General features: G+C 69.7%; 38 protein-coding genes (1 of these 38 only partly in view). 29 read left to right on the top strand and 9 right to left on the bottom strand.

The genetic code is table 11. From position 1 onward, the window contains the following. Positions 1–186 precede the first annotated feature (186 nt). The 12 genes from WA675_RS16700 to WA675_RS16645 all read left to right on the top strand — a co-directional run bounded on the left by WA675_RS16700 (position 187) and on the right by WA675_RS16645 (position 25988). On the top strand, positions 187–921 hold the full coding sequence (locus tag WA675_RS16700; RefSeq protein ID WP_336085452.1) for a hypothetical protein: 735 nt from the start codon (positions 187–189) through the stop codon (positions 919–921). Between the two features lie 65 nt (positions 922–986). After that, a complete protein-coding gene (locus WA675_RS16695) occupies positions 987–1979 on the top strand; it encodes an ABC transporter substrate-binding protein (RefSeq protein ID WP_336085450.1) in 993 nt (330 codons plus the stop codon). Further along, on the top strand, positions 1976–3604 hold the full coding sequence (locus tag WA675_RS16690) for a condensation domain-containing protein (RefSeq protein ID WP_336085448.1): 1629 nt from the start codon (positions 1976–1978) through the stop codon (positions 3602–3604). Before WA675_RS16695 ends, WA675_RS16690 begins: the two co-directional genes overlap by 4 nt. Next, positions 3601–8139: an AMP-binding protein gene (locus WA675_RS16685; protein WP_336085446.1), complete on the top strand. Its 4539-nt coding sequence runs from the start codon at positions 3601–3603 to the stop codon at positions 8137–8139. Before WA675_RS16690 ends, WA675_RS16685 begins: the two co-directional genes overlap by 4 nt. Before the next feature lie 209 nt (positions 8140–8348). Continuing rightward, positions 8349–11906 carry an amino acid adenylation domain-containing protein gene (locus WA675_RS16680; protein WP_336085444.1) on the top strand — a complete coding sequence of 1186 codons (3558 nt, stop codon included), beginning with the start codon at positions 8349–8351 and terminating at the stop codon, positions 11904–11906. A 64-nt stretch (positions 11907–11970) separates the two neighbouring features. Next, the gene (locus WA675_RS16675; RefSeq protein WP_336085442.1) at positions 11971–18165 is read left to right on the top strand and encodes an amino acid adenylation domain-containing protein; all 6195 of its coding nucleotides are present in this window, start codon (positions 11971–11973) and stop codon (positions 18163–18165) included. A 28-nt stretch (positions 18166–18193) separates the two neighbouring features. Then, a complete protein-coding gene (locus WA675_RS16670; protein WP_336085440.1) occupies positions 18194–18946 on the top strand; it encodes a thioesterase II family protein in 753 nt (250 codons plus the stop codon). Continuing rightward, positions 18943–20241 carry a beta-ketoacyl [acyl carrier protein] synthase domain-containing protein gene (locus WA675_RS16665; RefSeq protein ID WP_336085438.1) on the top strand — a complete coding sequence of 433 codons (1299 nt, stop codon included), beginning with the start codon at positions 18943–18945 and terminating at the stop codon, positions 20239–20241. The genes WA675_RS16670 and WA675_RS16665 overlap by 4 nt, the downstream gene beginning before the upstream one ends. After that, positions 20234–23287 (top strand): nocobactin polyketide synthase NbtC, encoded by a 3054-nt coding sequence (gene nbtC / locus WA675_RS16660; RefSeq protein ID WP_336085436.1) that lies wholly within the window; start codon positions 20234–20236, stop codon positions 23285–23287. Before WA675_RS16665 ends, nbtC begins: the two co-directional genes overlap by 8 nt. A 112-nt stretch (positions 23288–23399) precedes the next feature. After that, positions 23400–24356 carry an ATP-binding cassette domain-containing protein gene (locus tag WA675_RS16655; RefSeq protein ID WP_336085434.1) on the top strand — a complete coding sequence of 319 codons (957 nt, stop codon included), beginning with the start codon at positions 23400–23402 and terminating at the stop codon, positions 24354–24356. 91 nt (positions 24357–24447) lie between these two features. Beyond that, positions 24448–25227: an ABC transporter permease gene (locus WA675_RS16650; protein WP_336085432.1), complete on the top strand. Its 780-nt coding sequence runs from the start codon at positions 24448–24450 to the stop codon at positions 25225–25227. Next, complete coding sequence (locus WA675_RS16645; RefSeq protein WP_336085430.1) at positions 25224–25988, top strand: ABC transporter permease; 765 nt, start codon at positions 25224–25226, stop codon at positions 25986–25988. The genes WA675_RS16650 and WA675_RS16645 overlap by 4 nt, the downstream gene beginning before the upstream one ends. 57 nt (positions 25989–26045) lie before the next feature. On the opposite strand, the gene WA675_RS16640 is transcribed toward WA675_RS16645, so the two are convergent. From WA675_RS16640 to WA675_RS16625, 4 genes are all read right to left on the bottom strand, one after another. Further along, on the bottom strand, positions 26046–26837 hold the full coding sequence (locus WA675_RS16640; protein WP_336085428.1) for a CPBP family intramembrane glutamic endopeptidase: 792 nt from the start codon (positions 26835–26837) through the stop codon (positions 26046–26048). Positions 26838–26896: 59 nt separating this feature from the next. After that, positions 26897–27877: an ABC transporter substrate-binding protein gene (locus WA675_RS16635; protein ID WP_336085425.1), complete on the bottom strand. Its 981-nt coding sequence runs from the start codon at positions 27875–27877 to the stop codon at positions 26897–26899. Positions 27878–27924: 47 nt separating this feature from the next. Further along, positions 27925–29934 carry a M13 family metallopeptidase gene (locus tag WA675_RS16630; protein WP_336085423.1) on the bottom strand — a complete coding sequence of 670 codons (2010 nt, stop codon included), beginning with the start codon at positions 29932–29934 and terminating at the stop codon, positions 27925–27927. A gap of 103 nt (positions 29935–30037) precedes the next feature. After that, entirely contained in the window at positions 30038–30472 is a 435-nt protein-coding gene (locus tag WA675_RS16625; protein WP_336085421.1) for a hypothetical protein, read from the bottom strand. Positions 30473–30774: 302 nt separating this feature from the next. On the opposite strand from WA675_RS16625, the gene rplN reads away from it, so the two are divergent. From rplN to WA675_RS16605, 4 genes are read left to right on the top strand one after another with little or no spacing between them, the layout of a single operon-like run. Further along, positions 30775–31143, top strand: coding sequence for a 50S ribosomal protein L14 (rplN, locus tag WA675_RS16620; RefSeq protein WP_043647623.1), 369 nt, complete (start codon positions 30775–30777; stop codon positions 31141–31143). Positions 31144–31145: 2 nt separating this feature from the next. After that, entirely contained in the window at positions 31146–31463 is a 318-nt protein-coding gene (gene rplX / locus WA675_RS16615; protein WP_019045061.1) for a 50S ribosomal protein L24, read from the top strand. Position 31464: 1 nt separating this feature from the next. Next, positions 31465–32028: a 50S ribosomal protein L5 gene (gene rplE / locus WA675_RS16610; protein ID WP_019045062.1), complete on the top strand. Its 564-nt coding sequence runs from the start codon at positions 31465–31467 to the stop codon at positions 32026–32028. Between the two features lie 4 nt (positions 32029–32032). Continuing rightward, positions 32033–32218 (top strand): type Z 30S ribosomal protein S14, encoded by a 186-nt coding sequence (locus tag WA675_RS16605; RefSeq protein ID WP_014981705.1) that lies wholly within the window; start codon positions 32033–32035, stop codon positions 32216–32218. Positions 32219–32320: 102 nt separating this feature from the next. Here WA675_RS16605 and WA675_RS16600 read toward each other — a convergent pair whose 3' ends face one another. Continuing rightward, entirely contained in the window at positions 32321–32776 is a 456-nt protein-coding gene (locus WA675_RS16600) for a hypothetical protein (protein WP_336085414.1), read from the bottom strand. 280 nt (positions 32777–33056) lie between these two features. On the opposite strand from WA675_RS16600, the gene WA675_RS16595 reads away from it, so the two are divergent. Further along, positions 33057–33305, top strand: a complete 249-nt coding sequence (locus WA675_RS16595; RefSeq protein WP_336085412.1) for a hypothetical protein — start codon at positions 33057–33059, stop codon at positions 33303–33305. Between the two features lie 67 nt (positions 33306–33372). Next, positions 33373–33585, top strand: coding sequence for a hypothetical protein (locus tag WA675_RS16590; RefSeq protein WP_336085411.1), 213 nt, complete (start codon positions 33373–33375; stop codon positions 33583–33585). 15 nt (positions 33586–33600) lie between these two features. Here the strand turns inward: WA675_RS16590 and WA675_RS16585 are convergent, their stop codons facing one another. Together WA675_RS16585 and WA675_RS16580 are read right to left on the bottom strand one after the other, a co-directional pair. Beyond that, positions 33601–35226, bottom strand: coding sequence for an alpha/beta hydrolase (locus WA675_RS16585; RefSeq protein WP_336085410.1), 1626 nt, complete (start codon positions 35224–35226; stop codon positions 33601–33603). A gap of 229 nt (positions 35227–35455) precedes the next feature. Continuing rightward, entirely contained in the window at positions 35456–35704 is a 249-nt protein-coding gene (locus WA675_RS16580) for a hypothetical protein (protein ID WP_336085408.1), read from the bottom strand. Between the two features lie 257 nt (positions 35705–35961). Here WA675_RS16580 and WA675_RS16575 point away from each other — a divergent pair, with 257 nt between their 5' ends. From WA675_RS16575 to map, 10 genes are all read left to right on the top strand, one after another. Beyond that, positions 35962–36192, top strand: coding sequence for a hypothetical protein (locus WA675_RS16575; RefSeq protein ID WP_336085406.1), 231 nt, complete (start codon positions 35962–35964; stop codon positions 36190–36192). Between the two features lie 258 nt (positions 36193–36450). Further along, a complete protein-coding gene (gene rpsH / locus WA675_RS16570; RefSeq protein WP_067491077.1) occupies positions 36451–36849 on the top strand; it encodes a 30S ribosomal protein S8 in 399 nt (132 codons plus the stop codon). A 15-nt stretch (positions 36850–36864) separates the two neighbouring features. Continuing rightward, positions 36865–37404, top strand: coding sequence for a 50S ribosomal protein L6 (gene rplF, locus WA675_RS16565; RefSeq protein ID WP_019045067.1), 540 nt, complete (start codon positions 36865–36867; stop codon positions 37402–37404). Between the two features lie 2 nt (positions 37405–37406). Next, the gene (gene rplR / locus WA675_RS16560) at positions 37407–37814 is read left to right on the top strand and encodes a 50S ribosomal protein L18 (protein ID WP_336085402.1); all 408 of its coding nucleotides are present in this window, start codon (positions 37407–37409) and stop codon (positions 37812–37814) included. Positions 37815–37845: 31 nt separating this feature from the next. Beyond that, positions 37846–38493 (top strand): 30S ribosomal protein S5, encoded by a 648-nt coding sequence (rpsE, locus tag WA675_RS16555; RefSeq protein WP_336085400.1) that lies wholly within the window; start codon positions 37846–37848, stop codon positions 38491–38493. A gap of 2 nt (positions 38494–38495) precedes the next feature. Beyond that, positions 38496–38675 carry a 50S ribosomal protein L30 gene (gene rpmD / locus WA675_RS16550; protein ID WP_019045070.1) on the top strand — a complete coding sequence of 60 codons (180 nt, stop codon included), beginning with the start codon at positions 38496–38498 and terminating at the stop codon, positions 38673–38675. 1 nt (position 38676) lies between these two features. Next, positions 38677–39120, top strand: a complete 444-nt coding sequence (gene rplO / locus WA675_RS16545; protein WP_232996647.1) for a 50S ribosomal protein L15 — start codon at positions 38677–38679, stop codon at positions 39118–39120. Between the two features lie 134 nt (positions 39121–39254). Further along, positions 39255–40577, top strand: coding sequence for a preprotein translocase subunit SecY (gene secY / locus WA675_RS16540; RefSeq protein WP_336085396.1), 1323 nt, complete (start codon positions 39255–39257; stop codon positions 40575–40577). After that, positions 40574–41119, top strand: a complete 546-nt coding sequence (locus tag WA675_RS16535; protein WP_336085395.1) for an adenylate kinase — start codon at positions 40574–40576, stop codon at positions 41117–41119. Before secY ends, WA675_RS16535 begins: the two co-directional genes overlap by 4 nt. A 21-nt stretch (positions 41120–41140) precedes the next feature. Beyond that, a complete protein-coding gene (gene map, locus WA675_RS16530) occupies positions 41141–41938 on the top strand; it encodes a type I methionyl aminopeptidase (RefSeq protein WP_336085394.1) in 798 nt (265 codons plus the stop codon). A gap of 23 nt (positions 41939–41961) precedes the next feature. Here the strand turns inward: map and dtd are convergent, their stop codons facing one another. Together dtd and WA675_RS16520 are read right to left on the bottom strand one after the other, a co-directional pair. After that, a complete protein-coding gene (gene dtd / locus WA675_RS16525; RefSeq protein ID WP_336085393.1) occupies positions 41962–42405 on the bottom strand; it encodes a D-aminoacyl-tRNA deacylase in 444 nt (147 codons plus the stop codon). A 44-nt stretch (positions 42406–42449) separates the two neighbouring features. After that, positions 42450–43949: a hypothetical protein gene (locus tag WA675_RS16520; protein ID WP_336085391.1), complete on the bottom strand. Its 1500-nt coding sequence runs from the start codon at positions 43947–43949 to the stop codon at positions 42450–42452. A gap of 255 nt (positions 43950–44204) precedes the next feature. Between WA675_RS16520 and WA675_RS16515 the strand changes: the two genes are divergently transcribed. Then, positions 44205–44802, top strand: partial view of a hypothetical protein gene (locus WA675_RS16515; protein ID WP_336085389.1) — the start only. 1334 nt of this gene lie beyond the right edge of the window; the window shows 598 of its 1932 coding nt (coding positions 1–598); it begins with the start codon at positions 44205–44207; its stop codon lies off the right edge, out of view.

Below are 44802 nucleotides of genomic sequence, written 5' to 3'. Positions count from 1 at the left end.
GCCCCGGCTACTCGTGGCCAGCGGCCAGACTCCACGGTCGACACCCCACTCGCCCCGGCTACTCGTGGCCAGCGGCCGGATTCCACGGTTGACACTCCACTCGCCCCGGCTACTCGTGGCCAGCGGCCGGATTCCACGGTTGACACTCCACTCGCCCCGGCTGCCCGTGGTCAGCGGCCGGATTCCGTGCTCGACACCCCACGCGCTGCAGCCGATTGGTGCACGGGCGCCGATACTCCGCTCGACGCGCTGCTCAGTGCGCTCGAGCAGCTGGTCGCGGCAGACGCCACCGGCACCCTGCTCGAACTGCCTGGCGCTCCGTCCTTCCGCCCCGCGGCCGTGGCCGCCGCGGTGGCTGACCGGCGCGGGGTGGCGGCCAGTCGGGACACCGCGCGGCCGGACCCGGCGCGGTCCACGGCTCAGTGCCGGGTGATCGGTGTCGAGCCCGGGGCGGTTCGGGTGCTCGTCGAGACGCTGGCCGGACTGGCCGATGGCGCGCTGGTGGAGCTCGCGGTCGATGGTGTGACGGCGGTGGTGTCCGAGCGGACGACCCATGTGGTGGCCCCGGCCGACGCATTACCCACCGATCCGGCGGAGGCCGGGAACAGGCGGTGGGATGTGCTGGGTGACAAGGGTTTACGTGTCACCGCGCCGCGGGGCGTCCTCGGCATGGTCGGCTATGTGGTTCCCGGGTACGCGGGTTCGGCGGCGCGGGGGCCGCTCGACGGGTCCGGCCGGGTGCGGCCGGTGCCGGGGGCGCGCGTGCTGGTGCTCGATGCGGCCGGTGCCCCGGTGCCGCCGGGGGTGACCGGGCAGGTGTGGGTCGGCGGGGTCGCGCAGGCGGGGCCGGAAGGCGGCGAACTCCTGCCGACAGGTGATCGTGCGCACTGGACCACCGATGGCTGGCTGAAATTCGCTTAGCCTAACCTACTATCGACGAAGGCCCGCTGAACGATCCGCGGCCGCGAACACGAGGAGCTCTGTCGATGACGATGCGGCGAGACAACAAGGCGCCGCGCAGGCGCGCGGCAGGCCGGGCCGGACTGGTGCTGCTGGTGCTCGGGCTGGTCTCCGGCCTGGTCGCCTGCGGTTCCGGCGACGACACCGAGACCGGCGCCGGCGTGACCATCACGCACAACTTCGGCGAGACCACCGTGTCCGGGACGCCCGAGCGCGTGGTCACCCTGGGCAGCCAGTGGCTCGACGCCACCCAGGCCATGGGGGTCACCCCGGTGGCCTACGCCGACAGCGTCGCCATGGGCGGCAAGTCCCAGCTGCCCTGGACCCCGCCGGAGCTGGAGAAGGCGACCGTCCTGAAGATGGGCGGCGACATGGCCGAGCAGATCGCCACCGTCGAGCCCGACCTGATCCTGGTGCCCAGCTTCCTGGTGGATCAGCCGATGTACGAGAAGCTCTCGCAGATCGCGCCCACCATCGGCGCGGTGACCCCGAACGCCCAGGTCGACAAGTGGTCCGACCAGCTCACCGTGCTCGGCAAGGTGCTGCACGAGGAAGACAAGGCCACCGAGGTGATCGCCGGGGTCAACGGCAAGATCGACGCGGTCTCGCAGAAGTACCCGAACCTGACGGGCAAGACCTTCCTCACCTGCATGCTGACCGGCCCCGCCCAGCTGATGGTGCTGGCCGATCAGAACGACGGCTCCTCGGAGATGTTCACCCGTCTCGGCATGAGCATCCCCGCCAACATCGCCGCCCAGGCGAACACCGGCGGTCGCCTCGCGCTGTCCCCGGAGCGGCTCAACGAGCTGACCTCCGACGCGCTCATCTGCGGCGCGATGCCGCAGTTCGAGGCCAAGTTCAAGGAACTGCCCGGCTACAACGACCTGCCCGCGGTGCGTTCCGGCGGCATCGCCTTCGTCGACACCAAGACGATCAGCGCGATCAACACCCCCACCCCGCTGTCGATCCCGTACCTGCTCGAGACCCTCGACCCGACCTTCGCGGCGGTCGGCCGATGAGCTCGCCCGCGCGCCCGGTCCCGCTCGCGCCCGCGCAGCAGGCCGCCCTGCTGCCCGAGCGGCTGCGGGATACCCCGGCCGCCAATGTGTTCCTCGCCCTGGAACTCACCGGCGAGATCGACGCCGACGCGCTCGAGCGCGCGGCCGCCGGTGTGCTGGACGGGCACACCGCGCTGCGCACCGTGTTCCCCGCGGACCGGCGCGTGCCGTATCAGCGTGTGGTCGCCGTGCCGGAGACGGTCGTCGCGACGGTGCCGCTCGCCGACGCCGAACTCGCCGACGCCCTGCGCGCCGAGGCCGCGCACCGCTTCGACCTGATCGAGCAGATCCCCGTGCGGATCCGCCGATTCGTGCTGGGGGAGCGCTCGATCCTGGCGCTGACGGTGCACCCGGTCGCCGCCGACGACCTCGCCCTCGACCTGCTGGCCGAGGCCCTGTGCACCGCCTACAACACCGGCACCGCCGCCCCGGCGGCCGCGCAGTTCGCCGGTTTCGTGCCGCGTCAGCTCAAGAGCCTGACCACCACCCCCGCCGTCGACCCGGCGCTGAGCTACTGGCTCGACCGCCTGGCCGGGCTGCCCGAGCGCGCCGAGCCCGCCGCGGGCACCGCGCCCGCCGAGCCGGTGCGCCGGTTCCGCGTCGACCCGGAGACCCTGGCCGACTTCGCCGGTGGGCACGACCGCGCGGCGGCCTTCGCCACCCTGGTCGCCCGCTCACTGAGCGAGGCGGGCCTCGGCACCGATCTGGCCGTCGGCCTGCTGGACCAGGGCCGCGACGCGGACGGCGCCGAGGAGACCATCGGCCATTTCGCCAATCACCTGGTGCTGCGGTTCGATACGACCACCACCGGCACCCCGCGCGACCAGGTCGCCGCGGCCGCCGAGCTCGTCGCTACCGCGCGCACCCACGCGAGCACCCGCGTCGAACGGCTCACCCATCAGCTCAAGGGCGCGGGCGCGGTCGCTACCGGCGGCCTGTTCCAGGTGCTCGTCGGCGTGCGCGCGGCGGCACAGACCGCGCGGCTGCGGGGTTGCGCCGTGCGGGAATTGGACCGTCGGCTGGTCCAGCCGCACGGCGTGGACCTCGTGGTGGATATCGCCGGGGACGCCGACGGTGTCGTGGTGACCCTCCAGGGCCCGGCCCTGCCGGAGCTCGAGGGTTTCGCCGCCCATCTCGAACGCCGCTGCCGTGCCTGGGCCGCGGGCACCGACGAGACCTGCGCGCTGAGCCTGTTCGCCGCGCCCGCACCGCAATTCGACATGTTCGGCCTGCCCGGCCAGGGCGGTCCGGGTCAGACCGACACCGAACGCGCGGTGATCGAGGCGATCCGACGTGTGCTGGAGTTCGACGAGGACGACGAGATCGGCCGCGAGGACACCTTCTTCTCGCTCGGCGGTGACTCCATCGCCGCGCTGCGCCTGGTCACCGACCTGGCCGAGAACGGCTACACCTTCGATGTGCAGCAGGTCTTCGGTTCGCCCGCCATCCACGAGCTGGCCGCGCTGATCGACGAGACCGCCGCCCAGCCCGCACCCGCCCCGGCCCCGGCCGAGGTGGCGCCGCTGAGCGCCTCGGGCCTCGATCCGGCCATGCTCGCGGCACTGGGGAAGAAGCTCGGTCAGTGAGCACGCAGATCCTCGATGTCGTCGCGCTGTCGCCGTTGCAGCGCGGGCTGTACTCGGTCAGCACCACCTCCGGCGAGGTGGACCCCTACCTGGTGACCTTCGCCGTGCGGGTGGCGGGGCTGGCCGACCTGTCGACGCTGCGCAAGGCCTTCGACCAAGTGCTGCAACGGTATCCGCACCTGGGCGGCTCGGTCGTCACCGACGGCCTGCCGCACCCGGTGCTGCTCACCACCACCGCCGGGCACATCGGCTGGACCGAGCTGGACTTGCGCGACGCCGCCGATCCGGAAGCCGCCGCCCGGCAGCGCTACTGGGACGAGGGCCGCATCCGGATCGACCTGGACAACGGCCCGCTGTTCCGCGTCACCGCCGCGCGGGTCGGCGCGCAGGACTACGAGCTGATCTGCACCGCCCACCACATCGTGGTCGACGGCTGGTCGATCCCGCTGCTGTTCGCCGACCTGATGGCGCTGCACCGCGGCGAGGGCGCGACCCTGCCGCCCGCCCCGCCGCTGCGCGAACACGCCGCCTGGCTGGCCTCCCGCGACACCGCCGCCTCCATCGACGCCTGGACCACCGCCCTGTCGGGCCTGGCACCCATGCCGATGATCGCGGGGCCCGCCCCCGCCGACATCCCCGTGCTCGGTGAGGCCCGCTTCGACCGCGCCGAGACCGAGACGGTCACCCGCTGGGCCAGGGCCAACGGCCTGACCCTCAACACTGTGCTCCAGATGGCCTGGGGCCGGGTGCTTTCCAGCCTCACCGGCCGCGACGACGTGGTGTTCGGCCAGACCACCTCCGGCCGCGACGCCTCGCTGCCCAACGCCGATCGCCTGGTCGGCGCGCTGGTCACCACCATCCCGGTGCGCGTGCGCATGGACGAGCGCACGCCAGCCGCGATCGGCGCCGAACTCCAGCGCGAGGTGGCCGCCCTGCGCGCCCACGAGTACCTGGGCATCGCCGAGATCACCAAGCAGGCCGGTATCGGCCAGCTCTTCGACACCCTGCTGGTCTTCGAGAACACCCCGATGGGCTCGATCACCGCGCGCATGCCGCTGGCCGACGGCGCCACCCTGGCCCCGCGCCGCATCGACTCCCCGAGCCACTACCCGATCGCGGTGGTCCCCGTGGTCGAGGACAACCAGCTCATCACCCGCGTGGAGATCCGCCCCGACCTGGTAGCCCGCTTCGAGCCCGACCGGCTCGCCCGCCGCCTGCTCGCGGTGGTCCGCGCCATCGTCGACGCCGAGCGCGGCTGTGCCGTCCCCGTCCTGCTCGCCGACGAACCCGCCGCGCTGGCCGTGGGTCCCGCGCACCCGGTGCCGTTCGAGAATGTGCCGCAGGCCTTGCTGGCCGCCGCCGATGCCGCCGGATCACGGGTGGCCGTCGTCGACGAGATCGGTGAGCACACCTTCGTCGAATTCGGTTCCGCTGTGCGGGTGCTGGCCGGTGGACTGCGCGCGCACGGCGTCGGAAACGGAACCGCCGTCGCGGTAGTACTGCCGCGCGATCGCCGAGTCCTGCACGCCCCCTTCGCCATTGCCGAAGCCGGTGGCCTGTGCGTGCACGTCGACCCGGCCACCCCGGCCGACCGGCTCGCGTACATGTTCGAGACCGCCGATGTGCGCGTCGTGCTGGCCGACGAGTCGCTGGCCGGACTGCTGGCGGACGTGCGTTCCGAGGGACGCGAATTCGCGCACCTGGTGCCGGACAACTCCGGCGTCGTCCGCCGGGGCACCGCCACCGTTCCGTCGCCGAGCGCCGATGGAGCGGGAGACGCCGACATCAGCGCTGCCTTGCCTGCGTCGGGTGTGGAGGGTGCGGGGAACGCCGACATCAGCGTTGCTGGGCTGGTGACGGGCGTCGAGGGTGCTGGAGACGCCGACATCAGCGCTGCCTCGCTTGCGTCGGGGGTCGAGGGTGTGGGAAACGCCGACATCGTTGCCGCTTCGCGGCCGGGTGGAGCCGACGCACGGCGGGGCGCCGAGCCTGCGCGCGGTGCCGACTCGGTTGATGTTGCGGCGCATCGTGTTCCGGACGAGCACACGCCGTTCTATGTCATCTTCACCTCGGGCACCACGGGGCGGCCGAAGGGCGTCGTCGTTCCACACGGTGCCCTGCTGAACCACTGGTCCAATCACGAGCACCGCATCTTCGCCCCCGCCGCCGCGCGCGCCGGACGGCAGCTGCGGATCGGGCACGGCTGGTCGACCGGGTTCGACGCCGCCTGGCAGCCGACGGTCGCGCTGCTCAGCGGGCACGCGGTCGTGCTGCTGGGCGACAAGGTGCGCACCGACGCCGACGGGATCGTCGCGGCCATCCGCACCGAGGGCATCGACATCTTCGACACCTCACCGTCCATGCTGAGCCGGTTGATCGACGCGGGCCTGTTCGAGACCGTCGACCGGCGCGAACACTGCCCCCTCGCCGTGCTCGCGCTCGGCGGCGAGGCGATCAGCCAGGACACCTGGCGGCGGCTGCAGGGCCTGGCTGACACCCGGGTGATCAACTTCTACGGCCCCACCGAGACCACGGTCGAGGCGCTGATGGCCGACGTGCACGACCACGTCGCGCCGACCATCGGCCGCACCTTCGGCGGCATGACCGCCGAGGTGCTCGACCACCGGCTGCGGCCGGTGCCGCCCGGCGGGCAGGGCGAGCTGTACCTGTCCGGCCGTCAGCTGGCACTGGGTTACCTGGGGCGTCCCGCCACCACGGCGGCGGCCTTCGTCGCGGGGGCGGCCGGGCGCCGGTACCGCACCGGCGATCTGGTGCGCCGCGATACCGATGGCACCGTCGTCTACGAGGGCCGGATCGACAGCCAGGTCAAGATCAACGGCTACCGCGTCGAGCCCGACGAGGCCACCGTGGTGCTGCGCGAGATCGACGGCGTCACCCACGCCGCCGCCCTGGCCTTCACCGACAACGGCCGCACCCGCCTCGGCGCGCTGGTGGTCGCCGACCGCACGGCCGCGCAGATTCGCGCGGCCGCCGCCCGGCGCCTGCCGCAGTTCCTGGTGCCCAGCCGGATCGTGCACGTCGCGCAGATCCCGTTGAACCGCAACGACAAACTCGACGTGCACGCCGCCACCGCCCTGCTCACCGCGCCGGTCGCGCAGGGCCCGGAGGCCGAACCGGCCACCGATACCGAACGCGCGCTGCTGGAACTGATCACGGCCATGCGCGACGGCGCTGGCGCGCGCATCGGCATCCTGGACAGCCTCATCGACCTGGGGATCGACAGCATCGGCGTGATCGACCTGGTCTCGCGGCTGCGCGGCGCCGGATACAGCGTGGCCGCGAAAGACGTTCTCGCGGCGGCGGATCTGCGTGAACTGGCCGCCCGCATCGACAACGGCGAGACCGGTCTCGCGGCGACCGAGGTCACCGCGGCGGGCACCGAACTGCCGCTGACCGCGCTGGCCAACGAGATCATCGCCACCGGTGACTACCGGTATCTGGCCCAGAGCCAGGTACTCACGCTGCCCGAGGGCGCGACCGTCGCCGAGATCGTCGCCCGCCTCGACGCGCTGGCCGTCGCCCATCCCACCCTGCGCTCGCGACTGCGGCGCGACGGGGCGGGTGCGGTACTGGTGGTCGAGGAGACCTCCAGCGCGGCCGAACTCACCGTGGTGGCCGACGGTTCGCTCACCCCGGCGCGGGCGCTGGAACAGACCGTGCACCGGCTCGACCCCGACGCGGGCCGGATGATCGCGGCCACCGTGCTCGACGGCAGGCTGCTGCTCTCGATCCACCACCTGGCGGTGGACGTGGTCTCCTGGCTGATCCTCGCCGACGACCTGCGCAATCTGGAACAGGACCGCGAGATCGCCCCGGAAGGTGCTGGTACCGAGGTCGATTCGGCGCCGGTGACCCCGGTGATCCGTGGCGGCGTACTCGGCACCCGCTATACCGACCCCGCCCGCGACCGGGCCGTGCACGCCACCCAGCAACTGGTGGAACTCGGCCCGGAGCACACCGAGCGGCTGCTGGCGGCCTGCGCCGAGCACGAGGTGAGCCTGGACGAGGCGATGCTGGTGGCCTGCGCCGCGAGCTTCCCCGGCACCGCCGACGAGTCCGGCGCCATCGCGCTCACCCGCGAATCCCACGGCCGCCCGGCCGACGACGATTCGCGCCGGGTCGGCTGGTTCACGGTGGAGGAGACCCTGGCCGTGCCGGGGCGCCTGGCCGCGGACTGGTCCCCGGCGGCGGGCAAGCCCGCGCTGGGGGAGCGCGACCGGGCGGTGCGTGCCCAGCTGCGCCTGAACCACCTCGGCCGGTTCGACGTGCTGCAGTTCGGCAGCGGTCCGTGGTCGCCGGTGCCGATCGCCGATTTCACCGCGGAGTTCGGTGTCGCGGTCGATCCGGCGTTGCCGCTGCGCTTCACCGTCGACATCACCACCGCGGTCGTGGCCCGCGACGGGCGCCCCTGCCTGGTGGCCCAGTTCGACGGCAACACAGCGGTTCTCCCGCCGGATGAGCTCGTCGAGCTCACCCGGCGCTGGTACGACGTGGTCGTGGCCTACACGGTCTGACCCTCCGGACGGCCGGTCCCGCGGTGATCCCGCGGCACCGGCCGTTCGTTGATTCCGGAGGTGTGGCGATGCCGATATCTGGGTAGTCACGTAGGTTAGGCAAACCACATTGTTCATTTCGACAGCCCTCATGAGTTACGATGCCAGAAGGTTAGGCAAGGCTTGCCTTGTGTCCCCTGGGGGACAGTTCTGGTTGATTGAGGAGTCTGATGTTCGGCAAGGCGGAAGTTCGCGAGCTCGTGGCGGCCGATCTCGGCATCGCGCCCGAAACCATCGGCTTCGACGACGATCTCGTCAGCCTGGGCATGCACTCCATGAAGCTCATGCACCTGTCCGCCAAGTGGCGCAAGCAGGGCTATGACCTGCGCAGTTCCAGCCTCGCCCTGCAGCCGACCATCAATGCCTGGGTCGAGCTGCTGGCCGCGGCGGGTGGGGCGCCCGAGCCCGCGCCCGCCGTCCCGGTCGTTCCGGAGGAGGCGGGTGAGGAGTTCGAGCTCGCCACCATGCAGCACGCCTACTGGGTCGGCCGCAGGCAGGGCCAGGCGCTCGGTGGCGTGGCCGCGCACCTCTACGTCGAATTCGACGGTGCCGGGCTCGAGCCCGAGCGGCTGCGGCGGGCGGTCGACGCGCTGCTGCGCCGCCACGACATGCTGCGCGCCCAGTTCCTCGACAGCGGTACCCAGCGTGTCCTGCCCCAGCCGCTGGTCCCGGTCTTCGCCAGCGCCGATCTGAGCGCCCGCGCCGACGCCGCCGACGAACTCGAGCGCATCCGCCAGGACAAGAGCCACCAGCGCATGGACGTCGGCGCCGGACAGGTCGTCGATATCGCGGTGAGCACCCTGGCCGAGGGCAGGCACCGCCTGCACCTCGACGTCGACATGGTCGCCGCCGACGCCCAGAGCTACCGCCGCATCCTCGACGACCTGGCCACCCTCTACGAGGCCGACAGCGCCACCCTGCCCGCGCTCGGTGTCACCTTCCGTCAGTACCTGGCCGCCAAGGCGGGCAGCGCGCCCGACAACAGCGCCGATGCCGCCTGGTGGGCCGAGAAGATCACCACCCTGCCCGATATCCCGTCGCTGCCGGTGGTCCCGGAGAACGAGCGCGCCGACGCCGCGCGCAGCATCCGCCTGCACCACTGGTTCGATGCCGACACCAAGGCCGCGCTGCACCGCAACGCGCACCGCAACGGCGTCACCCCGGCGGTCGCGCTCGCCACCGTCTTCGGTGAGGCCCTCGCCCGCTGGTCGGCCAAGCAGCGCTTCCTGCTCAACCTCCCGCTGTTCGCCCGCGAGCAGTTGCACGACGACATCGACCAGGTGGTCGGCGACTTCACCAACTCGGTGCTGGTCGAGGTCGACGCCAGCGAGCGCGAGTCCACCGTGGCCCGTGCCAAGAAGCTGCAGCGCGAACTGCACACCTGCGCCGAGCATTCCGCCTACGAGGGCCTGGATGTGCTGCGCGACCTGGGCAAACTGCGTGGCGGTCCGGTGACGCCGTCGGTGGTGTTCACCTCCGGCCTCGACCTGGGTGAGCTGTTCTCCGAGCGGGTCACCCGGGTGTTCGGTGAGCCGGTGTGGATCATCTCGCAGGGCCCGCAGGTCGATATCGACGCCCAGGTCGCCGAGCTCAACGGCGGCCTGCTGGTGAACTGGGACATCCGCCGCGACGCGCTGCCCGCCGGGGTGGCCGAGGCCATGTTCACCGAGTTCCGCCGCATCGTGGACCGGCTGGTCGCGGACGGCGCCGACTGGAACGCCGACCTCACCATCGACCTGCCCGAAGCCCAGCGCGCCGTCCGCGCCGAAGCCAACAACACCGCCGCCGACCTGGGCTCGCGCACCCTGCACGCCGCCTTCTTCGAACGCGCCGCCCGGAATCCTGAACGCACCGCGCTGCGTTGGCGCGACGGCGGCTCCGCGTCCTACGGCGAGCTGGCCGCCCAGTCCCTCGCCGTCGCCAACGCCCTCACCGAAGCCGGTGTGCGCCAGGGCGATACGGTCGCGGTGATCGTCCCCAAGGGCCACCGCCAGATCCCCGCCGTCCTCGGTGTGCTGGCCGCCGGTGCCACCTACCTGCCCATCGCCACCGACCAGCCCGCCGCCCGCCGCGACCGTATCCTCGCGCGCGGTGAGGTGCGCGTGGCGCTGCTCGACGGCGCGCGCGCGGAGACAACCGACCTGCCCACGGATGTCCGGGTCGTGACCCTCACCGATGCCCTGGCCCGCCCCGCGCTGGACGCCCCCGTCGCTGTCGCCCCCGACGACCTCGCCTATGTGCTTTTCACCTCCGGCTCCACCGGTGAGCCCAAGGGTGTCGAGGTGAGTCATCGTGCCGCCGCCAACACCATCGACGCCATCGACACCCGCTTCGGGGTCGGCGAGCGGGACCGCGCGATCGGCCTGTCCGCCCTGGGCTTCGACCTGTCGGTCTACGACATCTTCTCCGCGCTGGCTCGCGGCGGTGCCCTGGTCTGCGTCGACACCGAGACCGAGCGTGACGCGCAGGCCTGGGCCGAGCTGATCGCCGAGGCCGGGGTCACCGTGGTCAATGCCGCCCCCGGCCTGATCACCATGCTGCTCGAGCTGGGCACCGCCGAGCAGTTGCGCACCGTGCGCCTGGTGCTCACCGGTGGTGACCGGGTCCGCACCGACCTCGCCCAGCGGATGCGCGCGCTGGTGCCCGGCCTGCGCTTCGTCGGCCTTGGCGGCACCACCGAGACCGCCATCCACTCCACCGTCTGTGAGGTCACCGACGACTTCCCGGCTGAATGGGACAACGTCCCCTACGGCACCCCGCTGGCCAATGTGGCGCTGCGGGTGGTGAACCAGCGCGGCGAGGACTGCCCCGACTGGGTGCTGGGTGAGCTGTGGATCGGCGGCGCGAGCGTGGCCGACGGCTACCGAGGCGACCCGGAGCGCACCGCCGACCGCTTCGTCGAGCACGAGGGCACGCGCTGGTACCGCACCGGCGACCTGGCCCGCTACCTGCCCGACGGCACCGTCGACTTCCTCGGCCGCGCCGACCACCAGGTGAAGATCCGCGGCTACCGCGTGGAACTCGGCGAGATCGAGTCGGCGCTCACCGCCCTGCCGGAGATCACCGAAGCCGTCGCCCTGATCACCGACTCCGGCCGCCTCGCCGCCGCCGTCACCACCGCTGCTCCGGCCACCGCCGTCACCGCCCCGGCCAGCGCAGGCGATGCGGGCGTCGCTGCTGGCTCGGTGCCCACTACCGGGCCGGGGATCGCCGCCGGTTCGGCGCCGGTCGCCGGTTCGCTCACCGCGGCGACGGCACTGGAGCGGCTGAGCGAAGCCTTGCCGTCGTACATGATTCCCGACGCGCTGGAAGTCCTCGAGCGCATCCCGTTGACCACCAACGGCAAACTCGACCGTGCCGCCATCCGCAAGCGCCTGGCCGCCGATGGTGACGTCGTGAGCGCCTATGTCGCCCCAGCCAACGAACTCGAGGCCGCCCTGGCCTACATCGCCGCCCAGGTGCTCGACACCGACCGGATCGGCGTGGAGACCGACTTCTTCGAGGTCGGCGGCAACTCCATCCTGGCCACCACCCTCACCGCCAAGGTGCGCGGCCTGCTCGCCGTCGACGGCTTCGGGGTGGCCGCGGTGCTCGACGGCCGCACCGTGCGCCGCATCAGCGACGAGCTGCTCGCCGCCGAACCCGTCCCGGCCCGCCTGCTCCAGGTGGCGCGCATCCTGTGCGAACTGGCCGAGATCGACCTGCCGGAACCGGTACTCGCCCGCTGAGCACCCGCCCGGCCCGCCGGGCACCGCAGTACCGAACTACCGCAGTAGAGATTGGTTAGACCGAATGCGATCCCTGGAAGACCTGCAAGCCGCAATGCGCGCCCGCCTTGCGCAGGAGGGCCTGGACACCACCCCCCAGGTGGCCCGGCGCCGGGATCCCGCTCGCGCCGCGCTCTCGTTCGGTCAGCGGTATGTGTGGGCGCACCAGCAGATCTCGCCCGAGAGCAGTGCCTACAACCTGTGCCTGGCGTTGACCTTCACCGGCCATGTCGACGACGATGCCCTGCGCCGCGCCTTCACCGCGCTGCCCCGCCGCCACGAGGTGCTGCGCACCACCTACCACAACGACGACCAGGGCAACCCTTACCAGCGCATCCACGACGAGCTGCCGCCCCGGGTCAGCGTGCTGGACTTCACCGACCGCTCGCGCCCCGAGGCCGACGCCGCGCTGGCCGAACTGGTCACCGCCGCCGCGCACGACACCTTCGACCTGTCGGCCGAGTCCTCGCTGCGGCTGAGCTTCGTGCGGCTCGACGCCACCACCGTCGTGGTGGTGCTGGTCATCCAGCACATCGCCTGGGACGGCATGACCCTGCCCGCGCTCTCCCGCGATGTGGAGCGCTTCTACAGCCAGGCCCTCACCGGCGAGATCACCGCCGAACCGCTGGCCCTGCAGGTCGCCGACTTCGCCGAATGGGAACAGGACCGCTTCGCCGAGGCCGATCACCGTGCCACCGAACAGTTCTGGGCCGGGCAGTTCGACGGCGAGGTCCCCGAGCTCGCGCTGCCGTACAACCGCAGGCCCGCCGTGGTCTCCGAGGCTGGCGTGCGGCTGGACCGGCTGCTGAGTGCCGAGGCCGACACGAATCTGCGCGCCCTGTCGACCCAGCTACGGGTGACCCCGTTCCAGGTGTTCCTGGCCGCCTACTACGTGGCACTGCGCCAGCTCACCGGCCAGTCCGACATCGTGGTGGGCACCACCGTCGCCCATCGCGAAGAGTCCGGCATGGACCAGCTGATCGGCAATCTCAGCAATATGCTGCCGCTGCGCTTCACCGGCCGGGTGGCCACCTTCGCCGAGATGGTCGAGCAGGTCCGCACCGTCACCACGGACGCCTTCCGGCACAAGCACTTCCCGGCCGAGGCCGTGGTCCGCACGGTCAACAAGGCCACCGGCAATATCGGCTCCCGCCTGTTCGACACCATGGTGCTGTTCCTGCACCAGAAGATCGACGGCCCGCAGCTGCCCGGCGCCCGCACCGGCTGGCAGCTCGCCGACCACGGCGCCTCGCTGCTGCCCATCGCCGTCGAGGCGTTCATGCACGCCGACCGCGTGGACGTCCAGATCACCTATCGCACCGACCTTTTCGACGAGCCGACCATCGTGCGCCTGCACGAGTACATCGACCAGGTGCTCACCGCCGCGACCGCGCGCGGCTCGCTCGCCGAACTGCTCACCCTGTCGGACCGCGACCGCACGGCCCTGGATACCTGGTCGCGCGGCGGCCGGGTGACGGTCCAGCGCGACACCGTCGACGCCATGATCCGCCACTCCGCGGCCACCTATCCCGCGCGCACCGCCGTGGTCTTCGGCGATCTCGAACTCGACTACGCCGAATTCGATTCGCGGGTCAACCGATTCGCGCGCCTGCTCGCCGAGCGTGGCGTCGGCTCCGGTGACCGGGTGGGTGTGTTCGCCGAGCGCAGCGAGCACCTGCCAGTGCTGTTCGCGGCGGTGCTGCGCGCGGGCGCGGTCTATGTGCCGGTGGACCCGAGCTACCCGGCCGACCGCATCGAATTCATGCTCGGCGACGCCGAACCCGCGCTGCTGGTGCGCGCGGTGACGGGGGAGCGCGACCGTGATCTCGGCGCCCTGCCGGTGCCGGTGATCGACGTGCACACCGACGAGATCCGTTCCGCGCTGGCCGCTTTCGACGATTCCGCATTCGAGCCCGGCCGCCCGATCCACCCGCTCGACGCCGCCTACCTGCTCTACACCTCCGGCACCACCGGCCGCCCCAAGGGCGTGGTGATCAATCACCGCGCCGTGGCCAACCATGTGCAGTGGATGCGTGACTTCCTCGGCTTCGGCGGCAGCGCTGACGCGAGCGGCGAGCTGCCCGACCCCGCCACTACCCGGGGTGTGCTCGGTCAGCCCGTGCCGGAGACGGCCGAACGCATTCTGCAGAAGGCGCCCATCGGCTTCGACGTGTCGGTATTCGAGCTGGTCAACGCGCTGTGCACGGGTTCGGCGACGGTGCTGCCGCCGCCGGAGTGGTGGCAGGCCGATGTGGAGGCGCTGGCCGCCATCATCGAACGGCACCGCATCACCCAGATCTCGCTGGTCCCCAGCGTGGTGCGCGCCTTCCTCGACGCCGGGCCCGACCCGGCGCGATTGCGGTCCATGCGTTTCGTCTACCTCGGTGGCGAGGCCGTCCCGCCGCCGCTGGTGGCCGAGGCGAGCCGGGTCTTCGGCGGCACGGTGCTCGGTCTCTACGGCCCCACCGAGGGCGCCATGGACATCACCCACGAGGACTTCGCCGGTGCGCTGGCCGACCCGGCGGCCTTCCGCTCGGCGCTGATCGGCCTGCCGGAGTGGAACTCGGATGTGCACGTCCTCGACGAGCAGCTGCGTCGCGTCCCCACCGGCGTCACCGGTGAGCTCTACCTGGGCGGCATCCAGCTCGCCCAGGGTTACCACCGCCGTCCCGGCCTGAGCGCGGGTACCTTCGTGGCCTGCCCCTTCGCCGACGAGCCAGGCGCGCGCATGTACCGCACCGGCGATATCGTCCGCTGGCACCCCAGCGGCAGCCTCGAGTACCTGGGCCGGGTCGACGACCAGGTCAAGATCCGCGGGCACCGTATCGAACTCGGTGAGGTCGGCACCGTGCTGCGGCAGGTGCCCGGCATCGCCGCGGCCGTCGCCATCGCTGTGCCGCGTGGCGCCGAATCCGTGCTGGTCGCCTACTACGTCGCCGAGCCCGACTCGGCCCTGGCCACCGGCACCGCCGAGGAGCACTCCGGCGTCATCCGCGCCCAGCTCGCGCAGCTGCTGCCCGACTACATGATCCCGTCCGCCCTGGTCCGGCTGGCGGAACTGCCGCTCACCGCCAATGGCAAGCTCGACCGCAAGGCGCTGCCGCAGCCCGATCTCGGCGGCGAGTCCGGCAACGGTCGCGCGCTGCGCGGCGACGCGGAAACCGCTGTCGCCGACGTCATCCGGCAGGTCCTCGGCATCGACAATGCCCTGGCCGCCGACGATGACTTCCTGGCCCTGGGCGGTGACTCCATCAGCGCCATCCGCATGGCCTCCGCCTTGAAGAAGCGCGGCCTGCTGATCACCACCAGCACCCTGTTCGAGGCCAGGACGGTCGCCGCCATCGCCGCCGCGACCACCCCGCTCGACGAGGCGGCGGGCCCGGCCCTGATCGAATCCGGCGACGGCACCGGCTGGATTCCCCTCCAGCCCATCGCCACCCTGCTCACCAGCGGTTCGTCCGCCTACAGTGCCTACTCCCAGGCCACGGCTGTCGTCACCCCCGCCGACGCCACCCCCGACCGGATCACCGCCGCCGTCCACCACCTGATCGACCGCCACCCCCTGCTCCGCGCCCGCATCGCGCCCGGCCCCGACGGTGCACTCGGCTACTTCGTACCGAGCGCCGAGGCGGCAGCGGACTCCGCGCAGCATGTCGGCTATCCGAGCGTAGTGGAAGTGGTTGTCCCGCATGGGGACTGGGATGCGACCGCAGGCGACCTCCTTCAGCGACACCTGCGCGAGATCGCCGAATCCTTCGACCCCGCAGCGGGCGCGATGGTCGGTGCGGTCTGGCTGCGCGCCGACGACAACTCCGCCGGGCGCCTGCTGCTGGTCGCCCACCATCTCGTGGTCGACGGCGTCTCCTGGCGCATCCTGCACGACGATCTGCGTCAGTACTGGGACGGCGCAACGGATCTCGACACCACGGGCACCTCGGTCCAGGCGTGGAACACCAATCTCACCGCGCTGGCCCAGTCCCCGGAGATCACCGCGACCCTGCCCACCTGGCAGGCCGTGGCCGAGGCCGCCGACCCTCTCCTGGGTGGCCGCGCCTACGATCCCGCGCTCGACACCGCGGCTACGGTCGCCGAGGTCACCGCCGAGCTGGATGCCGAGGACACCCAGTTCCTGATGACCACCGCCGCCCAGGCGTTCCGCTGCGACTTCCTCGATATCCAGGTCGCCGCCCTCGCCGTGGCCGCCCACCGCTTCCGCCGCGATCGCGGCCGCGACGGCGCCACCCTGTCGGTCACCATGGAACGCCACGGCCGCGTCGACGACCTCTTCGCCGGGGCCGACCTGGCAACTACGGTCGGCTGGTTCACCACCGCCTACCCGATGGCCCTCGACATCAGCGGCGGCCGTGCGGAATTCGAGCCCGAGATGGTGCGCGCGGTGCAAGCCGTGAAGGAGCAGGTGCTCGCCGTGCCCGACGGCGGCATCGCCTGGGGCCTGCTGCGCTGGCTGAACCCGGACACCCGTGCCGCGCTGGAAAGCACTGCCGCACCGCAGATCAGCTTCAACTACATGGGCCGCTTCGCTCTCGCGAGTGCCCAGGACGCCACCACCTGGGACGCCGCCCCGGAATTCGGCTACCTCGGCGGCCACGCCGACCCCGCCATGCCCGCCCCGGCCGTCCTCGACATCAATACCGTCGCCCTGGTCGAGACCGGCGAACAGCCCGCCCTGCGCGCCTCGTTCCGCTACCCGACCGGCGTGCTCACCGAGGCCGAGGTCAGTGAGTTCGCCGCGCTGTGGACCACCGCCCTGCGCGAGCTGGCCAAGACCGTCCGGGAGAACCCGGAGACCCGGCTCACCCCCAGCGATGTGCTGGCGAGCGAGGTCACCCAGCTCGATCTGGACCGCTGGCAGCGGCAGTACGGCCGCTTCGAGGACGTCTACCCGCTGGCCCCGCTCCAGGCGGGCCTGTACTTCACCGCCCTGAGCACCGCGGGCCGCGACGCCTACACCGTGCAGACCACCATCACCGTGCGCGGCGCCCTCGACGTCACCCGGCTGACGAGCTCGCTCGACACCGTGTTCAACCGCTACCCGAACCTGCGCATCGCGGTCGCGGTCTCGCACTCCGGTCAGCCGTACGCCATCGTCGCCGAGCACCTGGACTTCCAGGTCGACGAAATCCACCTGGCCGCAGACGAACTCGAGGACTTCCTCGACGCGGACCAGGCCAAGCCCTTCGACCTCGCCCGCGGCCCGCTCATGCGCGCCACCGTGGTGCACCTGCCCGAGGACCAGCACATGCTGGTGCTCGCCTCGCACCACATCCTCACCGACGGCTGGTCCGGCCAGCTGCTGCCGCGCGAGATCTTCGCCGACTACGCCGACAACGGCACCGAACCCCTCGGCGACCCGGGCACTTTCGCCGAATTCCTGCGCCACACCCGCGCCACCGAAGAAGCCACCGAAGCCGCCTGGACCGAATACCTGGCCGACGTGCGCCCCTGCCTGGTCGCCCCCAACCGTGCCACCGGCGGCTCGGAAGTGCCGGTGCAGCACCGGTTCCCGATCGAACCGGAACTGGCCGACGCGCTCACCGAGCGGGCCGCCGAACTGGGCACCACCTTCAGCGCGCTGTGCCAGCTGGCCTGGGGCAGTGTGCTGCGCTGGGTCACCGGCGAGGACTCGGCGGTCTTCGGCGAGGTGGTCTCGGGCCGCCCGGCCGATCTCGAGGACGTCGACACCGCCATCGGCTGCTTCGTCAACACGGTGCCCGTCGCCATCGACCTCGACGCCCGGCACAGCTGGCGCGAGACCGTCACCGAGATGCAGCGGCGGCGGATGGCACTGCTCGAACACCACCAGCTGCGCCTCACCACGGCCAACAAGGCCACGGGCGCGCGCAAGCTGTTCGACAGCATGTTCGTGTTCCAGTCCTACCCGTCCGGCCGTGACGAGCTGGTGCGCCTGCTCGGCGCGCGCGAACTGGAACTGGTGGACTTCGCCGGGCGCGGAGCCACCGACAACGCGCTGATGGTCATGGTCTTCCCCGCGGATCTGCTGTTCCCGGGCGAACCGTGGCAGGTGGTCGTGTTCTACGCCGAGGACTCCTTCGACGCGGGCGACGCCGAGATCATCGAAACCGCTTTCACCAACACCCTGCGCGCGCTCGCGGGTGACCTCGACCGCCGCATCGGCGCGACGGAGGTCCTCGGTGACGAGGACGCGGCCATGTTGGCGATGAGACGAATGTGGCAGTGACCGCCGCACTAGCTAGGAGAAACAGGTAATGGCAGGCTCACCCGGCTGGCTCCGCAAGTTCCATCGACCGCGCACCGCGGGCGCTCCACCACTGGTGATCTGCCCGCACGCCGGTGGCGGCGCCTCCAGCTACCGGCCCTTCTCGAAGGCGCTGTCCGAGAACTTCGACGTGGTGCTGCTGCAATACCCCGGCCGTCAGGACCGGGCCGCCGAACCGGCCAAGGGCAGCATCGCCGAACTCGCGCGCGGCGCCTTCGACGAATACGCCCGCACCCCGTTCGCCGCGAGCGGCGCCCCACTGACCGTCTTCGGGCACAGCATGGGCACCATGGTGGCCTTCGAATTCACCCGGCTGGCCGAGGCCGCCGGGCTCCCGGTGCGGCTGCTCGGCGTCTCCGGCGCGGTCGCGCCCTGGCAGGTCGCCGACATGCCCAACCACCCCACCGACGACGACGAACTGCTCGAGCATATGGCGGGCCTGGAGGGCACCGGCGCCGACGTGCTCGGCAACCGCGACCTCATGCGCATGGCCCTGCCCGCGCTCAAGGCCGACTACGCCGCCTTCGACGCCTACGTCTGCGCCAAGGACGTCACCGTCGCCGCGCCGGTGCTGGCGCTGGGCGGCAGCGACGACGAGTTCGTCTCCATCGGCGACCTCTACTCCTGGCAGCAGCACACCGAACACCCCCTGGAAGTGAGCATGTTCGACGGCGGGCACTTCTACCTGCACGATCACGTCGGCGACATCGCCGACCTGCTGAACACGGCGGGCGCCCGATGAGCGAGCACGATCCGATCGTCATCAGCGGGATGGCCGTGGAGGCCCCCGGCGGCGTCGAGACCCTGACCGGGTACTGGACGGCCCTGGCCGAATCGCGCGACCTGCTCGGCCCGTTCCCGCGCGACCGTGGCTGGCCGCTGGCGCAGATGTTCGCCGCGGGCCGCCAGGAGGGCTGGAGCCCGGTCCGCGATTCCGGTGGCTTCCTCGACAAGGCCGCGCACTTCGATCCCGGCTACTTCGGGATCAGCCCGCGCGAGGCCGTCGCCATGGACCCGCAGCAGCGCGTCGCCATGCGGGTGGCCTGGCGGGCGCTGGAGAACGCGGGCATCAATCCCGGCAGCCTCGACGGCGCCGAGGTCGGCTGCTTCATGGGCGCCTCGCACACCGACTATGGGCCGCACGGCGCCGAGGTCAACGAGCACACCGGCTACCGCGCGACCGGCAGCGCCTACAGCGCCATCTCCGGGCGCATCTCGCACGGCCTGGGCCTGGTCGGCCCGACCATGACCGTCGACGCGGCCTGCGCGTCCTCGATCGCGGCGGTGCACCTGGCCGCCTCGGCCATCCGCGCGGGCGACTGCGAATGGGCGCTGGCCGGTGGGGTGTGCGTGCTCGGCTCGCCCGCGGGCTTCTTCGAGTTCTCCAAGGCCAACGCGCTCTCGACCGACGGCCAGTGCAAGCCGTACTCCGCCGACGCCACCGGCACCCTCTGGGGCGAGGGCGCGGGCGTGATCGTGCTCGAACGGCGTTCGCGCGCCGAGGAACTGGGCCACCGGATCTACGGCGAGCTGCTGGCCACCCGGGTCAACCACAACGGCAAGGGCGCCCCGATCGCGGTGCCCAGCACCGATGCCCAGGAACAGCTCATGCGCAAAACCGTGGCGGCGGCGGGTATTCCGGCCGAGCTGGTCGGCATGATCGAGGGCCACGGCACCGGCACCGCTGTCGGCGATCCGTTGGAACTCTCGGCGCTGCAACGCGTTTACGGAGGCGGCACCCCGCTGCTCGGCTCGGTGAAGTCCAACCTCGGGCACGCCCAGGCGGCCGCTGGCCTGCTCGGGCTGATCAAGGTGCTGCTCAGCGGCCTGCACGGGCAGATCGCCCCCACCCGCCACACCGCCAACCCCACCGCGAAGGTGGACTGGGACGCCTCGACGCTGCGTCTGGCCCAGGAACTCCAGGACTGGACGCCCGTCGACGGTGTCCGCTACGGCGCGGTGTCCTCCTTCGGCGTCGCCGGAACCAACGCACACGCCATCGTGGCGATGCCCGCCCAAGAGGTGACCCATGTCTGATCATCGTCTGCCCGACGGCACCATCCCGGTGCTGCTGTCCTCCGACACCGAGGACTCGCTGCGTCGCGAGGGCGCCGCCATCCTGGCCTACTGCGAACAGCGCCCCGACCTGGGCCCCGGCCCGGTCGCCGACATGCTGCTGCGCACCCGCGTCGCGCGCAAGCACCGCGCCCTGATCATGGTGACCGACCGCGCCGACCTGCTCGCCGCGCTGAACGCCGTCGTCGCGGGCAGCTCGCACCCGAAGCTGCTGCGCGGCACCGCGATTCCGCGCAAGATTGGCTACGTCTACCCCGGCCAGGGCAGCCAGCGTCCCGGCATGGGCCGGATGCTCTACCAGCACTCGGCGGCCTTCCGCGCCGCCGTCGACGAGGCCGAAGCCGTTTTCCAGGACCTCTACGCCATCTCGCCGCTGTCCTACCTCCTGCACGAGGACGGCGAGCTCGAAGACGATGTGCGCATCGTGCAGCCCGCCCTGTTCATGCAGATGATCGGCCTGTCGGCCATGTGGCGCGCGGTCGGCGTCACCCCGACCGCCACCGTCGGCCACTCCCAGGGCGAGATCGCCGCCGCGGTGGTCTCCGGGCTGATTCCGCTGGCCGACGGCGTGCGGGTGGTGACCATCCGCGCCCAGCTGGTCGGCACCGTCAGCCAGGAGGTCGGCATCGCGGGCGCCTACTCCATGGCCGTGCTCGGCGTCGACCGTGACCAGTGCGAGGCGCTGCTGGCCCGCAACTCCGGCTGGGCCGAGCTGTCGGTGGTGAACTCCGCGCACATCCTGGCCATCTCCGGCGAGCGCGCCATGATCACCGAAACCGTCGACACCCTCACCGGGATGGGCGTTTTCGCCAAGGAGATCAAGGTCGCCTACCCGGCGCACACCTCCATCGTGAGCAAGTTCCGCGACATCCTGTGCGGCAGCATGGTCGGTCAGCTCGACAGCCCCGTCTTCGCCGAGACCACCGTGCCGAGTTTCGGTGGTGCCCTGGGCAAGCCGATCACCCCCGACCTGCCCACCGGCGACTACTGGTACTGGAACCTGCGCAACCGCGTGCGTTTCGACCTGGCCATCGCGGCCGCCGCCGACTACGGCGTGGACACCCTGCTCGAGATCGCCGACCACCCCACCCTCATGCTCGCGGTCCAGGAGAACCTCGCCACCCTCGCCCCGAAACGCGACTACCTGGTGACCGGCACCTCCCGCCGCACCGCCACCGACCTGGCCGAGTTCACCCGCAGCATCGCCCAGATCGCGGTGAGCAATACCGATTTCGACTGGGACGGCCTGCTGGTCGACGGCCCGCGCACCACCCGGCTGCCGCTGTTCGACTTCCCGAACACCCAGACCAACGACAAGCACCTGTGGGCTCCGCACGACTACACCGGCAAGACGGCCCAGCTGGCCGCCGAGCCTGAGCCGGTCGCGGTACCGCGCATCACCGAACAGTGGGTGCACCTGCCCCGCCGCAGCCTGGTGCCGCCGCGCGCGCTGGCTGTGGTCGATGTCGCGGGCACGCAGGGCGAGCTGGTCGCCGCGCTGCGCGCCGGTGCGCCCCGGCACGGCGCGACCATCGTCGACCACGAACACGGAACCAGCAGCGCCGGAACGGTCTACGACACCGTCGCCGTGCTCCTGCCCACCGCCGGTGACGGCGTGGACGCCGCGGTCACCGAGCTGGCCGGGTTCCTCGGCGAGCGGACCTGGCTGCCCGACACCACCGGCGTCAAGGACATCTGGCTGGTCACCGCCGGTGGCGAACAGGTCGTCGACGGCGACCTGCCCGGCCTGTTCCCGGCCGCCGCGCAGGCCGGATTCCGTTGCCTGGCCGCCGAATACCCCGGCGTCGCCTTCCGGCACCTGGACCTGCCCGCCGACACCGGCGACCACACCGCCACCGCCAAGCTCGTGCTCGGCGCCGTGCACACCGCCGGTGAACCGGAACTGGCTGTGCGGGAATCGAATTGGTACGGCAAGCGGCTGGTCGCCGACGACTCGGTGGTCAGCGGGCTCTCGGCAGCCGAGCTCGGCGAGGTCGTGATCGTCGGCGGTACCGGCAAACTCGGCCTCGACTTCTGCGCGGAGTTCGCCCGGGCGGGCGCGGGCCGGATCACCCTGATCAGCCGCTCCGGCGGCTCGTCCGAGGCGCAGGCCAGGATCGCCGAGATCGGCGCCCAGGTACGGGTGCTGACCTGCGATGTCACCGATGCCGACGCGGTCGGCGCGCTGGCCGCCGAGCTCGGTGAGATCGACCTGCTGGTGCACGCCGCCGTCGACTACGCGGCCTCGGCCGAACCGACCCCGGACGCCATCCGCGCCGCCGCCGCGCCCAAGATCGTCGCCCTGGATCACCTGGTCACCTTGCTGCCGCGCAGCCCGCACGGGCGGGTGCTGCTGTGCTCCTCGCTGTCGGCCACCGTCGGCGGCCGCGGCCACGCGGTATACTCGGCGGTCAACCGCATGCTCGACGCGGCCGCCGCGCGCTACCGCGCCGAAGGCATCGCGGCCAGCTCGGTCCAGTGGGGACTGTGGCGGGCCGTCGGCGCCGACCAGGCCGACGCGCTGGCCGCCATCAGCGGCACCGGCCTCCAGCCGATGGACCCCGCCGGGGCCGTCGCGGCGGGCATCACCACCGTGGCGGAGAACGTCCTCGTGGTGGCGGCGGACTGGCCGCGCGTCACCGAGGTGTTCACCGCCTTCGGGCTCGGCGCGCTGTTCGCGGATCTGAAGGTGCCCGAGACGGTGGTGGCGGTCACTCCGGAGCCGGTGGTCGTCGCCGCGCCGGAAACGGTGTCGCCCGAAATGCCTTCGCCCGCAGCCGAAGTCGACACCGCCGAGCGCGTCCGCTTCGCCCTGCGCGAGGTGATGGGCTTGGACGCCACCGAGCCGATCGACGGCGCCGTGCCGCTGGTCGCGCTCGGTCTGGACTCGCTGCAAGCCCTGGACCTGCGCAAACGCGTTGAGAACGAGCTGCGGCTGGAACTGCCCGTCACCGCCATCATGGGCGGCGCCTCGCTCGACGAGGTCGTCGGCCTGCTGCGAGCATGACGTGGGTCTCGCACGGGTAGGTCCATTAGGTTAGCGTTACCAAAGTCACGAGGGGGCTCGGTGTCTCGGTGACGCACAGGACTCTCGCTACCATCACGATCGGAGAACAGCGTTGACATCGAGTACGGCGATTGCCGTCGAAGGCGTCGAGAAGTCGTTCGGTGAGGTGAAAGCCCTGCGGGGCATCAGCTTCCAGGCCCCCGCGGGCAGCGTGCTCGGCGTGCTCGGCCCCAACGGCGCGGGCAAGACCACCACGGTCTCGGTGCTGTCCACCCTGGTCCGGCCCGACGCGGGCCGCGCCACCGTAGCCGGTTACGACGTGGTCACCCAGGCCGACGAGGTGCGCGCCTCGATCATGCTCACCGGCCAGTACGCCGCCCTGGACGAAATGCTCACCGCCCGGGAGAATCTCGTGCTCTTCGGGCGGCTGATGGGCCTGGGCCGCAAGCCCGCCAAGGCCAAGGCCGACGAACTGCTCGAGCGCTTCGACCTGGTGGCCGCGGCCGACCGCCGGGTCGGGCAGTACTCCGGCGGCATGCGCAGGCGCATCGATATCGCCTGCGGGCTGGTGCGGCAGCCGCAGGTGGTCTTCCTCGACGAGCCGACCACCGGCCTCGACCCCGTCAGCAGGCAGAGCCTGTGGACGCTCGTGCGTGAGCTCAAGGACCAGGGTGTCACCATCCTGCTCACCACCCAGTACCTCGAGGAAGCCGACGTCCTCAGCGACAACATCATCGTCGTCGACAAGGGCACGGTGATCGCCGAGGGCACCGCCGACCAGCTCAAGGCCCGCGCGGGCGCCAGCTACTGCGAGGTCGTCCCGGTGGCCGCCGGGGACGTGCCCGCGCTGGTCACCGCGCTGAGCGGCCTCGGCGAGACCACCGTCCCCGAATCCGCCGACCGCGTCTCGCTGCCCGCCCCCGACGGCGCCGCCACCCTCACCGCGGCGCTGGACCGGGTCAATGCCGCCGGGATCGAGCTCATCGATATCGCGCTGCGCAGGCCCTCGCTGGACGAGGTGTTCATCCAGCTCACCACGCCCGTCGGCGAGCAGGCGCCGGTCGCATGAGCGGCGCGGAAACTCGATGCCACCGAGGCCGGGCGGCGATGTCCGCGCCCGTCACGACCATCCGTGTCCTTTCTCGCCGGGAGGGGTCGGCATGACGACCGTGAATCCTGCGGGCCCGGTACGGGTTCCACCCCGTGAACAGTGGAGTGCGTTGAGCGAACGGGGGATTCGCGCCGCCGTGCGCGAAGGCGACCTCGTTCTCGGGTTCGCCTCGCCGCTGGTGTTCTTCATCTGCTTCTATGTGCCGCTGCGCAAGTCGATGGAGGCGGCCGGGATCGATTACGCGCAGTACCTGCTGCCGCTGATCCTCGTGCAGTCGATGTTCTTCACCTCCATGTTCGCCGCCGACCGCGCCGCGCGTGAGGTCTCCGGCGGCATGGGCACCCGGCTGCGGGCGCTGCCCGTGCGCTCGTGGGTGCCGCCGCTGGCGCGGATGTCGGCCAATCTGGTGCGGGCGCTGTCGGCGCTGATCGGCGCGCTGGTGATCGGCACGCTGTTCGGTTTCCGGTTCCACGGGCTGGGGCCCGCGCTGGTGTTCGTCGGGCTCACGCTGGCCTTCGGCGCGGCGCTGGTGATCGCCTCCGACGCGCTCGGCACCGTCACCGGGAATCCGGAACTGGGCGCGACCGTGCTGTTCGTGCCGCAGTTGCTGCTGGTGATGGTGTCCACCGGCTTCGTGCCCGCCGAGGGGTTCCCCGGCTGGATCCAGCCGTTCGTGCGCAATCAGCCGGTCTCCCAGGTGGCGGGCGCGCTGCGCGGGCTGTCCGAGGGACACTATCCGGCGGAACTGACGGTGTCGGCGATCTGGATCGCCGCCATGCTGATCGGCGGCGCGGTACTGGCCGTCCTGGTGGAAAGGAAGCGCCGGTGACCACGCTGATCGAGCAGAGTCTGGCCGAGACCGGCAGGCTGGTGCGGCGCTGGAGCCGTCAGCACGAGGTGCTCACCAGCACCCTGGTGCTGCCGGTCCTGCTGCTGCTGATGTTCCAGCTGGTGCTCTCGCGCACGCTGGAGATGGGCGGCGGCGACGAACCGATCTACGGTTTCGTGCCGATGATCGCCGTCGCCGGGACCATGTACGGGGCCATGGGCACCGGGCAGTCGCTGTTCGGCGAACGCGAGAGCGGGCTGCTGCGCCGCTTCTGGGTCCTGCCGATCCACCGCAGCGCGGGGCTGATCGGCCGCCTGCTGGCCGAATGCCTGCGCGCACTGGCCGCCACCATCGTCGTCGTGCTGGTCGGCGTCCTGCTCGGCCTGCGCTTCGAGGCCGGTCTGGTCGGGGTCCTCGGCGTGCTCGCCGTCCCGGTGATCGTCATCATCGGCTTCACGCCGCTGGTGGTCATGGTGGGCGTCAGCAAGATCGGCGGCCAGGTCGTTCAGATCTTCGCCATCGTCGTCCTGGTCGGCATGTTCTTCAACTCCGGCTTCGTCGCCGTCGACAACTACCCCGGCTGGCTCCAGCCCATCGTCCGGTACCAGCCCATGAGCTGCGCTATCGACACCATGCGAGCCTTCCTCCTCGGCGGCCCCATCACCACCCCCCTCCTCCAAACGATCGCCTGGTCTGTCGCTGGCCTGGCGGTATTCGGCGGCCTCGCCGTCCGCGGCTACCGCAAGGCAGCCCAGAGCTGACCGAAACTCCATCCCGAACACGAAAGGCCCATGTCCCGGACATGGGCCTTTCGCGTCTCAACCGACGCCCTGGCCTGTTCGGTCGGGCTGACGTGCAAGGGAGTAGGTGGATACAGCGGTGAGGATGGCGGCGAGGGTGATGACGGGGAGGTAGGGGTGGGTGAGGGTGCTGTCGCCCGCTAGGAGGTAGCAGGCGATGTTGATGAGCCAGTGGCCGGTGGTGGCTATCAGGACTCGTTGGCCGAAGGTGCCGGTGGACAGGGTGCCGAGGGTGAATGCGAAGGCCATTGTGGAGAGGGTGAAGCAGAGGGCGGTGAGGGGGGTGGCGGTGAAGGCTTGGATGTGCCAGAGGGTCCAGGTGATGCCGGTGAGTGTGATAGCGGTGAGTTTTGTTGTGCGCGTTTCCAGGAGGGGTTGGAGTTGGCCTCGCCAGCCGATTTCCTCGCCTGCGGCGCCGAGTAATTGGAGCAGGACGAATGCCGCGAAGGGGACGCCGCCGACCGCTGCGGGGCCTACCGGGGTGATTCCGGCGAGCAGGGCCGCGGCGGTGATCAGCAGCCAGAACGCCACGCAGGTGGCGATCATCGCCGCGACGCGCAGGCGGACCTGCCGTGACGGCACCGCCGTGGGCAGCGAGGCGGTCACCGTTCTCCTGCACAGCAGCCACGTCACCAGTGCGCCTACCGCCGGAGCGAACTGGACCAGCGACAAGGCCGCGGGGTCGATGCCCGAGTGTGGTTGCACCGCGAGGAAGAACGCCGACGCGGCGAGAGTGGCGAGCAGATAGCCGCCGACCGCCGCGCGAAACTTCGCGGCGGTCGGGGTTCTGCCGGTTTCGAAAGCACGCACGGAATCGACGGTGGCAGCCGGGATCCGGCGCGCGCATCACCCTGGAGTACGGGGTGCGCCTATTTCGCGGCGGCGGCGAAGTAGGGGTCGAGTTTGTCGAGGATGTAGGGGACCGACAGGGCCGTTGGCTGGTTGACGGCGCTGATCTCCTGGGTGGTCAGGAAGACGGCGGCGCCCTTCTGGACGGCGGGCAGGTCGCTGTAGCCGGGGAGCTGACGGTACTTCTCGTCCATGCCCGGGGAGTAGCCGGCCAGCAGGAGGTCGGCGCCGAGCTCGTCCACGCGTTCGGGGGACAGGGCCAGGCGGCCCTGGTTGGACGGCTGGGCGGTGAGATTGGCGGGGATGGTCATGCCGAGCTGGGTGAACAGCTGGGCGGAACCGTCGTTCGGGTCGGTCAGGACCATGAGCTGGGACGGGCTGGCCAGCCAGGTGCTGGCGAAGGTCTTGCCGCGCAGACCGGGGTTGGCGGTGCCGATGGCGGCGATCTTGTCGTCGACCGTCTTGATCACCGCGGCCGCGTCGTCCTCCTTGCGCAGCACCTTGCCCAGCGCGGTCACCTGGTCCCGCCAGGGCGCGACCGCGTTCGCGGTCAGCGCGGGCAGGGTGGGGGCGACCTTGGACAGCTCGTCGTAGGTCTTCTGATCGGCGATGAACGGGTCGACCAGGATCAGATCCGGCTCCAGCGCGGCGACCTGCTCGGCCACATTGCCCGTGGTGTTCAGCGCCTTCGCCGACCGCAGGCTGTCCGGCTCCCACGGCGGGGTGGTCTTGGCGACGGCGGCGATATTGTCGACATAGCCGACCGGCACCACGCCCAGCGCGAGCGTGGTGTCGAGCCACTGGTTGCCCAGGGCGACCACCTTCTCCGGCGTGCCGGTGACGGTGGTCTCGCCGCGCGCGTGGGTGATGGTCACCGGCTCGCCGGAGCCCGCGGTGTCGTCGTCGGTGGTACCACAGGCGGCCAGGCCGAGGACGAGCGCGCCGACCAGCGCCGCCACCGCCCCGCGCCGCCACCCGCGCGAAATCCGAACAGTGGTCATCGAACACCCTCCATAGACCCGGTTACCGTAGGCCAGGAAGGGGAGTTCTACAACGTGACGCGCTGGTCCGCGGGCATGAACAACTTGTCGCCGTCCTTCACCTCGAACGTCGTGTAGAACTCTTCGATATTGCGGACCACCTGGTTGCAGCGGAACTCGTTGGGAGAGTGGGTGTCCTGCAAGCCCTGCAGCGTCGCCTGCTCGGTCTGCTTGTCCCGCCACTGCCGCGCCCAGGAGAAGAACATGCTCTGGTAATCGGGCTCGACACCGGTGCGCTCGGCAACCTTGCGGTAGGCGGCCAGCGCGATCTGCAGGCCGCGCAGGTCGGCCAGGTTCTCACCGACGGTGAGCGCCCCGTTGACGTGCTGACCCTCCGGCGCGCCCTCGGGGACGAGCACGTCGTACTGCTCGATGAGCTGCTGGGTCTTGGCCTCGAAGGCCGCGCGGTCCTCCGGGGTCCACCAGTCGCGGCGGTTGCCGTCACCGTCGTACTTGGAGCCCTGGTCGTCGAAGCCGTGGCCGATCTCGTGGCCGATGGTCGAGCCGACCGCGCCGTAGTTGACCGCGTCCTGGGCGTCCTTGTCGAAGAACGGCGGCTGCAGGTAGGCCGCGGGGAAGACGATCTGGTTGGTGGTGGGGCTGTAGTAGGCGTTCACCGTCTGCGGCGACATGCTCCACTCCGACTTGTCCACCTCGGTCCCCAACCGGGCGAACGCGCGCGCGGACTCGAAGGTGTTGATCGCCAGTAGCGACTCGATCAGCTTGCCCCGGGTGATCGTCACCGCGGAGTAGTCGACCCACTTGTCGGGGTAGCCGATCTGGGCCACGATCTTGTCCAGCTTGGCGATCGAGGCCTCGCGGGTGGGCTGCGACATCCACGTCGAATTGGTGAAATTGTCGTGGTAGGCCGCGCGCAGGTCGGCGACCATCTCGAGCGCGCGCTCCTTGGCCGCGGGCGGGAAGTGCTTGTCCACGTACAGCTTTCCGAGCGGTTCGCCCAGATTGTCGTCGACCACGCCCACCGCCGAACGCCACATCTCCGGCTTCTCCTCGAGCCCGCTGAGCACCCGGCCGACGAAATCGAACCGCGCGTCGGCGATGGCTGCGGGCAGGAAGCGGCCGTAGTTGTTGGCCACGTGCAGCTTGAGGTAGTCGCGCCACTGCGCGATGTCGACCTCGCCCCACAGCTGGGCGGCCGCGGTGACGAAGGAGGGCTGGCCGACGACCATCTTGTCGAACAGCGACTTGGGCCGGTCGGTCATGCCCGCCAGCCATGGGTCCCAGTCGAACTGGGGGCCGAGCTGGGTCAGTTCCTGCCAGCTCATCAGGTTGTAGGTGGCGTCGGTGTTGCGCAGGCGCACGCTGTCCCAGTGCCCGGCCGCGATCCGCTTCTCCAGGTCGAGGGTGCGCTGGGCGGCGCCGACCGGGTCGGCCAGGCCGATCCCGGCGGCCAGCTTCTCCAGATAGACCAGATAGCCCGCGAGCTGTTCGGCGAACTCGGGCTTGCGGTAGTACTGCTCGCCCAGGGTCAGCCCGGACTGGCCGACGCTGGCGATATAGGCCTTGGAGTTCTTGCGGTCGATGCCGATGCCCATGCCCATCAGGCCCGCGATCGGCGCCTCGGCCATCACCTTGGCCAGCTCGGGCTTGCCCGGCGCCGTGTCGATGGCCTCGAACAGACCGGCCAGCGGGGTGATGCCGAGGCGCTCGATCTCGTCGAGATCCAGGCGCGCGTCGTAGAGATCCTTGATCTGCTGGGCCTCCGAACCCGGTTCCGGATCCTGGATGCCCTCGATGATCGCGCGCAGCTGGTCGAGCGTGCGGTCGTTGGCGTCGGTGATCGCACCGACCGAGGCCTTGTCCGGCGGCAGCTGGTAGTCACGCAGCCAGGCGCCGTTGACGTGGCGGTACAGGTCGTCCTGCGGGCGGATCGTGAGATCGCCGCCGCCCATGTCCACGCCGGTGAGCTGCACCTTCGGATCGTCGGTGGCGCACGAGGCCAGCGTTGCCGCCACGGGCACCAGCCCCATGGCGATCAGGAATGCGCGGCGATCCATTGTCACAGGATTGTCCTTCCCCGATGCGGCATCCGCACCCGTGCTCGTTGCGACCCAGCCCGCACAGGCTACCGGCGCGCGGGCTCGACGGTGCGGTCGTCGCTCAGCGAGAGGAGATTCCGGAGCTGCCGCTGGCCAGATCGCAGGCCAGACCGCTGCCCGCGTCCAGGATCCGCGCGACGATCGGCACCCGCTTGGTGACCAGCGGGGTGCCGGTGGCGTGCAGCAGCAGCGACAGCTGCACCTCGACCTCGGTCTCGACGTGGTAGTAGGCCGTCGCCTTGGCCACGGTGACGCCCGCGACGTTCACCTCGAGGTCGACGGTGTCGCTGGCGAAGAACTTCCCGTTCGCCAGGAAGTCGACCTGGGCGCCCACGTAGTCGTCGAGGCCGACGACATCGATCTTGGAGGTGCAGCCGACGGTGAGGGTGTCGGTGAGCATGTCGACGATGGGTCCCGCGGTCGCGTGCGGGGCGGTGAGGGCGAGCGTGGCGGCGACGATGCCGAGGGTGGTCGCGAGGCGGCGGGCGTGGTTCATGGTGACTCCTCATCAGCCCGTCCCTCGACGAGCAGGGCGACCGTAGCAACGGAGTGAGCCCGCCCACAGAGGTTTGAAACATATACGCTTCAGAAGAACGCGGGGTGACCCCCGATTTGGGTCGACCTGGGGATTCACCTACACTAGACCGGTTGCCTGCGGGAGCTCTGCGCCCGCGATCCGGCAGTGAACCCCCAGCGGTAGGTATTTCCGCTGGCAGGCGCGCGTCCGGTGGTGACTGACCATGTGCGTCGGGTCGGCAATCCGGCGTACGTATACATCCAGGTCCAGGAGGTGCTGAAGTGATTCAGCAGGAGTCGCGACTGCGCGTCGCCGACAACACCGGGGCGAAGGAAATCCTTTGCATCCGCGTGCTCGGTGGCTCGTCGCGTCGCTATGCCGGTATCGGTGACATCATCGTCGCCACCGTCAAGGACGCCATCCCCGGCGCGAACGTCAAGAAGGGCGACGTCGTCAAGGCTGTCGTCGTGCGCACCGTCAAGGAGCGCCGCCGTCCGGACGGTTCCTACATCAAGTTCGACGAGAACGCTGCCGTGCTGATCAAGCCGGACAACGATCCTCGCGGCACCCGCATCTTCGGCCCGGTCGGCCGTGAGCTGCGCGACAAGCGCTTCATGAAGATCGTTTCGCTGGCCCCGGAGGTGCTCTGACCATGAAGGTGCACAAGGGTGACACCGTCCTCGTCATCTCGGGCAAGGACAAGGGCGCCAAGGGCAAGGTCATCCAGGCCTACCCGGCGACCGGCAAGGTTCTCGTCGAAGGCGTGAACCGCATCAAGAAGCACGTGGCGGATTCCGCGAACCAGCGTGGCGCCTCCTCGGGTGGCATCGTGACCCAGGAAGCCCCCATCCAGGTTTCCAACGTGATGGTCGTCGACTCCGACGGTAACCCGACCCGCGTCGGCTACCGCACCGACGAAGAGACCGGCAAGCGGGTTCGGATCTCCCGTAAGAACGGGAAGGACATCTGACATGACCACCTCTGAGCAGACTCAGCCCCGGCTGAAGGCGCGCTACCGCGCCGAGATCAAGGACGCGCTGAACAGCGAGTTCGAGTACGCCAACGTGATGCAGATCCCGGGCGTCGTCAAGGTCGTCGTGAACATGGGTGTCGGCGACGCCGCCCGTGACGCGAAGCTGATCAACGGTGCCATCAAGGACCTCGAGCTGATCACCGGTCAGAAGCCGGAGGTCCGCAAGGCCACCAAGTCGATCGCGCAGTTCAAGCTCCGTGAGGGCATGCCGATCGGCGCCAAGGTCACCCTCCGTGGCGACCGCATGTGGGAGTTCCTGGACCGCCTGGTCTCCATCGCGCTGCCCCGTATCCGCGACTTCCGCGGCCTGTCGCCGAAGCAGTTCGACGGCAACGGCAACTACACGTTCGGCCTGAGCGAGCAGTCGATGTTCCACGAGATCGACGTGGACTCCATCGACCGCCCGCGCGGTATGGACATCACCGTGGTGACCACTGCGACCAACAACGAAGAAGGCCGTGCGCTGCTCAAGCACCTCGGCTTCCCGTTCAAGGAGAACTGAGCACATGGCCAAGAAAGCACTGGTCAACAAGGCCAACGCCAAGCCAAAGTTCGCGGTCCGCGCCTACACCCGCTGCCAGCGTTGCGGCCGCCCCCACGCGGTCTACCGCAAGTTCGGCCTGTGCCGCGTGTGCCTGCGCGAGATGGCCCACCGCGGCGAGCTCCCGGGCGTGCACAAGAGCTCCTGGTGAGCCCGCGCTCCTCGTGAGCGTTGCCACCTAGGCGAATAACGAAGCAAGGCACGGACTTCCGTAAGGGAGTTCGTGCCTTGTGGCGTTTATGGCGCCCTGCTATTAGGGCAACACCCATTTGCCGAGCACATCGCCAGAAACCTCGCCGCGTAGGACTACTGAGCCCGGAACCGATGGCTTGCTGACGTACGGGAAGGCCGCCGTCCCCGTCACAATGCTTCCGTCGTAGAGATACCCGACGTTCGGCTCTGCGGTGGCTGCGACCGTCGTTCCGTCGGCATAGGACAGGCTGTAGTCGATCGTCGCCGGGTCGGTCGACTGCGTGCCACGATGTGCGAAGCTCACCGACACGGTGCAGCTGTCTCGCGCGGCATCGCAGGTCCAGTCCGAGACGGTGATCTCGGTGACCGTCGTCGCGGCGCCGTTGTAGTTCAGAACGGGGATGGAAGCGGTTTCACCCATCAGAAAGCTTTCACCGGGTGATGCGGACGCGGTCGAACCGAGTACGGTGAGCGCGCCGAAGGAAACTCCGACAGTCAATGCGGCGAGTCTTCTCACGATCCCTCCAAACATCGATGATTCCGGGCTGGTAGAGCCAGCTTGGTACCGGTGGACACCGAATCCGGTCACGGCGTGGTGTCGAGATCGTCCTATCGAGGGCGCCTGCTTCCCGCATGATCACGGATGTGTCGCTGGCGGTGCATTGGGCGCCGAGCGATGGGGCGTGGTCTTCCTGTCGGAGTCCGTCCTCGGATGGGATTCGGATCGTCGAGGGGGTTCGGCGGTGAAATGTTTGCGTTTCACTCCGGAAAACGGTGGGGTGGTGTTCGCTGGGCGGATGAACAAGCTTGTCACCGTCGCAGCGCTGTCCTGCGCGATTCTCGCCGCGCCCGCTGTCGCGTCGGCCGCTCCCGTCCAGGCCGGTCCGGTCGCCGAGTCCGGGTCCGGCGGCGCCGGTTCGGGCGGTTCGGGCGGGTCCGGGTCCTCGGAGACGCAGTTGATCTGCTCGCCGATCGCGCAGTTCCTGTTCTCCACCGGGAGTGTGGAGAAGCCGCCGCTCTACGACCTGCTCTGCCTGTTCTCGTAGTTGTCGGGTGCGTGCCCCCGCAAGTCGGGTCGTGCGTGGGGCGGGAGCATGCGGGCAGGGTGAGGCTATGAAGAAGCTCGCTTTGTCCTCCGCTCTCGCCCTTTTCGTCTTCGCGCCGGTTGTCACCGCGGCTACCGCGCAGGCTCAGCAGCCCGTCGCCGACACCGGCTCGTCGAGCCTGGACGTGCTGTGCGGCCCGCTCGGCGGCATCCTGGTGCTCGCGGGCAGTGCCGAGAACCCCTACGGGCCGCTGCTCGGTCCGGTGTGCGTGATGCGCTGAGTCGTCTGTGGTCGGTCAGCTGAAGGGTGAGCGGTCGATGCCGCAGCTCAGTCCCGCCGGGGGTAGCTGGCCGGTGAACAGGTAGTCGCGTTTGACGTGTTCGGCGCAGGTGCTCGCCACATACATGCTGCTGTGGCCCGCGCCTTCCATGACCACCACCTGCGCCCGCGCCAGCTGGTCCGCCCCCGCGATCGCCCCGCGCAGGGGCGTCGCCGGATCGAAGCGGCTGTTCAGGACCAGGATCGGGGCGGCGGTCTCGCGATTCCACGGACCGGTGTAGCGGTCGGTGTCGTGGGCCTGCCAGAAGGCGCACGGCATGGCGTTGAAGACCGCGGTGCGGCCGAAGTAGGGGACGCGCAGCTCCTCGATCGCGCCGACCCGCTGGTAGACGGCCGGATCCGTCGGGACCGTGCTGTCGGCGCACTGGATCGAATAGAACGCCTCAACCCGGTTGCCCGGATGCTCCCGCTCGAAGATCGCGTCGTGGGTGACGGCGGGCAGCAGGGTGGTGCCTGCGTCGAAGAGCTGCTGCAACAGTGTCGCCAGGTCGGCGTAGGTGTCGGGCCGGGCGAGGCTGCCCGCCGCGGTGACGATCTGCCCGTAGGTCCACGGCGTGCCGTCGACCACGATGGGGGCGAGCCGGGCGCGTTCGGCCAGCGCGATCCATTTCAGCTTCGGGTCGCCCGCCGCGAAGGCGCAGTCCGGACCGGCGGCCGAGCAGTCGCGCAGGAAGGCGTCGAAGGTCTCGGCGACGGCGTCGGCCACGCCCTGGCGGGTGTCCAGCGGGAGGTTCGCGCCGTCGGCGCCATGGCCGTTCGCATTGCCCTCGAAGTCGAGCGAGCCGTCCAGCGCCATGGCCCGGACGCGGCCGGGGAACAGGTTGGCGTAGACCGCGCCGACCTGGGTGCCATAGGAGATGCCGTGATAGGTCAGGGCCGTATCGCCCACCGCGCGGCGCAGTAGCTCCAGGTCACGGGCGGTATTGGTGGTCGAGGCGTGTGCGAGGATCGGGCCTGCCGCGGCGGCGCAGCGGGCGGCGATATCGGCCGAGCGGGCGAAGAACTCCGGCTCCTCGGCGGGGCCGGTCGGGGTGCCGGGGAAGGTCGCGAAGTACGCCTGCTGCTCCTCGGTCGACCCGAAACAGCTGGTCGGCGCGGTGCGGGCGACCGAGCGCGGGTCCCAGGAGACAAGGTCGAAGCGGGCCCGCAGTTCCTCGGAGAACAGCCAGGGCCAGTGCGCCCGCTCGCGCAGGCGGTCGACGCCGGACGGGCCGGGGCCGCCGAAATTCACGAACAGGGTGCCGAGGCGGCGGGCGGGGTCGGTCGCGGGCAGCTTGATCACGGCGAGGTCGATCTGGTCGCCGTGTGGATCGTGGTAGTCCAGCGGGACCCGCGCCCAGGTGCAGGAGAAGCCGTCGGCGCAGTCCGACCAGGCCAGGGAGGGGGTGTTCGCGGCCTCGGCCAGCGGATCGACATGCGGGTCGGCGGCCCACGCGGGGGAGGGGACGACGAGGGCACCGAGGCTGAGTAGAGCAGCGACAACGTTGGTCCAGCCGCGGTGAGTTCCACGGCGCGCGGAGCGCGAATACGCCTGCCGAGCTTCTCGCGCGGATCGTGCGAGTCTCGTGAAGCGAACGCTCAAGCCTATTCCTCAACGTAGTGGCCTAGGTTTCGGTGTCGGCGTACGGACTTGCGAGCGTCATGCCTGCCAATACTGGGAACTGGCGTTTGGTTGATTATTGCAGTGCGCAACGCCAGTGTGTCCGGTGCGCGACATCTCGGGCGTTGTTGTATCGGAAACGCGTTGAGGGCACGGAGTTCGCGCCCTCAACGTTGTGCGTTAGCCGAAAGAGATATCTGAGCTGGACGATCTATCGATCGATGCCCTGCAGTTCCCATCTGCCAGTGCTGAAGATCCTTGCACAGCGCCACTCGGAGTACTTCTCGAGGATTGCCCCACTGTGCATCCGGCCGAAATCTTGGCAGACGCGGGGATCGTCGAATGCGAATGCCTCACCGTTGAGATACACGGCGTGCCATCCCCCGGCGAATGCGGTTCCAGCGCTCGCCGCGATGATGCCTGCCGCGAGCGCGCCGCCTGTAATTGCCTTCCGGATCATTGTTCCCTCCCCAATAGTTCTGTGACCGTATGTCACGGTGGCATCGTATCCGCGAGAGCCACTCTATTGCAACAACTTTCGTAGTGTGCGACGGAATTGTGGACCTTAGAGTGCATCTCGTCGATCAGGATCAGGAGAAGCCCGTGTGTTCATTGACGTTTCCGTAGTAGCTCCCGCTGGCGCTTTCCGTGGCGGCGTGATGAGCCTGTCGATCGGCTCCGAGTGGCGCGATCGTGGCTGTCTTTGCTTCCGCCGTAGTGAGCATTCTCACGGCTAGGGCGTGGAGAGTCCGCGTCGTCGGCAGCGCCGCGCGCGACTGGCTCGGCTACGCCCTCCAATACGGCTCCTTCGCCGCAGGCGCCCTGCTGGGCGGCGTCCTCGGCGAGATCGTCGGCGGCGAACAGATGCTGCTGGTCGCGGCCGCCGCCGCCGGAATCGGCATCCTGTTCACCGCCCGCGCCACCCGCACCCCGCTGCCCGCCACCTGACCGGGCGCGGGGGGCGGACCCGGATTTGGTCCTGACCACGGGGTTGCCTACACTAGAGCGGTTGCCTGGGCAGATCTGTGTCCGCTACACGCTCGGCGTGTGCGGGTCGTTGCCGGGCGCCGAGCGCTCGTGAAGAGTACTCATCCGGTCGGTAAGTGCCGTCCGGACCAGCCGAATTGTTGTAGGCCCACGGTCTGCGCGCGAGAGTGCGCGGATGCTGCATGGGAACCGCAGCGAGAAAGGTGTCGAGGTCTAACCATGACCATGACTGATCCGATCGCAGACTTCTTGACGCGTCTGCGCAACGCCAACTCGGCGTACCACGATCAGGTGAAGGCTCCGCACTCCAAGCTCAAGGCGAACATCGCCGAGATCCTGAAGCGCGAGGGTTACATCGCCGATTACCGCACCGAAGACGCGCCGGTGGGCAAGGCCCTCGTCGTCGATCTGAAGTACGGCCCCAGCCGTGAGCGCAGCCTGCAGGGCCTGCGCCGCGTCTCGAAGCCGGGTCTGCGTGTGTACGCGAAGTCCACCAACCTGCCCAAGGTCCTCGGCGGCCTCGGCGTGGCGATCATCTCCACGTCGACCGGTCTGCTCACCGACCGTCAGGCGGCCAAGCAGGGCGTGGGCGGCGAAGTCCTCGCCTACGTCTGGTAAGGGAGGTCAGGACTAATGTCGCGTATTGGTAAGAAGCCCATCGAGATTCCGGCCGGCGTCGACGTCACCATCGACGGCCAGGTCGTCACGGTGAAGGGGCCCAAGGGCACCCTGTCGCACACCGTGGCCGAGCCGATCACCGTCACCAAGGGTGAGGGTAACGAGCTGGAGGTGGCCCGTCCCAACGACGAGCGCGCCAACCGTTCGCTGCACGGCCTTTCCCGCACTCTGATCGCCAACATGATCGAGGGTGTCACCAAGGGCTACGAGAAGAAGATGGAAATCTTCGGCGTCGGTTACCGTGTGGCCGCCAAGGGCTCGAACCTCGAGTTCGCCCTGGGTTACAGCCACCCGGTCCCGATCGAGGCCCCGGAGGGCATCACCTTCGCGGTGGAATCGCCCACCAAGTTCTCTGTGTCCGGCATCGACAAGCAGAAGGTCGGCCAGATCTCCGCTGTCATCCACGGACTGCGTAAGCCCGACCCGTACAAGGGCAAGGGCATCCGCTACGCCGGCGAGGTCGTTCGCCGCAAGGTCGGAAAGACGGGTAAGTGATCATGGCGCAAACTGCTAACCAGAAGGCCAAGCGGATTCCGCTGGGCAAGGATGTGTCGACCAAGCGTCGCCTGTCCAAGACCCGCCGTCACTTCCGCCTGCGCAAGAAGGTCGTCGGCACCACCGAGCGTCCGCGCCTGGTGGTCAACCGCTCCTCGCGGCACCTGCACGCCCAGCTCGTCGACGATTCGGTCGGCAAGACCATCGCCGCCGCGTCCTCGATCGAGGCCGACGTGCGCGCGCTGGACGGCGACAAGTCCGCCAAGGGTGCCAAGGTCGGTCAGCTGATCGCCGAGCGCGCCAAGGCTGCCGGTATCGAGTCGGTCGTGTTCGACCGTGGTGGTCACGACTACCACGGCCGCATCGCGGCGCTGGCCGATGCCGCTCGTGAAGGCGGGTTGAAGTTCTGATGACTGTTATTTCGAACGAAGGGAACGTCTGATGCCGGGACGTCAGCGGCGTGACGGCGGCAACGGACCCGCCGGACAGAACAGCAACAGCGGTGGCCCCGAGGGCAACCGTCGCGGCGGCGGCGACCGTCGCGGTGGCGGCGATCGTCGGGACAACGCTGCCGAGAAGAACCAGCTCGAGCGCGTGGTCGCGATCAACCGCGTCTCCAAGGTCGTGAAGGGTGGTCGTCGCTTCAGCTTCACCGCCCTCGTGATCGTCGGTGACGGCAACGGTCTGGTCGGTGTCGGCTACGGCAAGGCCAAGGAAGTTCCCGCGGCCATCCAGAAGGGTGTCGAGGAGGCTCGCAAGAGCTTCTTCCGCGTCCCGATGATCGGCTCGACCATCACCCACCCGGTTCAGGGTGAGGCGGCGGCCGGTGTCGTCATGCTGCGTCCGGCTTCGCCCGGTACCGGTGTGATCGCCGGTGGCGCGGCGCGTGCCGTGCTCGAATGCGCGGGCATTCACGACATTCTGGCCAAGTCGCTCGGTAGCGACAATGCGATCAACGTCGTTCACGCGACGGTTGCCGCGCTCAAGATGCTCCAGCGTCCCGAAGAGGTTGCCGCCCGCCGCGGTCTGCCGATCGAGGATGTCGCTCCGGCGGGCATGCTGCGTGCGCGTGCAGGACAGGGAGCCTGACCATGGCTGATCTCAAGGTGACCCAGATCAAGAGCACCATCGGCGCCAAGGCGAATCAGAAGGACAGCCTGCGTACGCTCGGCCTCCGCAAGATCCGCCAGAGCGTCGTCCGTGAGGACAACGCGCAGAACCGCGGTCTGATCAACGTCGTGCGCCACCTCGTAACCGTTGAGGAGGTCTGACATGACCATCAAACTGCACCACCTGCGCCCTGCCCCGGGTTCCAAGACCGAGAAGACCCGTGTGGGTCGCGGTGAGGGTTCCAAGGGCAAGACCGCTGGTCGCGGTACCAAGGGCACCAAGGCCCGCAAGAACGTCTCCCCGGCGTTCGAGGGTGGCCAGATGCCGCTGCACATGCGCCTGCCGAAGCTCAAGGGCTTCACCAACCGCTTCCGCGTGGAGTACCAGGTTGTGAACGTGGGCCGCATCGCGGAGCTGTTCCCCGAGGGCGGCACGGTCGGTAAGGCCGAGCTCGTCGCTGCCGGCGCCGTTCGCAAGAACGAGCTGGTGAAGGTCCTCGGCGACGGTGAGATCGGCGTGGCGGTCCAGGTGACCGCCGACAAGGTGACCGGCTCCGCCAAGGAGAAGATCACCGCTGCCGGTGGCACTGTCACCGAGCTGGCCTGACGGTAGGCTAGTCGACAGCTGGCACCGGACGAGTCGAAAGCTCGTCCGGTGCCACTGTTAGAGTCTCAACAAGCTTTGTCTGCCAAGACCGTCATCGGCTGATGGCCTGACCATGTCGTTCGCCAGGAGGATTTGTGCTTTCCGCCTTCGTATCGGCCTTCCGGACTCCGGACTTACGGCGGAAGATTCTCTTCACGCTGGGGTTGATCGCGCTGTACCGATTGGGTGCCGCGCTGCCGTCCCCCGGTGTCGACTACCAGAACGTCCAGGAGTGCGTGAAGCTGGTCTCCGGTGGGGAATCCGCCGGTATCTACCAGCTCATCAACCTCTTCTCCGGTGGTGCGCTGCTCCAGCTGTCGGTGTTCGCGATCGGCATCATGCCGTACATCACCGCGAGCATCATCATCCAGCTGCTGACCGTGGTCATCCCGCGCTTCGAGGAGCTGCGTAAGGAAGGCCAAGCAGGCCAGACCAAGATGACGCAGTACACCCGGTACCTCTCGATCGCGCTCGCGGTCCTGCAGGCCACCGGTCTCGTCGCGCTCGCCGCGCGCGGGCAGCTGCTGCGAGACTGCAACGAGCCGATCCTCGCCGACACCAGCATCTTCGGCATGATCATCATCGTCCTGGTGATGACCGCCGGTGCCGCGCTGGTCATGTGGTTCGGCGAGCAGATCACCGAGCGCGGTGTCGGTAACGGCATGTCGCTGCTGATCTTCGCCGGTATCGCCGCGCGCATCCCGCTCGACGGCAAGGCCATCCTGGACACCCGCGGTGGCCTGGTCTTCGGTCTCGTCTGCGCCGCCGTGCTGGTGATCATCGTGGCCGTCATCTTCGTCGAGCAGGGCCAGCGCCGGATTCCGGTGCAGTACGCCAAGCGCGTGGTCGGCCGCAAGATGTACGGCGGGTCCTCGACCTACCTGCCGCTGAAGGTCAACCAGGCCGGTGTCATCCCGGTGATCTTCGCGTCCTCGCTGCTCTACCTGCCGAACCTGATCGCGCAGCTGACCGGGTCGAACACGGCCACGGATCCGAGCTGGTGGCAGGAGATCATCCAGAAGTACCTGGTGAACCCGTCCAACCCGGTCTACATCGCGATCTACTTCGGTTTGATCGTGTTCTTCACCTACTTCTACGTCGCGATCACCTTCAACCCGGAGGAACGCGCCGACGAGATGAAGAAGTTCGGCGGCTTCATCCCGGGTTACCGGCCCGGTAAGCCGACCGCGGACTACCTGAATTACGTCCTGAGCCGAATCACGCTGCCCGGCTCGATCTACCTCGGTCTGGTCGCCGTACTGCCCAACCTGTTCCTGGACATGGGCAATTCGGGCGCGGTGGCGAACCTGCCGTTCGGCGGTACCGCGGTGCTCATCATGGTCAGTGTGGGTCTCGACACGGTCAAGCAGATCGAGAGCCAGCTGATGAATCGAAATTACGAAGGGTTCCTCAAGTGAGAGTTGTTCTGCTCGGTCCGCCGGGTGCCGGCAAAGGTACTCAGGCCGTCCTGCTGTCGGAAAAGCTGGGCGTTCCGCACATCTCCACCGGAGACCTCTTCCGCGCGAACATCAGCCAGCAGACCGCCCTCGGTCGCGAAGCGCAGAAGTACATGGACGCGGGCGACCTCGTCCCCAGCGACGTCACCAACCGCATGGTCGAGGCCCGCGTGGGTGAGCCCGATGCCGCCAACGGCTTCGTGCTCGACGGTTACCCGCGCACGGTCGACCAGGCCGACGCGCTGAAGAAGATCCTCGAGCACAACGGCTCCGAGCTCGACGCCGTGCTGTGCTTCGTGGTCGCCGAGGACACCGTGGTCGAGCGCATGCTCGCCCGTGGCCGCGCCGACGACACCGAGGACGTCATCCGCAACCGGCTGCGGGTCTACCGCGAGGAGACCGAGCCGCTGCTCGCGTACTACGACGGTCTCGTCGTGACCGTCGACGGCGTCGGCGAGGTCGACGAGGTCAACGGGCGGGCACTGTCCGCCCTCGGCAAGTAGCGATCGGAGTACTGAGGCCGGATGGTCTTCAACCGGAAGAAGAAGGTCGTGCCGTTCCGCACGGCGGGCGAGCTGGACGCCATGGCGGCGGCGGGCGCGATCGTCGGGCGGACGCTGGTCGCCGTGCGGGACGCGGCCAAGCCCGGCGTGTCCACCCTGGAGCTGGATCAGGTGGCCGAGGCCACCATCCGCGACGCGGGCGCGGTCCCGTCGTTCAAGGGCTACCACGGCTTCCCCGGCTCGATCTGCTCTTCGGTCAACGACCGGGTCGTGCACGGGATCCCCTCGGCGAGTGACATTCTCGCCGAGGGCGATCTGGTGTCCATCGACTGCGGTGCCATCCTCGACGGCTGGCACGGCGATTCGGCCTGGACCTTCGGCATCGGCACCATCATCGAGGCCGACGAGCTGCTGAGCGAGGCCACCCGCCTGTCCATGGAGACCGGTATCGCGGCCATGCTGCCCGGTAACCGCCTCACCGACGTCTCGCACGCCATCGAGCTGGGCACCCGCGCCGCCGAGCAGGCGCACGGCCGCGCCTACGGCATCGTCGACGGCTACGGCGGCCACGCCATCGGCCGCGAGATGCATATGGACCCGTTCCTGCCCAACGAAGGCGCGCCCGGCAAGGGCCCGCGCCTGGTGGTCGGCTCGGTCCTGGCGATCGAACCCATGCTCACCCTCGGCACCGTCGAGACCAAGACCCTCGACGACGACTGGACCGTGGTCACCACCGACGGCTCCCGCGCCGCCCACTGGGAACACAGCGTCGCCGTCACCGAGGACGGCCCCCGCATCCTCACCCTCCGCCCGGAGTAGTTCACTCGTTCGACGCGGCCCGGTCAGCCTTCCAGCAGGATGGTGACCGGGCCGTCGTTCGTCAGCTGGATCTGCATGTGGGCGCCGAAGTGGCCGGTGTCGACGGTGGCGCCGAGGTTGCGCAGGGTGGTGGCGAAGGTGTCGACGAGCGGTTCGGCGATCTGGCCGGGGGCGGCGGCGTTCCAGGAGGGGCGGCGGCCCTTGGCGGTATTGGCGTAGAGGGTGAACTGGCTGACCACCAGGATGGGGGCGTTCAGATCGGCGGCGGAGCGTTCGCCGTCGAGGATGCGCAGCCGCCAGGTCTTGTCGGCCAGGGCTTTCGCGGTGGCCTCGGTGTCGGTGTGGGTGGCGCCGACCAGCGCGAGCAGGCCGTGCCCGCCGGAGTCGGCGGTGGGCTCGATCCGGCCGACGACCTGTCCGTCGACGCTCACCTGGGCGCTGGTGACCCGCTGCAGCAGTACTCGCACAGCCACCGATCATGCCGGGTGACGGCGTGCGGGAACCCGCCGGGTCAGTCCTTGCCGAAGAACAGGATGTTCGGGCCGAAGTCGGTGAGCGGGCCCTTCTCGGCGGCCTGGCGGATACCGCTGCCGGGCAGTTCGGTGACCTTGGCGAACATCGGGGCATTGCCGAAGGCGGCGCGCACCTGGGTCTCCGAGGCGTAGTCGGCGCCGTAGTCGGCCAGGGTGGCGAAGTCGAGCGGGGCCAGGGGCGCGTCGAGCGGGGCCTGTCCGGCGGGTCTGCCGAGTGCGGCGTATTGGGTGGCCACGCCGCTGTCGTAGAGGCACAGCTCATAAGAGATGTTCTCGATGGTCGCGACGGTCAGCACCGGCCACTTCTCCGAAAGCCGCACCGCCAGCGGATGTCCGGCGAGCGCGCCGATCTCCCAGTTCAGGCTCTTCACCGAAATCCAGCTGCCCGAGGCCTTTTCGACCAGTACGACATCGGCGCCGAGTTCGGCGGCCGAGTTGGTGACCGGTTCCTTGACGCCCCAGTGCTTTTCGTGGACTCCGGCGAAGCGGCCCGCGTCCACCGGGGTCGCGCCGTCCTGGGCGTAGGCGGCGACGATGGCGGCGCGCACCTGGTCCAGCGCGTCCGGTGCCGAACAGCGCACGGCGAGCGCGCCGTAGGTCGCCGAGATCTCCACCGGCCGCGAGGGCGGTTCCGGCATGGCGCCCGCGGCCAGCGGCTTGAGGCCGACCAGTGCCAGGCGCCAGTTGATCTCGTCGATGGTGGCCAGGTCGCCGCCCGACTGGTAGAGGATCTGCTGCTGGGTCAGCCGCCCGGCCTTCTCCAGCGTGGTGGCGCCGAGTTTCACCAGGGCCTGGGTGGTCTTGAGGGTGAGATCGAGCTCCTCGACGCGGGTTTCGCGTAGTCGCGCGGTGGCGGTGGCCGAGGTGAGCTCGGAGTAGAGGGTGCGATAGCTCGCGATGGCCTGCTTGCGGGAGCGCCCGACCATCATGGTGCGCAGCAGGGTGCTCAGGCTGGCCAGATATTTGCCCGGCTGTTCGGGGGCGCGCGCGTACATGGCCGCGCGGATGCGGACGGCCGACTCGGTGGCCGCCACCGCCGCGTCGTGGTCCAGGCGCATCAGCCAGACGCCGCACTTGGACAGGCCGTCGGCGCACATGGCCGAGACCTCGGGGTAGTCCTGGGCGACCTGGCGATAGGCCGAGCAGGCACTGCGAATGGTGTTGGTGGCCAGCTGCCGGTGCCCGACCAGCCGGGTGGCCTGCTCGAACAGGCGCAGCGCGTCCTGCAGGGCACCCGCGTACTCGTAGGACACCCAGCCCTCGACCAGCCAGTGCAGCCGGATCGCCACGGCCTCCTGCGCCGGTTCGAGCGCCTCGGCGGTGCGGTCGCGGCCGGTGGGGTCCTCGCGGGTGGCGAGCAGGCCCTGGGCCAGTTCGCTCAGCGCGCCTGCGAGCTGGAGGTAGTCGGCGGGCTGCTGGCTGCGGGTCCGGGTGCGGTCGGCCGCGACACGCCGCTCGAGGCTACTCAGATCGGTCATGAGCAGTTCCATCGCGACGTCAATCTCCGGCCTCATCACTCGTCGGTATCCGGCCGCCGAGCGGCCGTTGCAGCTTCGATCGAGTCTGTCACAGATCGGCGCGCGCTGCCGGATCGTTGGGGTGAACCCGATGTTCACCCAGCGGTGTCGCCCTGTTTCTTTGTGGCTGTGCATATTTCGCATTGCTCACTAGAATGCGAGACGATCGAACCGGCTGCGTGGGTCGTCGGTGGGGTGCTTCGAGGAGCGGTGAGCGTGGGCGATTCTCCCTGGTCGGGGTTGGCCGGCAAGGCGAAAGTCAAGGTCGAGACGGGGGCCGCGCTCGAGGCCGCCAAGGCGTGCAGCCAGGCGATCGAGGTGTTCAAGGGGTGCCAGGACCTGTTCGCCGACGATCTCAACAACTACGACGAGGACAAGCTCGGCGGTAGCCAGGTGGACGCCGGGCCGCCCCTGCGCAACAAGTTCATCGCCGAGGCCACCCAGGCCAAGGATCTGCTGGGCCGCTATATCGACTCGCTCGAGGACCTGGTCTCGCTGTTCAAGGCGGCGGGGGAGTCCTACACCGACACCGACCAGGGTTCGGCCGACAATCTCGCCTCGCTCAAGGGCGAACTCGGCAGCGTGAACTCCTCGCCCGGCGCCAAGGACATGGCGGGGGAGGTGTCCCGGGCCGGTGCCTACCTGCCGGACCACTGGGAGGTCGATGTCACGACCTCCGGCAACACCATGAACATCAAGATGGAGAAGCACAACTACGACATCGAGACCGCGGACGTGCCCAAGCACGCGGGCACCGCGACGGCGGAACCGGTCGGTGTGCGGATCCCGGTCCGCGCCGCGGACAATATGTCCT

It is taken from the genome of Nocardia sp. SSK8 (genome assembly GCF_037034205.1).
In the GTDB taxonomy this organism is placed as follows: Bacteria; Actinomycetota; Actinomycetes; order Mycobacteriales; family Mycobacteriaceae; genus Nocardia.
Note: the sequence above shows the minus strand (reverse complement) of the source record. Positions and strands in the feature narration are given on the sequence as shown.

What these genes read in the sequence shown, in the direction of transcription:
- rpmD (WP_019045070.1), top strand. Translation starts at nt 38,496, where the DNA reads ATGGCTGATCTCAAGGTGACCCAGATCAAGAGCACCATCGGCGCCAAG.
- WA675_RS16595 (WP_336085412.1), top strand. Translation starts at nt 33,057, where the DNA reads ATGAACAAGCTTGTCACCGTCGCAGCGCTGTCCTGCGCGATTCTCGCC.
- WA675_RS16690 (WP_336085448.1), top strand. Translation starts at nt 1,976, where the DNA reads ATGAGCTCGCCCGCGCGCCCGGTCCCGCTCGCGCCCGCGCAGCAGGCC.
- rplX (WP_019045061.1), top strand. Translation starts at nt 31,146, where the DNA reads ATGAAGGTGCACAAGGGTGACACCGTCCTCGTCATCTCGGGCAAGGAC.
- WA675_RS16670 (WP_336085440.1), top strand. Translation starts at nt 18,194, where the DNA reads ATGGCAGGCTCACCCGGCTGGCTCCGCAAGTTCCATCGACCGCGCACC.
- WA675_RS16650 (WP_336085432.1), top strand. Translation starts at nt 24,448, where the DNA reads ATGACGACCGTGAATCCTGCGGGCCCGGTACGGGTTCCACCCCGTGAA.
- WA675_RS16590 (WP_336085411.1), top strand. Translation starts at nt 33,373, where the DNA reads ATGAAGAAGCTCGCTTTGTCCTCCGCTCTCGCCCTTTTCGTCTTCGCG.
- WA675_RS16625 (WP_336085421.1), bottom strand. Translation starts at nt 30,472, where the DNA reads ATGAACCACGCCCGCCGCCTCGCGACCACCCTCGGCATCGTCGCCGCC.
- nbtC (WP_336085436.1), top strand. Translation starts at nt 20,234, where the DNA reads ATGTCTGATCATCGTCTGCCCGACGGCACCATCCCGGTGCTGCTGTCC.
- WA675_RS16635 (WP_336085425.1), bottom strand. Translation starts at nt 27,877, where the DNA reads ATGACCACTGTTCGGATTTCGCGCGGGTGGCGGCGCGGGGCGGTGGCG.
- rpsE (WP_336085400.1), top strand. Translation starts at nt 37,846, where the DNA reads ATGCCGGGACGTCAGCGGCGTGACGGCGGCAACGGACCCGCCGGACAG.
- rpsH (WP_067491077.1), top strand. Translation starts at nt 36,451, where the DNA reads ATGACCATGACTGATCCGATCGCAGACTTCTTGACGCGTCTGCGCAAC.
- WA675_RS16695 (WP_336085450.1), top strand. Translation starts at nt 987, where the DNA reads ATGACGATGCGGCGAGACAACAAGGCGCCGCGCAGGCGCGCGGCAGGC.
- WA675_RS16605 (WP_014981705.1), top strand. Translation starts at nt 32,033, where the DNA reads ATGGCCAAGAAAGCACTGGTCAACAAGGCCAACGCCAAGCCAAAGTTC.
- rplO (WP_232996647.1), top strand. Translation starts at nt 38,677, where the DNA reads ATGACCATCAAACTGCACCACCTGCGCCCTGCCCCGGGTTCCAAGACC.
- WA675_RS16580 (WP_336085408.1), bottom strand. Translation starts at nt 35,704, where the DNA reads ATGATCCGGAAGGCAATTACAGGCGGCGCGCTCGCGGCAGGCATCATC.
- rplE (WP_019045062.1), top strand. Translation starts at nt 31,465, where the DNA reads ATGACCACCTCTGAGCAGACTCAGCCCCGGCTGAAGGCGCGCTACCGC.
- rplR (WP_336085402.1), top strand. Translation starts at nt 37,407, where the DNA reads ATGGCGCAAACTGCTAACCAGAAGGCCAAGCGGATTCCGCTGGGCAAG.
- WA675_RS16520 (WP_336085391.1), bottom strand. Translation starts at nt 43,949, where the DNA reads ATGACCGATCTGAGTAGCCTCGAGCGGCGTGTCGCGGCCGACCGCACC.
- rplF (WP_019045067.1), top strand. Translation starts at nt 36,865, where the DNA reads ATGTCGCGTATTGGTAAGAAGCCCATCGAGATTCCGGCCGGCGTCGAC.
- map (WP_336085394.1), top strand. Translation starts at nt 41,141, where the DNA reads ATGGTCTTCAACCGGAAGAAGAAGGTCGTGCCGTTCCGCACGGCGGGC.
- WA675_RS16675 (WP_336085442.1), top strand. Translation starts at nt 11,971, where the DNA reads ATGCGATCCCTGGAAGACCTGCAAGCCGCAATGCGCGCCCGCCTTGCG.
- WA675_RS16680 (WP_336085444.1), top strand. Translation starts at nt 8,349, where the DNA reads ATGTTCGGCAAGGCGGAAGTTCGCGAGCTCGTGGCGGCCGATCTCGGC.
- WA675_RS16665 (WP_336085438.1), top strand. Translation starts at nt 18,943, where the DNA reads ATGAGCGAGCACGATCCGATCGTCATCAGCGGGATGGCCGTGGAGGCC.
- WA675_RS16630 (WP_336085423.1), bottom strand. Translation starts at nt 29,934, where the DNA reads ATGGATCGCCGCGCATTCCTGATCGCCATGGGGCTGGTGCCCGTGGCG.